Below are 56,327 nucleotides of genomic sequence, written 5' to 3' on the forward strand. Positions count from 1 at the left end.
CGCGAGATCGGCGACCATGTGGTGGCCGTGCTCTCCGAGGCGCTGACCAACGTCGCCCGGCATGCCCACGCCCACCGGGCCACGGTCACGCTGGCCACCGACGGCCGCGAGATACGTCTGACGGTCTGCGACGACGGCGTGGGCATCCCGTCCGGCGGCCGCCGCAGCGGGCTGCGGAACATGGCCGAGCGTGCGGAACAACTCGGCGGGACGTTGGAGATCGTGTGTGCCGACGGCGGTGGCACCACGCTGGAATGGCATGTCCCCCTGCCGGCGGAGTAGGCGTCCCCGGTCGGCGCAGGGCCTACCGGGGCAGCGGGCCGGGGCCACTCGGCCCAAGACCCCGCGGGTGCGGGGCGGCAGCCTGGAGATGCCCGGGCGGGCGCCCCGCGCGATGGCGGCCCCACCCGCCCCGGCCGGGCGACGCGGGCTCTGAGAGGAGGCGGCGGCCATGGCAAAGACCCCTCCGGCGACCGTCACCCCGGTACGGCTGTGGCACTGGCGGCGCAATCCGCTCAGGCGGCGCAGCGACGTGATCGAGGGCTGGATCATCGCCATCGGCTGGATACTCGCCGTGGCCTGCGCGGTCTTCGCCGGCGCGACGGCGGCGCGGGTCACCGACGCGGCGTCCGCGGCACGGGCGTCCCAGGTCCACACCGCGACCGCCGTGGTCACCGACGGCACGCCGGGGGTCCCGGCGGGCGACGGGAAGTACGGCGACTGGCAGGTTCGGGCGGCCGTGCGCTGGACCGACCCGGACGGTTCCGTGCACACGGGCCAGGCGGTCGTCCCCGCGGGTGCCCCGGCCGGCACCCGCGTGCCGATCTGGGCGGACCGGGCCGGCCATGTGGTCGGCGCACCCGTCTCCGCGACGGCGGCGACCGTGCAGGCGGCCCTGACCGGCATCCTCGTCGGCCCACTGGCCGGTGCCGCCGTCTGGGCCGTCGGCAAGGGCATCCGGGTGCGGCTCGTCCGCCGTCGGCTGGCCGAGTGGGACGAGGAGTGGAAGAAGACCGGACCGCGCTGGGGGAACCTGAGCGGAGGCAGGGGCTGAAGGCGGCGGCACCGGCCGGGACGCGCGACAGCCGGTGACCGGGGGCCGGGGGCTACTTCGCCAACTGGGGGTACAGGCCCGTGAGGTCCCCCGCGAGGCCTGCCTTGACCTGCCGTGAGATGTCGTCGGCGAGGACCTCGTACGCTCCGCTCTCGACGCCGTCCAGGGCGAGTGCGGCGACGTCACGGGGGTCGGACTTGGGGGCGTCGACGTCCGCCGTCAGATCCGTGTCCACGTATCCGACGTGCAGGCCGGTCACCGCGATGCCGCGCGGCTGCAGCTCCAGGCGCAGGGAGTTGGTCTGCGACCACAGCGCGGCCTTGGACGCGCTGTAGGAACCGCCGAGGGCGATCCAGGAGAGCACGGAGTGCACGTTGAGGAGGTGGCCGCCGCCGTTGCGCTCGATGACGGGCACGAAGGCCCGGGTGACAAGCAGCGGGCCGTAGAAGTTGGTCTCGAACTCCCGGCGTACGTCGTCGACCGGGGAGCCGAGGAAGGACGCGCCGACCGAGGCGCCCGCGTTGTTGATCAGCACGGTGACGTCTCCCGCCTGCGCGGCGGCGGCCGCCACAGAGGCGGGGTCGGTGACTTCCAGCGCCACGGGAACGGCGTCGGGATGCGTGACAGCGCGCGGGTCCCGTGCGGTGGCGTAGACCTTCCCGGCGCCGCGCGCGTACAGCTCCTCCACCAGAGCCTTGCCGATGCCCCGGCTGCCGCCGGTGACGAAGACGTTGGCGCCCTTGAGAGCGGTCATGACGGTACCTCCGAAGAAAAGGAAACTGATCGGTTTCCCTCACTGTAAACCGATCAGTTTCCCGGGGCAAGTCCAGCATCAGGAAGGCCGTGAGCACCGGGCGTTTGTCCCTTGCCGTCCGGCGGCCCGCTGCTGAGGAGGCGCACCCGCCGGCGGCGCCTGCCGCACAGCCCGGTTGGCGGTCGTGAGGAGGGCCAGGACGAGCAGCCATGCCCCGCAGAGCCAGACCAGCGGCTCGGCGCCCAGTGTCGTGATCAGCGCGCCGCCTGCAAGCGTGCCGATCGACAAGGCTCCCGTGGTGAGCGTGGAGACCGCGCTCGTCGCCCGGCCCCGCAGCTCGTCGGGGGTGATGGCCAACTGGTGGGTGGTCAGGGCCACCGTATGGACCGGGGCCACCAGCGACTCGGCGGCCGCGACCGCTGACAGCACCAGCGGGCTGGGTGCGAGGGCGTACAGCGGGAACATCAAGGCCTCCAACCACAGCATCACCACGGCGATCCGGCCCAGCGGAAAGCGGCGTGTCGCCCTGTCCGAGACCAGCGCCCCCGCCATGGAACCGGCCGCCGCGCCGCTGAAGACGACACCGATCCACAGGGGCGAGGCGCCCACCTGCCGAGCGAGTGTGATGATCAACAGGTATCCGGCGCCGTAGCGCACCTTGTCGGCGGCCGAGACCAGTGTGAGAAAGCGGACGACCGGCTGGCGCCAGAGCCAGCCGAGCCCCTCCCGGATCTCGGTGGTGAGGCGGAACGTCGTGCGCACGTCCTGCCGGTCCACTTGGAACCGAGCACGCATCAAGCACAGCGACACCGCGGACACCGCGAAGGAGGCCGCGTTGACCGCGAACGGCACGGTCCGGCCTGCGGCATAGAGGGCACCGGCGAGTGACGCCCCGAAAACGCCCACCGCACCGGCGACGGACTGTGAGTAACCGAGCGCGGCGGACAACTGCCGCGGACCGACCACATTGGGCAGCGCCGCCGTGTTCGCCACTTGGAACAGCGTGGTCAGGATCCCGGCCAGCACCGCGGTCGCGTACAACTGGGGCATGGTGGGCCTGTTCAGCCACAGCGCGACGGCGACGCCGCCGGTCAGCGCGGCCCGGCCGAGCTCGCACCAGATCATGGTGGCCTTGCGGTCCCACCGGTCGACGAGGGCGCCGGCAACCAGACCGAACGCCAAGAAGGAGAAGGTGCCGAGGCCGAGCACGAGCCCGGCTTGGGTGGGCGACCCGGTGAGGGCCAGCACGATCAGCGGCAGGGCCATGAAATGGGCCTGGTCGCCTGTCGCGGAGACCAGCTGGCCGCCCAGCAGCAGCGAGAAGTCCCGGTTCCGGAACAGACCGGAACCGCGAAGGGTATGCAAGGTGATTACGCTCCGTAACAGCTCAAGGACACAAGGGTGACGTCGGAGTCGGTGTCAGAGCTAAGAAACGCGGGGCGTGATCGGCATGCGCGGACCGTACCCGGGACCTGGGACGGGCTGCAATCGATTTCCGAGCGACACCTCCTTGGGCCGCCGATGCCGCCCGCAACCAGTGCAGCGCCGTCAACGGAGGCGGCGCCCGGCTCGACCTCAGACCCGGGACGCGAACAGCTCGGCCAGATGCAGCGTCGGCACCTGGGCCAGGTCGTCGAGCTGGACGCGGCAGGACATGCCGTCCGCCAGGACCACCGCGTCCGCGTGGGATCGTACGGCCGGCAGCAGATGCGTCTCGGCTACGGCGACGCTGACCTCGTAGTGCCCCTTCTCCACCCCGAAGTTGCCGGCCAGACCGCAGCACCCCGGCACCCTGGTGACGGTCGCGCCGGCCCTCTCCAGCAGGCGCTGGTCGGTGTCCCAGCCGATGACGGCGCTGTGATGGCAGTGAGGCTGTGCGACGACCTCCACCCCGGTCAGGTCGGGCAGCGGCAGGTCGAGGCGCTCGACGAGCTCCGCGAAGCTCAGCATCCCCGATGCCACCACCTTCGCCTCCTCGTCGTCGCACAGCTCTCGTGCGTCGCTGCGCAACGACGCGAGACATGACGGCTCCAGCGCCAGCACGGGGACGTCGCCGCGGACGTAGGGAGCGAGCGTTCGTACGGCCTGCCCGACGATGGTCCGTGCCCGGTCGAGTTGGCCGGTCGTGATCCAGGTCAGACCGCAGCAGGCGGCTTCCTGGATGACGCGGACCGTGAGTCCGTGCGACTGAAGGAACCGGATGGCCGCCAATCCGGACGCCGGGAAGAAGTGGTCGGTGAACGAGTCGGCCCAGATCCACACGTCGGGAGGCGTGTTCCCCGCGCGAGCCGTCTCCGTCGCCCGCCTCAGGGTGGGGGAGGCGAACCGCGGCAGGGACCGCCGCTGGTCGATGCCGGCGGCCCACTTGGCCAGGGCGGCGAGCGGTCCGACCCGCAGGAGCAGATTGGCCGGCTTGGCCAGCGGCGCCGTGAGTCCGGCCCATTGCGGGAGCTGCCCGAGGAACAGGTGCGACCGCGGGCGGCGCAGCCCGGCGACGTCATGCCGCTGGTGCAGGACCTCGCTCTTGTACGTGGCCATGTCGACACCACTGGGGCAGTCGCTCGCACACCCCTTGCACGCGAGGCACAGGTCGAGCGCGTCGTCCACCGCCGCATCCCGCAGCCCCCCGCTCAGCAGGCCGCCGTCCAGCGCCTCCTGCAGCACCCGGGCCCGGCCGCGGGTCGAGTCCCGCTCGTCCCCCGTGGCGAGATAGGACGGGCACATCACCCCGGCGGTCCTCGGGGCCACGCACTTCCCGACCCCGGTGCACCGGTGCACGGCGGCACCGAGATCCCCGCCGTCGTGCACCAGCCGCAGACCAGAGGACACCGGCGCCCGAGGGCGCACCGGACGCAGGTCGTCGGTGATCGCAACCGGGTCGGCGATGATCCCCGGATTGAGGATGCCGTCGGGGTCGCAGACGGCCTTGACCTGCCGGAACAGGGCGAGCGACGTCTCGTCGTACATCAGCGGCAACAGCTCGCCGCGGACCCGGCCGTCACCGTGCTCTCCCGACAGCGTGCCGCGGTAGGCACGCAGGCGTGTCGCACACGCGGTCATGAAGTCGCGGAACACCCCGGCCGAGGCCGGGTCGCCGGACCGGAACGGGAAGTCTATACGGCAGTGGACACAGCCGTCGCCGAAGTGCCCGTACGGAACGCCCTGAAGGCCGTGCGCCCGCAGCAGTTCCTCGAAGTCGCGCAGCCACGCGCCGAGATGCTCCGGCGGAACGGCCGCGTCCTCCCACCCGCCGTACGCCGGAGTCGGCAGCGACCGGCCAGCGAGCCCGGCGCCGTCCTCCCGGATGCGCCACAGCGCGGCCGCCTCCCGCGGGTCGTCGACCAGCCTGGTGCCGAGCGCGGCGCCGGCGGCCACGAGCCGACGCACCGCGTCCGCCGCGTCCACGCCCGCCGCCTCCGCGAACAGCCATCCGTGCCCTCGTGGCAGGTCGGGCACCGGAGAACCCTTTCCCCGCACCAGGTCCACAATGCGCGCGTCCATGCCCTCGCACGCGACGAGCCGGCCCGGCGCCGCGGCGAGCAGCGCCGGTACCGCATCGGCCGCGTCGGCCATCGTCGGGTACCCGAGCACCAGCATCCTGCGCTCGACCCGGTCGTCGACCAGCCGGACGGTGGCTTCGAGGACGGTGGCCAGCGAACCCTCGCTGCCGGTCAGGAAGCGCTCGACCCGCCGCCGTTCGGGCAGTAGGTGTTCCAGGCCGTAGCCGCTGACCTGACGGCCGAAGCGGCCGAACTCGGTACGCAGATGAGCCAGGTTGGCGTCCCCGACGGCCGCCAGCCGCTTCGCGGTGTCGCCGGTGAGCCGACCGCCCTGCTCCAGGGCGAGCTCACCGTTCCCGTACAGCACCCGCAGCGACTCGACGTTGTCCACCGTCCGCCCGTAGCCCAGCGCCCGCGAACCACAGGCGTTGTTGCCGATCATCCCGCCGACCGTGCAGCGGCTGTGCGAGGACGGGTCCGGTCCGAACCGCAGCCCGTACGGGGCGGCCGCGCGCTGCAGGTCCGCGTGCACCACGCCCGGTTCCACACGCGCGGTTCGGGCGGCCGGGTCGATGTCGAGGATCCGGTTGAACCGGCGGGTGTCGACGACGATGCCGCTCCCGACCGCGTTCCCGGCGATGCTCGTGCCCGCACCGCGCATCGTCACCGGAACCCGCAGCTCACGCGCCACCTCGCGGACCGCGATCACGTCGTCGGCGCAGCGCGCTTTCACGACCGTGGACGGGACGACGCGGTAGAGGCTCGCGTCCGACGAATACAGGGCTCGTGCCAGCGGAGAGTCGTCGAACTCGACCCCTGCGGCACGAAGAGCGGCGGCCAGGTCGTCGGATGCCTGTGGTGCTGGAACGGGCATACCTCAGGCTAACTAACGTACGGTAGTTCGCGCGTCGCGTGCGAGCGAGGAGGATTGCCCAGCGCCCCTGCGCCCCACCATGCACAGCTCAACGAGCCATCCCGGCCGCGTGAGCTGATCGTCGCGGAGTACTGGGCCACCCGCTCCGGCGCCAGCCGAGTGTGTTCGCGCGGTCGAGGAGTTCGACAAGCATCTCGGACCAAGTCCCAGGGCATCCGCGCCTTCATGGCCAAGGCAGCGACCGGGAGTTGTCCGGTGGATCAAGGCTCAGCCGCGACGGTCTACTGGTCACGGTCGGTCGGGGACACATCGAGGAGCCGCAGCATCGCGGGGAGCAGGTCGCTCGTCAACGGATCTGGGGTGTCTTCGTCGATCGCGCCCTCCAGCGCGAGACTTGTATAGCCGTGCACGAGTGACCACACCGCGTAGCTCGGCACCAGCGCGGGGTCCGCACTGTCCGCTAGCTGCGCATTCTGGCCGCGCAGGCCACGGTCCAGGGCGCGGAGCGCCCGGTGCTTCTGCTCGACCAGTTCCGGATCGTTGAAGTCGAACTGGGTCATGCGCCACATGAGGTCGAACAGCGCGCGGTTGTCCCGGGCGAACGCAACATACTCGGCCGAGAGCGCCGCGACCCGCTCCCGCACATCGCGCCCGACGACCTCCACCGCCTCCAGCCGCTCGCAGAGCTGGCGGTAGGCGCGCGCGGCGAGCGCGCCGAGCAGCCCGCGCGCGTCGCCGAAGTGGTGCTTGGGAGCGGACTGGGACACTCCCGCCCGCCGAGCGGCCTCACGCATGCTGAACCCGGCGACACCGCTCGCGGACAGCACCTCCAGCGCGCTGTCGAGCAGCGCCGCGCGCAGATTGCCGTGGTGGTAGCGATCGCCGGCCTTCGGCTCTTCGGTCATCACGTCCTTATCTTGACAGTGAGCAGACTCTCCGTAAACTGCTCACTGTCAAGATAGGGTGATCACTGGGAGTAGGTATGACGGACACGGTCCTTGTCACGGGTGTCTCGGGGTTCATAGGCGGTCACATAACGGCAGCGCTTCTGCGGCGCGGATACGCGGTCCGCGGGTCGGTGAGGTCACCGGCCCGCGCCGCTGAGGTGCGCGCTGCGATGGCAGAGGCAGGCGCAGACGACACGTTGTTGCAGGTCCGGCAGCTCGATCTGCTGTCGGACGAGGGGTGGGCGGCCGCGACCGCGGGCTGCCGGTTCGTACTGCACGTCGCCTCCCCCTTCGTCACGACGAGGCCGAAGGACCCGGAGGACTTGATCCGCCCTGCAGTTCAGGGCACGACGCGGGCCGTCGACGCGGCGCTCGATGCGGGCGTGGAGCGCGTGGTCGTCACCTCGTCTCTCGCGGCGGTGCAGTATGCCCCGGCGCGCAGGGGCCACGTCTTCACGGCATCCGACTGGACCCGGCTCGACCGCCGCGGCCTCGGTGCCTACGTAGTGTCGAAGGTCCGGGCCGAGCGTGCGGCGTGGGACATCGCCGACCGCCGCGGCGTGCGCGACCGGCTCGCCGTCATCAACCCGGGCGCGGTCATCGGGCCCCTCCTCTCCGACGACCCGGGAACCTCGGTCTCGGCGATCCAACAGATCATGGCCGGCGCGCTGCCGATGGTCCCGGACCTGCGACTTCCGTGGGTACACGTGCGAGACGTCGCCGACGCGCACATCGCGGCGATGACCTCGGAAACCGCGGGCGGGACTCGCACGATCGTCGCGACCGACCCGTCCTCGCTCATCGACGTCGCCGCGGTGCTCCGCGAGAGGCTTTCCGAGGTGAGCGGGAAAATCCCCACGCGGGCGATGACGACATGGCTCACCTGGGTCGCGAGCGTGTTCGAACCTCAGCTGCGCGACAACCGGTGGCTCATCGGCTCGGCGCAGCGCTTCGACCACGGCCCCGCCGAGGCGCTCTTGGGCCGCCCGCTCCACGCGATCCCCGACACGATCGAGGAAACCGGCCGCAGCCTCGCCGAGCGCGGACTCGTCTGAGGCCGCCTGGAAACCACGGCAATCGCCGGGTGCGGTGAACGCCGGCCTAGAGGCCGGTCACGACCCGGACGTGCGTCGACGACACGTCAGTCACGTCGCCGCCCAGGCGGGGGCGTCACCGAGCAGCACACCGAGTCGTCACAGGACAAGCCTTTTCCGACCTCGGCCTGCGTGTTCGGGGTGCGGTCGGGCCGTGCGCCTTCTGCGCCCTCCGTGATGTCAGTGGTGGCTGCGATGCTGACAGCATGACCCCTTGGAATGTGCTTGATCTCGACAAGGCCCTGCGTGCCGGCTGGGCCGCCGACACCTGCTCGCCCGACGACCAGGCAGACTGGCAGCCGGGCAACCCGGCCTGGGGGCACTGTGACATCACCGCCCTGATCGTCAACGATGTCTTCGGCGGTGATCTCGTGGTCGGCGAGGTGCATCTTGACGGGACCCAGCATGGTTTCCACTGGTGGAACAAGTTGCCCAGCGGTGTGGAACTCGATCTGACCCGGGAGCAGTTCCAACGCGGGCAGACCGTCACGGCTGCTCGTGTCGTCGTGCGTCCGCCGGGCCCGCTGCCCCGCCGCTGGGAGGAATACCTCCTGCTGCGTGAGCGTGTGATCAAGCACCTTGGTCCGCTTCCGGAACCCGTCTGAGGAGTCGGGGGCAGCCGCAGCGAGGATCCTCCGGTCAGGACGATGTGGGCGTGTGCAGGAGCCGGTCGACGGCGTGTTGTCGACGGTGGCCCGTTCGAGGTGAGCGGTCAGTGGTTCCAGGGTGAACCAGGCGACCTTCATCTTGCGCCATGACCGCCGACTCGATCAGGGACAGCGTCTGGTTGTCCGCGTCCACGTCTGCGCGGACGCCGATAGGCAGCGGCAGGTTCGGCGAGGTGTGGCCGAAGTCGACCTGTGCGAGAACCGGGATGTCTCGTTCAGCCAGGACATCGAGTACCACGTCGCGTAGATCTGCGCGCCCTCCACCGCTCTCGTGGAGCGTGACCTCGGTCGGGATGCCGACCACCATGCCCGCGATCCGGTCCAGCACACCGGACAGCCGCAAGGTATGCAGGTCGTTCCAGATCCGTGAGACCGGCCGCTGCAACTCCTCCCAGAACAACACGGCACCCTCGAACCGTTCGACGGCCGGCGCGAACGGTGTCGCCTGCAGTAGGACCAGGCGGTTCAGCAAACCGCCGAACAGTGGCCCCTGCGCGCGGCCCGGCCGCCAGGTTTCCCATGCCCCCATCGCCGGCAGCACGCCCGGCGCCTCGGCCTTGGTGAGCACACGGGTGTAGAGGTCGACGAGCTCGGAGCGACGGGCCGCGTCGCCCAGCGTGTACCAGTCGCTGCCGAAACCGTGGGTGGCGATATCGGCGTGGAAGCCGACGAGGCCGGTCCTGGCGTACAGCGCCATGTGCAGCAGCGAGATATCGCTGTAACCGAGGATTGGTTTCGGGTCGGCCCGGATCGCGTCCAGATCGATCAAATCAAGATAGCCGATGGTCGTCTGTCCACCGGTATGCGCGACGATGGCCCGCACTTCCGGGTCACGGAGCAGACCATTGAGTTCGTCGGCCTGCTCCGTCGGAGTGCCCGACGCCCACCACCGCTTCCTCGCCGGGTTGACCATCGGGCTGACCCGCACGCGGAAACCCATCCGCTCGAGTATCGCCACACCGCGGGCGAGCAGTGGTTCCTCACCCGGTTCAAGCTGGCCCGAGGGTGCGGTAACGACCACGAGGTCACCGGAACGCAGCGCGCGGGGCCGAAGGATCGCAGGCATGGGGAATCTCCTCCTTGTTGATCAACAAGGGCGAGGAACAAGGTCCGTGCCGCCGGTATTCCGCCGCCCCGACGTGATCAAGCCAAGCCCCGAAACCCCGGCTGGGCCCACCGCCCGTCTCCCCGCCGCGAGGTCCGGGCCCGTGTCGAGCACGTCTTCGCGACGGCGCCCCGTCTCGAGGAAGTTCAGTCGATACAGAACTCGTTGCCCTCGATGTCCAGCATCGGGATGCACGAGTCGTTGCCGTCGTACAGCGTTTGCACGTGGACCGCGCCGAGCGGGATCAGCCGTTCGCATTCGGCCTCGAGCGCGGCGAGGCGTTCCTCACCCACGAGTCCCGTGCCGACCCGCACATCGAGATGCACCCGGTTCTTGACGGCCTTGCCCTCGGGGACGCGCTGGAAGTACAGCCGCGGGCCCTCACCCGAGGGGTCGACGCAGGCGAACCATGCGTCCCGCTCCTCAGGAGCCTGCGAACGCCTGAAATCGTCCCAGGTGGCGAACCCCGCGGGCGGCGGCGGTACGACGTAGCCCAGCACCTCGCACCAGAAGCGGGCGAGGCGCTCGGGTTCCGCGCAGTCGAAGGTGACCTGGAACGTCCTGATCTCTGGCATCAGCGCACCGTACCGCGCACCAGGGGGCCCTCGCCGCTCATTTCCGCAGCCGGATCAGCTCGAACCCGTCGCTTCCTCGGCCGTCCTGGCGCCCGGCCCCGCGTCCGCAGCGCCGGCACCGCAGTCGTGACCACCGCGAACCATGCCGCGTCCGCCGCGTCGGCACGTCCCGCCCGGCTGCGCGGGGTCAACCGCTCCGGAACGGAGTGGACGGTTCGGAGGTCGGCGAGGGCAGGGACATCCGCGTGTGGCGGTACGCCGACCACGGCGGGGGCCGCGGTGCGACGGCTCGGGCACACCCGGCGCGCGTTCGTCATGCCGGGGGAGGAGCCGTCGATCCGCGAGGGGTGAGGGCCGGAGTCGGCACCTGGTGCGATGCGACGTCGTCACCGGCGATCACCGCGAAGAGTGTCCGCGCGACCTCGGCGCCGAAACCGTGGATGTCGTGGCTCATGGCCGACAGGGTCGGGTGGGTGAGCCGGCACAGCTGGGAGTCGTCCCACGCCAGCAACGACAGGTCGTCCGGCACCGACAGCCCCATCTCGGCGGCCACCGCCGCGCCCGCGACGGCCATGATGTCGTTGTCGTAGACGATCGCGGTGGGCCGCCGCGCGGACAGCAGCAGGTTGCGCGTTGCCCGGCCCCCCTCTTCGCCCTCGAAGCCGGTGGTGGCCTGCTGCCCTTCCTCAAGGCCGAGTTCGGTCATGACGGACTCGAACGCGGCGGCCCGGATGCCGCTGTGTCCGAGGGCCGCCGGCCCACCGACGCGGGCGATCCGCCGGTGCCCCAGCGCCGCCAGGTAGCGCACGGCCTGCGTGACAGCGGTCGCGTCGTCCGTCCACACCGAGGTCAGCCCGCCGGTCAGGGAGGGGTGACCCACGGCGACGGCCGGCAGCCCCAGCTCCCGCAGGGCGGGGATGCGCGGGTCGTTCTGGTGGAAGTCGACGAGGATCGACCCGCTGACCCGCCGTGCGCGCCACCAGCTCTCCTGCAACGCCACCTCTTCGTCGAGGTCCCGCACCAGGCGTAGCAGCAGGGCGCAGGAGTGCTCGGTCAGAACACTCTCGATCCCGGAGATGAATTCCATGTAGAAGGGTTCCAGGCCGAGCAGGCGAGCCGGTCGGCACACCGCGAGCCCCACCGCGTCCACCCTCTGGCTCGACAGACTCCGTGCGGACAGGTTGGGCTCCCAGCCCAGCTCACGGGCCGCCGTGAAGATGCGCGCCCGGGTTGCTTCCGAGACACCCGGCTTGTTGTTGAAGGCCAGCGAGACGGCCCCCTTGGACACACCGGCACGCGCGGCGACGTCCTTGATGGTGACCCGGGTGGGGGAGGTGCTCACGACCCCTCCATGCAGAAGATCGCTTCCCGGGCGCGGTCGGCCGTCAGACGGGGCGCCCCATCGATCCTGATGCGGACCTGCTCGCCGGGCAGGAGCGTGACCAGTCCGCGGTCCGCCGAGGCGTCGGGGCTCAGCCTGTCGGCCTGCACCAACAGGTCCCGTACCAAAGTGTGCGCTGTCACCACGAGGTCGACCTTATCCCCGGCACCGGACACCGGCCGCAGCTGCACCTCGTAGCGGGGACGGGGGTAGTGGATGTCGCGGTCGGCGGCCGCGAAGTGGAAGGAACGGAGACCGTCGGCTTCCGCGACCAGGTACTCCTTGGGGGAACGGTCCGCCGGAACGAGGTGCAAGGGCACGGGCAGGCGGACCACGGTGCGGGCCGCGGCATCGACGTCGAGGCGCGCCTCGACCTGCGTCTGGCCGTCGGTGGTCAGGCGCCGCAGCACCACCTCGGTGCGCCAGGCGGCGGCGCTCTGGTTGATCACGGCCACGACCAGCCGGTCCCCTTCCGGCTGCAGGGTCAACAGCCGGTCCGCGTACACCCGGCGCAGTTCGTGGTACAGCGGCTTGAAACGGCCGTCCCCGTCGACGGCGGCCCACGAGCTCACCGGCCAGCAGTCGTTGAGCTGCCACACGATCGTGCCCGCGCACACCGGCCAGTTGGCCCGCCAGTGCTCGATGCCGGTGGCCACGGCACGTGCCTGGACCACCTGGGTCAGGTAGTGCCAACGGTCGAAGTCTCCGACCGGTACGGTGAAGTGGCGTTCCAGTCCGCGGTCGAGCTTGCCGTTGCCGTCGTCCGCCTTCTGGTGGTGCAGCATTCCGGGGGAGTCCGGAGCCAGCTCCTCACCGGGCAGGGCCCGGCGGAGCGTGGCGATCGCCGGGGGCGCCTGCCAGCCGAACTCGGCGACGAAGCGCGGCACACTCGCCCGGTACGCGGTGTAGTCGAGGCGGTTCCAGACCTCCCAGGAGTGATGAGTGCCGTGGGCGGGGTCGTTGGGGTGGTGGTCCCACGAGCCCGACCAGGGGCTGCCCGCCGTGTAGGGCCGGGTGGGGTCGAGTTCGGCGACGATCCGCGGCAACAGGCCGAGGTAGTAGCCCTCACCCCAGGAGTCGCCCGCGAGTCCGGGCTCCCAGTCCCAGTCCCTGAAACCCCACAGGTTCTCGTTGTTGCCGTTCCACACCATGAGGGACGGGTGGGGCATCAGGCGTACGACGTTCTCGCGGGCCTCGGCCTCGACCTCGCCCCGCAGGGGCTGTTCCTCGGGGTAGGCGGCGCAGGCGAAGGGGAAGTCCTGCCAGACCATCAGGCCCAGCTCGTCACAGGCGTCGTAGAAGGCGTCACTCTCGTACAGACCGCCGCCCCAGACGCGCACCAGGTCGACGTTGGCGGCTGCCGCCTGGGCGAGGCGCTCACGGTAGCGCTCGGGTGTGACGCGGGAGGGCAGGACGTCGTCGGGGATCCAGTTCACGCCGCGGGCGAAGACGCGTACGCCGTTGACGACGAAGGTGAAGCCGGTGCCGTGCTCGTCCGGTGTGCGGTCGAGTTCCACGGTGCGAAATCCGAGCCGGTGGTGCCAGATGTCGAGAGGCAGGGGTTCGGCGGTGCCGTCGGCAGCATCGAGGAGCGTCAACTCCACGTCGTACAGGCGCTGCTCACCGTAGCCGCGAGGCCACCACACCTCGGGTTGCGGCACGTCGATCACGACGACGGCTCGGTCTCCCTCCACGGGAGCGGTCACCTCCACACCGGCCACGGTCGCCCGAGCCGCCAGGGACCGCGACGCGCCGCTCTCGGTACGCTCCACCTCGAGGTGAAGCTCCACATGCCCGGTGCCGTCCGTCACCGTGACGAGCGGGCGGACCCGGTCGAGCCTGGCGGTGGACCAGCGCTCCAACCGGACGGGCTTCCAGATGCCGGCCGTCACCACGGTCGGCCCCCAGTCCCAGCCGAAGTTGCAGGCCATCTTGCGGATGTACTGGAAGGGCTCGGGATACGCGTTGGGCCGGTCACCGGTCAGCGCCCGGACCGCCGCGGCCTCGCTGTAGGCCGAGGCGAACAGCACGCGCAGTTCCCCGCTGCTGCCCGTGACGTCGAAGCGGTAGCTCCGGTGCATGTTGCGGGTCCGGCCGAGCACGGTGCCGTCGAGAGTGATCTCGGCGGCCGTGTCCAATCCCTCGAAGACCAGGTCGGTGCGCTCGTGCGTGCCGGTGGGAAGGCCCAGGGCCCGGAAGTACGTCCAGTCGCGGCGGCCCACCCAGGCCACGTCGCGTTCGTTCTCTCCGATGAACGGATCGGGGATCACTCCCGCGTCGATCAGGTCCGTGTGGACGCAGCCCGGAACCCGGGCGGGCAACGGCGATCCGTCGTGATCCAGGCTCCAGCCCTCGGTGAGCGGGATGACGTCCTTCATGCGTGGCTCCCATCGACGCGACTTGGGGCCTCTCGGTGATCGGCCGAGCACAACCTAACGGTCGGAGTGATCGCATGTCCATAAACCGGTTCAGGTTTGCTTCGCCGCTTCGCCGGCCATGGATCTGCGCTCTGAGCAGCGTATCTATGGTCATTCGCTCCAGCATCACGTAACGCTTTGGTATCGCACTGGAACGACCAGCTGTACCGGTTTACTCGGCACTGCCATAGTGCCGTCGTTCCCTTTCGATGTCTGGAGCCGTAACGCTGAAGGGAGTTGGGCACATGGGGAGGAAGGCGCTTTCGGGCGTGCTGCTTGCCACCGCGATGCTGGCCGTCGCGGGGTGTAGCGGTGGAGCCGCGACGACGGGCGAGACCGCGAACGCCCCCGCCGATCCCGGGAAGGTCTCAGGCGAGATCAAGGTCCTGACGCACCGTACCGATCTCGTGCAGAACGGCACGATGAAGAAGTACGCGGACGCGTTCAACAAGATCTATCCCAAGGTGAAGGTCACGTTCGAGGGCATCACCGACTACGAAGGCGAAGTCAAGATCCGGATGAACACGGATCAGTACGGCGACGTTCTGATGATCCCGAACGCCATAGCCCAGGACGACTACCCGAAGTTCTTCGCTTCCCTCGGCAGTGCCCAGGAGTTGGGGAAGAAGTACCGCTTCGTCGACAAGGCCACAGTCAAAGGGAAGGTCTACGGCCTCGCGACTGTCGGCAACGCCAACGGCTTCGTCTACAACAAGGCGGTCTGGAAGAAGGCCGGCGTCACCGACTGGCCCACGACCCCCGCACAGTTCATCGACGACCTGAAGGCCGTCAAGGCCAGGACGCGGGCGGTGCCTTACTACACCAACTTCAAGGACGGCTGGCCGTTGACCTCACCGTGGACGGGCATCCTCGGTTCGGTCTCGTGCGACCCGCAGGCGAGCAACAAGCTGGTCTCGGCGAACCCGTGGGCACCGGGAAGCGATCTCACCACGGCCGACACCCTCCTCTACGACATGGTGCACGACGGCCTCACGGAGAAGGACCCGACCACCACCAACTGGGAGTCCTCCAAGGGCATGATCGCCAAGGGGGACATCGCCACCATGCTCCTGGGTTCCTGGGCCATCACGCAGATGCAGGACGCCGCCAAGACCGCCGGTGCCAACCCGGACGACATCGGATTCATGCCGTTCCCTGCGCAGGTCGGCGGAGAGTTCTGCTCCGTGATCTCGGCCGACTACCAGGAGGCGGTGAACATCCACTCCAAGCACAAGGAGGCCGCACGCGCCTGGATCGACTGGTTCACCGACAGGTCCGGCTTCGCGCAGAACGAGGGATCCGTGCCCACCCTCAAGTCCAGCGTCCTGCCCGCGACACTGAAGCCGTACACCGACGCGGGTGTCAAGCTCATCGAGGTCTCCCAGAGCAGGACGGGGCAGGTCAACGCGATTGACAACGCCGCAGAGATAGGCCTGAACGAGCCCGACTACCGACAGAAGCTCGTCGACCTGGCGCGCGGCGCCCAGCAGGGCGATCTCGAGGACTACCTGGGGGACCTCGGCAAGAAGTGGACGGAAGCGGCGAAGACCGCCGGTTCCTGACCGGCGTCCCGGCGGGTCGCCGCCACCGGTCAGCCGGGACTGCGGCCCGTGCGCGCCCCACCGCTTCGCACCTCGAAAGGCCGTCATGACGGACACGACGAGCAAGACACCCTGGGCCGCGCGACGCGGACTCGACCCCTCCACGACCGCTCAGCGGGACCGGACGACCGGTGGCGGCGCACCCCCGCGCTCATGGAAGTCCCACCCGCTGCGTCGCCTCACCCCCTGGCTGTTCCTGGCCGCGCCGTTGGCGCTCCTGATCACCTTCACGTACGTCCCGGTCGGGAACATGATCTACTACAGCTTCACGGACTGGGACGGCGTCAGTCCGGACATGAAGCTGGTGGGCCTGGACAACTACCGGCAACTGTTCACGCGGCCCGAACTGTTCCGGGTCTTCTTCGTGAGCCTCTACTACCTCGTGGCGTCGTTCGTGCAGATCGGGATCGCTCTGTACTTCGCCACCGTGCTGAGCTTCGACCTGAGGTTCCGCAACCTGTTCAAGGGGATCCTGTTCTTCCCCTACCTCATCAACGGCGTGGCGATCGGTTTCGTCTTCCTGTACTTCTTCCAGGACGGCGGCACCCTCGACACGGTCCTGTCCTGGTTCGGCGCCGGTTCCGACCATGCCTGGCTGTCGACGCCCGAGTCGGCGAACACCGCCCTGGCCGGTGTGTCGGTGTGGCGTTTCACCGGCCTCAACTTCGTATTGTTCCTCGGCGCGATCCAGTCGATACCGGGAGAGCTGTACGAGGCGGCCCAACTGGACGGGGCCACGCGCCGGCAGCAGTTCCGGCACGTCATCGCGCCCAGCATCCGGCCGGTACTGAGCCTGAGCGTCATTCTGGCGGTCTCGGGTTCACTGTCGGTCTTCGAAATCCCCTGGATCATGACCGGCGGCGCGACCGGCACCCAGACCTTCGTCATCCAGACGATCAAGCTCGCTTTCCAGTTCAACAAGACAGGCCTCGCCTCCGCCGCGGCCGTCGTCCTGCTGCTGATCATCCTGCTGGTCACCTGGATTCAGCGGGTTCTGGTGCCCGACGCGAGGACGGACCTCGTATGACCATCTCCGCACCGCACAGGACGAGGCGGCCCTGGATCGGCACGACCCTCGTCTACGTGTCGCTCCTCGCGGCATCTCTCGTCGTCCTGCTCCCTCTGCTCGTCGTTTTCCTGGCCTCCTTCAGGACATCGCGCGAGATGCTGAGCTCCGGCGCCCTCTCGCTCCCGCACGACATCCTCAACTTCCGGAACTACGCGACCGCCTTCACGGACGGCCACATGCTCACGGCGTTCGGGAACACGGCGTTCATCCTGCTTTTCTCCATCACCGGGACAGTGATCATCGGTTCGTTGACGGCGTACGCCATCGACCGTTTCGACTTCCGGATGAAGAAGCTCGTCGTGGCCCTCTTCCTGATCGCCACTCTCGTCCCGGGAGTGACCACCCAGGTGGCGACTTTCCAGGTCGTCAACAGCTTCGGCCTGTTCGACACCCGCTGGGCACCGATCCTGCTCTACATGGGCACCGACATCGTCTCCGTCTACATCTTCCTGCAGTTCATCCGGGGCATCCCGGTCTCCCTGGACGAAGCCGCGCGGCTGGACGGCGCCAACGCCTTCACCATCTACCGAAAGATCATTTTTCCCCTGCTGAAGCCGGCCATCGCCACAGTGGTGATCATCAAGGGGATCACCGTCTACAACGACTTCTACATCCCCTTTCTGTACATGCCCTCGGAGAACCTCGGCACCGTCTCCACCGCCCTGTTCCGCTTCAAGGGTCCGTTCGGCGCCCACTGGGAGAGCATCTCCGCGGGCGCCGTCCTGGTCATCCTGCCGACACTGGCAGTGTTCCTGTTCCTGCAGCGCTACATCTACAACGGCTTCGCCCAGGGCGCGACGAAGTGACGGCCGAGCAGCGGGAAGCCGGGGGGTAAGGACAGGGGCGGACGCGTACGGTGAAGGCGCGTCCGCCCCTGCCCCTGGCTGACCGGTCCACCGCCCCCTGGCCCCGACCGGAACCGATCAGCACGGCCGTGCAGTACGCATACGCCATCCGTTCCTTCGGCACCGCCCGCATGGTCGTGGACCGGGAACCTCGCATCTTCCCCTTCCTACCCGGCCACCGCGCCAGGCCCGGCGCGCCTACCGGGACCGTCCACAAGGCCGCCGACCTGCAAAAGTTCGCCGAGGCTCGGGCTGGCCGGCCCTTCAGCCCCCCGAACACCTCGTCCAGCGCGTCCGGCGCGGCCCACGGCGCATCCCATACCGCAGCGAACTCATAGACGGCTGCCTCGCCGAGACCTCAGTGACGCAGGGCGACCGCGAGTGCCTCGGCCAGGGTCACGGGCGGCCGGCCGATCAGGCGGCGCAGGTCTCCGGAGTCGGTGTACATCTCGCCGCGGTTCATGCCGCGGTCAGCGTCAGCGAGGACCTCCGCCAGCTCGGCGGGCAGGCCCGCGGCGGCCAGTACCTGGGTGAGATCGGCCACCGGGAGGTCAGTGTAGGCAACGTGCTCGCCGGCTGCAGCGGAGATCGCGGCGGCGAGCTCGGTCAGGGTGAAGGATTCGTCGCCGCCGAGCTCGTACACGGCGCCGGTGTGGCCTTCGGCGGTGAGGACGACCGCTGCGGCCTCGGCGTAGTCGGCGCGGGACGCGGCGCTGATCCGTCCCTGGCCTGCGGCGCCGACGACGACGCCGTTCTGCAGGATCTGCGGCAGTTGGCTGGTGTAGTTCTCCAGGTACCAGCTGTTGCGCAGCAGCACGCTGGGGATTCCGCGGTCCCGCAGATACTCCTCGGTCTCCCTGTGCGTGGCGCCGATGACGGTGGTGGCCGTGTCCGCGTGCGTCGTGCTCGTGTACGCCACCAGCGACACGCCTGCGGACGCTGCGGCGTCGATCGCGCGGCGGTGGTTGGCGACCCGCTCGCCCACGGGGACCGAGGCCGAGACCAGCAGCAGCCTGTCCGCCCCCGAAAATGCCTCGACCAGGCCGTCGGTGTCCGCGAAGTCGGCGCGGCGTACCGTGACGCCTCGGTCGGCCAGGTCCTTGATCCCGGCGATGTCCCGGCCAGTGGCGATGATGTCCATGGCCGGGATCCCACGCCCCAGCAGCGCCTCGACGGTGAGCCTGCCCAGCTGGCCGGTGGCTCCGGTGACGACGATCGACATGATGGTCATTCCTTCCTTCCTGGCGTGCCTCGCACACCTGCCGCGGTCCGTCCGCGGCGGGATGGAACCCAGAATGACCTGGACACTCTCTGTTGGGGAGTAGCCACTTATGGGTAGGGTACTTACCAGGCCGATAGCATCGAGGTGAGACGTATGACGGCTGTCGAGAACGTGACCGGGCCCATACCGTCATTCGATCCGTACGAGCGCGGCTGCCCGTCGCGGGACCTGCTCGACCAGATCGGCAGCAAGTGGGCGGTCCTCGTACTCGGCGAGCTCGGCCGGAACGGGACCTGTCGGTTCGGCCGGCTCCGGCAGGCGCTGGCGGGCGTGAGCGAGAAGATGCTCACCCAGACGCTGCGCACCCTCGAACGCGACGGTCTGGTCAGCCGGACCGTCTACCCAGAGGTGCCGCCGCACGTGGAGTACGAGCTGACCGCGCTCGGCCAGACGCTGCGAGAACCACTGAAGGCGCTCACGGAGTGGTCCGTGCGGCACATCGAAGAAGTCATCACCGCCCGCGAAGAGTACGACGACCGCGCTGAGCGCACCCGGTAAGCGGCGGCGGCCGGCGGTCTGGTCACGTCTACGGGAACCAGGCGGAGCCAAGCGTCGGCTCCTGCCCGGACGACCTTCGGGGCCGCACCGTCGTCGTCTTCGGCAACGAAGAGCAGCACTTCTGGTTCGTCGGCTGCATCGCCTGGATGACCGAAGGCGAGAGCCGCATCGATCGGTGACAGCTGCCCACACCCCACCTGCCAGGGCTTCTCGACTGCGTGAACAGCGGGGCCCGGAGCGACGACGGCACCAGCACCGCGACCGCCGCCCTGATCGCGATGGGTGTGGCCGGAGACAGTGCTGCGGCGTGCGTCCACGGGCTTGTCCGGCCCGAGGGCGACGCCGCGTAGGCGCACAGTTGATGCTTTCCTCATTACGGCAATGTTGCTCGGAGGGCACCATGTCTCAAACCCGCGTCCACGGGGCCGGCGTCATCACGGCCCACCAGGACCTCCACAGCGAGCAGGGCGCCCTGCTCGGCGAACACCCCGGCCGATCCCGAAACCCCGTGATCAAGGTGGCGGACCTGGCCTGGCTGGAGTTCGAGAAGCCCGACCCGGACCGGGCGGAGGTCTTCGCCCGCGACTTCGGCTTCGGCGTCGCCGCCCGCACCGAGAGCGAGCTGTGGCTGCGGGGTACCTTCGCTGGCTCGCCCTGCATGGTGATCCGGCGCGGTCGCACGTCCCGCTTCATCGTCCGGCGTTTCGCGCTGCCGAGCGGGGCGACCTGGACCGGCTGGCCCGCGCCACCGGATCGCCCGTACGGGACTCCGACGTGCCCGGCGGCGGAAAGGTGGTCGACCTGCTCGACCCGTCGGGGGCGCTGCTCCCCTCCACGGTGCGGACGACCCTGGGCGCCGAGGACCAACGTCCCGGGGCGGAAGGGCCCTTCCGCCCCGGGACGGGCAGGCGGACGGGGCCCAACCCTGACGGTGGCTCGTGCAGCGTGTTGTGGACGGTGCAGTGCGCTGCGACCGCGAGCATCGCTGCATGGCGCTCGGTGGACAGCGCGGGCGGCGGGACGATGACCAGGCGTACGCTCGCGACCCGGGCCGGGCGGTCCGCGGCCATGGTGAACTCCGTACGGACCTGTAGTCCGGCGCGGGGCAGTGCGTGCTGCTGGAGGTGGCGGCCTGCGTAGAAGGCGACGCAAGTGGTGAGGGACGCGGCGACGGCGCCTGTGCTCCGTGGCGGGGAAGCACCGGCGGCAGTCGGCTGTCCGTCCTGGTCAGGCGTTCGTGAGCGGGCACCCGGAGCGCGGTCGGCACTGGAAGGCGGCGTGGATCTCCTGTTCGGTGGCGGCGTGGGAGACGATGAGGAGTTCGTCGCCGGGCTGGAGCCGCATCTCGGGGCCCGGGACGGTGGGCCGGCCGTCGCGGATGACGGTTGCGACGACGGCACCTGTGGGCAGGCGGATCCCGGCGAGCATACGGCCCACGGCGCTGGATTCCGGCGTGATGGCGGTCTCGATGACGTCGACGCCCGCCTTGCTCAGCCGCAGCAGTGCGACGGTGTCGGTGGCGCCGGTGGCCTCCTCGATGAGGGAGATCAGGGGAGTGGCCGCGGGGACCGCGGTGTCCACGGCCGAGCGGTTCGGCCGCTGTACGGAGCGGGCCCCCGGCGCGGGCGCTGTCCTGGAACCGCCCGGGGGGAGCGGGACCCACTCATGACCGACACCTCCTGTGCTGGACTCCGTGATCGTTCGGGCATGCTCGGTGCCCCGGCGGCCGAGACGGCCGTCCGCCGGGTTCGGGAATGTGCGCACGCCGCTCCGGCGTTGCTCCCGGGCCGTTCCTGACGGCCCGGCCCGTCTCACCTCGCCGGGCGTTCGCCGGTCTCCGGCTGCTCCAGGTGGGAGGCGAGGACGGCGGCCTGGACCCGGCGCTGTACGCCCAGCTTGGCCAGCAGCCGGGAGATGTGGTTCTTGACGGTCTTCTCCGACAAGTACAGCCGCTTGCCGATCTCGCGGTTGGTCAGCCCGTCGCCGATCAGCGCGAGGATGTCCCTCTCACGAGGTGAGAGGCCCGCGATCTCCGACGGCACGGCGGGGCTGTCCGCGGGTTCCGCCCGCAGCGAGCGCATCAGGCGGGCCGTGGTGGCGGGATCCAGCATCGACTGGCCCGAGGCCACCGTGCGCACCGCTGAGACCAGGTCGGAGCCCTTGATCTGCTTGAGGACATAGCCTGACGCTCCGGCCATGATCGCGTCGAGCAGGGCCTCCTCGTCGTCGAACGACGTCAGCATGAGGCAGGCCAGGCCGGGCATTTGGTCGCGCAGCTCCCGGCAGACCGTGATGCCGTTGCCGTCCGGCAGCCGTACGTCCAGGACGGCGACGTCGGGGCGCAGCGCCGGGCCTCGCGCGAGCGCGTGGTCGACGGTACCGGCGTCGCCGACCACCGAGATGTCCGGCTCGGAGTCGAGCAGGTCGGCCAGGCCACGGCGCACGACCTCGTGGTCGTCGAGCAGAAACACGCGAATCGGGTTCTGCTCGCTGAAAGTGCGTGACTCCGGCATGCTGACCTCTCGTTCCCCGATGGAGGACAGACTCCGGGCTGTCCCTGTCGCCGATCATCATGCGCCCGGATCGAATGTGCTAGGGCCGACCGGCCCAACCCGCCCGGAGTGTCCCCGCGGGTTCACTCGGAGCCTACGGTCCCGGCTCCGGCGTGGGGAACAGGTGGGAGACGACCTCGCGCCGTGCCTCTTCGGCGATTTCCTCGTCGGTGCGGAGGAAGACCTTGAGGAGGTCGGCACGGCTGACGATGCCTTCGAGCATGCCCACGGTCATGAGTTCCTCCGCGGTCACCGCGCCGGCCTTCCTCAGGTCCGAGAGACGACGCAGTTGCGTGTACCTGTCGGGGTCGCTGTCGCGGAACTCCTCCTTGTGCAGCAAGTCGGTCTCGGCGCCGACGCCGACGACGCACTGCCGACGCCGTGCGGGGCGTACAGGTCCATGAGCCGCGTCTAGTTCGTTGTGCCCGAGGTTCGCGAAGACGGTCGCGCGGTGACTGGGCACCCGCAGGTCGAGTTCGATGCTGCCGATGCGGATGATCCAGAAGCGGTCGGCGCGTCCGCCTTCCTCGAACAGGCGGGTCCCCTGCGAGAGCGCCGGAGCCAGCGTGTGTCCACGGTCTCCGGGCGGCCCATGGGCCGCCCGGTCCACTGATCGCTCTGTTCGGTACCGCAGAGAGAATTTCGGTATGGCGCCGACGTGCGCCGCCAGGGGCGATGCGCCTGTCTTCCGACCCCGCGGTGGGGGCGACGGCCGATCGTCTTCTGGCCGTGGGATCTTGGGCCGCCGAAGCCCCGGGTGCTGACGACCCCTCAGAGCGGCTCACACGACTCGCGTCCAAGGCCGGTTGGGCTGCACGGGCCCTCAGGACCGGGACCTTCGGGAACCGCGCGGGACCGGATGGCCGCTGCCCCGATCCGGCATGGCGCAGAAGCATCGTTCGCGGCCGCGGCACTCGCAGCGACCTGCATGCACCGCATCTCCAGCGACCTGCACAAGGAGCACAGCCATGTCCAGGACCACGACCAGTGGCGAGCGAGCGGCGCCCAAGGCCGCTCTCGGGCTGCCCGCCGCGTCCGCACTCGTGATCGGCAGCATCATCGGCACCGGAGTCTTCGCCCTGCCCTCGGCCCTCGCCTCCTACGGGCCGATCTCCCTGGTCGCCTTCGTCGCCGTGACCCTGGGAGCGCTGGCGCTCGCGTCGACCTTCGGTTCTCTGTCGAAGCGGGTCCCGGCGAGCGGCGGACCGTACGTCTACGCCAGGGAGGCCTTCGGCGAGTTCGCGGGCTTCCTGAACGCCTGGTCCTACTGGATCACCGCATGGGCCGGCAACGCGGCGATCGTCGTGGCATGGGTCGGCTACGTCGAGGTCTTCGTGAACACCGGCCACAAGGCGTGGATCTCCGTGACCCTCGCGCTGGTCGGACTCTGGATACCCGCGGCGATCAACCTCACCGGAGTCCGCAACATCGGCGCGTTCCAGGTGATCACGACCGTGCTGAAGTTCATCCCGTTGATCTTCATGGCCAGCATCGGGCTGTTCTTCGTCGACCCCGACAATTTCGGTGCCTTCAACGCCAGCGGTCAGTCGGCGCTGGGCGCGATCTCCGCGGCGGGGGCCATCGCCCTGTTCAGCTACCTCGGGCTGGAGGCCGCCTCGGTGGTCGCCGGCCGGGTGCGTGACCCGGAGCGGAACGTGCCCCGTGCCACCGTGTACGGCACGCTCGTCTGCGCCGTCATCTACATCCTGGGCACCCTGGCCGTCTTCGGCACCGTCTCGCACGCCGAACTGGGTTCCTCCACCGCGCCGTTCACCGACGCCGCCAACAACATCTTCGGCGGCACCTGGGCCGGGAACGCCGTCGCCGCCGCCGCGATCGTCTCCGGCATCGGCGCGCTCAACGGCTGGACCATGTTGTGCGCGGAGATGCCGTACGCCGCCGCCCGCGACGGTCTCTTCCCCGACGCGTTCGCCAAGCTCCGCGGGCAGAACGGCGTACCGGCCTTCGGCATCGTCGCCTCCACCGTGCTGGCCTCGCTGATCACCGTGTTCAGCTACACCCGCTTCGAGGACGTCTTCACCAAGATCGTGCTGCTGAGTGTGCTCACCGCGGTGATCCCGTACCTTTTCTCCGCCGCCGCCCAGCTGTACTGGTTGCTGGTGCGCGGGCGGGAGAGCCTCAGCTCGCGCCGACTGGCCCGGGACGTGACCGTCGCCGCCGTCGCGATGGCCTTCTCCTACTGGTCGATCCAGGGCAGCGGCTACCAAACCGTCTACTACGGCCTGTTCGTGCTGCTGCTGGGCCTGCCGGTCTACGTCTGGCTGAAGCGGAGCCAGGGCACCTACGGCGAAGCGAACGCGCCGATCCCCGCCGCCCGCGCCCCGCGCGAAGAGCGAGCCCCCGAGACAGCGGTCCCGGCGCCGGTCAAGCGGATCTCCCGAGGGCTGGGCACCAACCGAATCGGCGGCCCACGCAAGCGGAACGGCCGCCGCCACCAGGGCTGACCGCCGTCACCGGGACTGACCGCCGTCACCTGGACAGACAGAGCCTCCCGGCCCAAGGCCGCCCCGCACCCCACCCCAGAGGAATCAAAGCCATGAGCACGTTTCACGTCGATTCCGAGGTCGGCCCCCTTCGCCAGGTGATCCTGCACCGCCCCGGCCTCGAACTCGCCCGCCTCACCCCGCGCAACGTCGACGCCCTGCTCTTCGACGACATCCTGTGGGCCAAGCGGGCCCGCGAGGAACACGACGCCTTCGCGCAGGTGCTGCGCGACCACGGGGCACGCGTCCACTACTTCGCCGACCTGCTCGCTCAGACCCTCGACGCCGACGGCGCCCGGGACTGGCTCCTGGACCGGGTCATCACCCCGGCCGGCGTCGGCCCCGCCCTCGTCGACCCCGTGCGTGAACTCTGCGCCGAGCTCGACGGGGAGACGCTCGCCGACTACCTGATCGGCGGCATCCTCAAGAGCGACCTGCCGCTCGCGCCCCCGCACAGCCTGGTCTGGAGCGCGCTCGACGCGGACGACTTCGCGCTCACCCCGCTGCCCAACCACCTCTTCCCGCGCGACAACTCGTGCTGGATCTACGACCGTCTATCGGTCAACCCCATGGCCAAGCCCGCCCGCCGCCGGGAGAGCCTGCACGCCGAGGCCATCTACCGCTTCCACCCGATGTTCGCGGGCGTCGCCCCCGAACCGCTCCTGGACGGTGCGGTCGGCACCCTGGAGGGCGGGGACGTGCACGTCCTCGGCAACGGCGCCGTCATGGTCGGCATGGGCGAGCGCACCACCGCGCAGGCCGTGGAGAATCTCGCCGCCCGGCTGTTCGCCGACGGCACGGCCAACCGGCTGATCGCCGTCCAACTGCCGGCCACCCGCGCCTTCATGCACCTGGACACGGTGCTGACCATGGTCGACCGGGACGCCTTCACGATCTACCCGGGACTCGCCGACTCGCTGCGCTCCTGGACGCTGCTGCCCAGCGACACCCGTGAGACCGGCTTCGATGTCACCGCCGACTCCGACCTGGCCACCACCCTGGCGGAGGCCCTGGACGTGGACAAGGTGCGGATGCTCTCCGCGCCGCAGGACATCCGGGGGGCCGAGCGTGAACAGTGGGACGACGGCAGCAACTTCCTGGCCGTCGCGCCCGGGGTGGTCGTCGGCTACGAGCGCAACGTCACCACCAACACCTACCTGCGCAAGCAGGGCATCGAGATCGTCACCATCGCCGGCGCCGAACTCGGACGCGGCCGGGGCGGACCACGCTGCATGAGCTGCCCCATCGAACGCGCCCCGGCCAACTGACGCAGCAAGGGAAAACCACCATGACCGTCGACCTGCGAGGCCGCTCCTACCTGAGCGAACTCGACTTCACCGCCGCCGAGATCCACCACCTCCTCACCCTCGCCGCCCACCTCAAGGCCGAGAAGCGCACCCGCACCGAACGGCCCCGGCTCACCGGCCGGCACCTCGCGCTGGTCTTCGAGAAGACCTCCACCCGCACCCGCTGTGCCTTCGAGGTCGCCGCCGCCGACCAGGGCGCCCACACCACCTACCTCGGCCCCGGCGACACCCACATCGGCGGCAAGGAGTCCATCGCCGACACCGCTCGCGTGCTCGGCCGCATGTTCGACGCCATCGAGTACCGCGGCTCCGACCAGGCACTCGTCACCGAACTCGCCACCCGCTCCGGCGTCCCCGTCTACAACGGCCTCACCGACACCGCCCACCCCACCCAGAGCCTGTGCGACGTCCTGACCATGCACGAGCACAGCGCCAAGCCGCTGCAGGACATCGCCTACTGCTACCTCGGCGACGCCCGCAACAACATGGGCAACTCGCTGCTGTCCATGGGTGCGCTGCTCGGCATGGACGTCCGCATCGCCGCCCCGCGCGCGCTGTGGCCGGACGGCGAACTTGTCACCCGGTGCCGGGAGCTCGCCGAGCACGGCGGAGGCCGGATCCTGCTCACCGAGGACGTCGAGACCGCGGTACGGGGTGCCGACTTCCTGCACACCGACGTGTGGGTCTCCATGGGAGAGCCCGCCGACACCTGGCGGGAGCGGATCGAGCTGCTGCTCCCGTACCAGGTCAGCGACAAGACCCTTGCCCTCACCGGCAACCCGGACGTGAAGTTCATGCACTGCCTGCCGGCCCTGCACGACCGCGGCACCCGTCTGGGCCGGGACCTCTTCGACACCTACGGCCTGGACGGCCTGGAGGTCACCGACGAGGTCTTCGCCTCCCCGGCGTCGATCGTCTTCGACCAGGCGGAGAACCGGCTGCACACCATCAAGGCCGTGCTCGTGGCCACCCTGGAGGACTGAGCCATGCGTATCGTCGTCGCCCTCGGCGGCAACGCCCTGCTGCGTCGGGGCGACCGCCCCGACGCGGCCGTCCAGCAGGAGAACGTCGACCGGGTCGTCACCGCCCTGGCCGCCCTCACTCACGACCACGAGCTGGTCATCACCCACGGCAACGGCCCCCAGATCGGCCTGCTCGCCATGGAGAGCGCGGCCGACCCGGCCCTGACCGTCCCCTATCCCCTCGACACGCTGGGCGCCGAGACCCAGGGCATGATCGGCGCCCTGCTGGCCCGTGCCCTGCACAACGCCCTGCCCGGCCGCCGCGTCGTCACTCTGGTCACCCACACACTGGTCCGCGCGGACGACCCGGCCTTCGAGCACCCCAGCAAGTTCGTCGGCCAGGTCTACGGCCAGGCCGTCGCCAAGGGCCTCGCGCGGCACCGCGGCTGGCGCATGGGGCTGGACGGCGAGGGCTGGCGCCGTGTCGTGCCCTCCCCGTCCCCGCAGGGCATCGTCGAGATCGAGACGCTCCACGAACTCCTCGGCGGCGGCACGCTGGTGATCTGCGCCGGCGGCGGAGGCATCCCCGTCACCGCCGACCGGGACTCCGGGGCCCTCACCGGCGTCGAGGCGGTCGTCGACAAGGACCTCACGGCCGCCCTGCTGGCCGAGGAGCTGAAGGCCGACTTCCTGCTCATCCTCACCGACGTGCCCTGCGTGTACGCGGGTTACGGCACCCCGGACCAGCACCCCGTGTTGGACGCCACCCCGGCCCAGCTGCGCGACGCGGGCTTCCCCGAGGGGTCCATGGGACCCAAGGCGGAGGCGGCGGCCCGCTTCGTGGAGCGGACCGGGGGACTGGCCGCCATCGGCGCCCTGGACGCGGCCTACGAGATCGTCCACGCCCGGTCGGGCACCTTGATCCGTCCCGACCTCGCGGCCGGCTGACGGACCGCAGCGCGGGAGCAACTGGGGCGTCCGGCCTACGGGACCAGGGCCGGACGGCCCGCCCACGGGCACTGCCCGGCACTCCCCGTGACGACCACGGACGACAAGCATCGAACTGCAGGACATGCGCGAACCGAGGAGAGACGGCGATGACCACAACCGTGACAGTCGGCGGCCAAGTCACCGAGGCCTGGCGAGGGTTCGCCGGGACCAGCTGGCGCGACCGGATCGACGTGCGCGACTTCATCCAGGCCAACTACACCCCGTACGAGGGCGACGCGTCCTTCCTGACCGGTCCCACCGACCGGACCCGTGCGCTCTGGGCGAAGGTCAGTTCGCTGTTCCCGGAGGAGCGCCGCCGGGGCGTCCTCGACGTCGACACCGCCACCCCGTCCACGATCACCTCGCACGCCCCCGGGTACATCGACCGCGACCGCGAACTGATCGTCGGCCTCCAGACGGATGCCCCGCTCAAGCGCGCGATCATGCCGAACGGCGGCCTGCGGATGGTGGAGAACGGGCTGCGCGCGTACGGCTACGAGCCGGACCCGTTCGTGACGCGTGTCTTCGGCACCTACCGCAAGACCCACAACGACGGCGTCTTCGACGCCTACACCCCCGAGATGCGCGCAGCACGGAAGGCCGGCATCATCACCGGACTGCCCGACGCCTACGGCCGGGGCCGGATCATCGGCGACTATCGCCGCGTGGCGCTCTACGGCACGCACCGGCTGATCGCGGCCAAGAAGGCCGAGCGGGCCAAGCTCGACGCCTGCGGGTCCGGCACCGAGGTCATCCGTGACCGGGAGGAACTCGCCGAGCAGATAAGGGCGTTGGGCGAGCTGACGCGGATGGCGGCGGCGTACGGCTGTGACGTCTCGCGGCCCGCCGCCACCGCCCACGAGGCCGTGCAGTGGCTCTACCTCGGTTATCTCGCCGCGGTGAAGGAGCAGAACGGCGCCGCGATGTCGCTCGGCCGCACCTCCACCTTCCTCGACGTCTACCTCCAGCGGGACCTGGCGGACGGCGTCCTCGACGAGACGCGCGCCCAGGAACTGATCGACGACTTCGTGATCAAGCTGCGGATCGTCCGGTTCCTGCGCACCCCCGAGTACGACGCCCTGTTCTCCGGCGACCCGACCTGGGTGACGGAGTCCATCGGCGGCATGGGCAGCGACGGCCGCACCCTGGTCACCCGCACCTCCTTCCGGTTCCTGCAGACCCTCTACAACCTCGGCTCTGCCCCCGAACCCAACCTCACCGTCCTGTGGTCGCCCCGACTGCCCGGCGGCTTGCAGGAGTTCTGCGCCCGGGTGTCGGTCGACACCAGCGCCGTCCAGTACGAGTCCGACGACCTGACGCGCCCGCGCACCGGAGACGACACCGCCATCGCCTGCTGCGTCTCGGCCATGGCGGTCGGAAAACAGATGCAGTTCTTCGGAGCGCGCGTCAACCTCGCAAAGGCCTTGTTGTACGCGATCAACGGTGGCCGCGACGAGATGACCGGCGAACAGGTCGCGCCCGCCGCGCCCCCTCTGACCGGCGAGTACCTCGACCACGAGGAACTGTCGGCGGCCTATGACCACGTCCTGGACTGGCTGGCCCGGACGTACGTCAACGCGCTCAACGTCATTCACTACATGCACGACAAGTACGCCTATGAACGCCTCGAGATGGCGCTGCACGACTACCCCGTGCACCGCTTCATGGCCTGCGGCATCGCCGGCCTGTCGGTGGCCGCGGACAGCCTGTCGGCCGTCAAGTACGCGCGGGTGAAGGTGGTCCGGGACGCCACCGGCCTCGCCGTCGACTTCCGCACCGAGGGTGACTTCCCGGCGTACGGCAACAACGACGACCGCGCCGACAGCATCGCCGTCGGCCTGGTCGAGACCTTCATGGCGAAGGTGCGCCAGTACCCCACCTACCGGGGTGCCGAACACACCCAGTCGGTCCTCACCATCACTTCGAACGTCGTCTACGGCAAGCACACCGGCAACACTCCCGACGGCCGCCGCGCCGGACAGCCCTTCGCCCCCGGCGCCAACCCGATGAACGGCCGTGACCGCCACGGCGTCGCCGCCTCCGCCCTCTCGGTCGCCAAACTCCCCTACGAGCAGGCCCGCGACGGCATCTCCCTGACCACGACCATCACGCCCGAGGGCCTGGGCCACAACCCGGCCGAACGCGCGGGCAATCTGGTGGGCATCCTCGACGCCTACACGGCGGCCGGCGGCTTCCACATGAACGTCAACGTCCTCGACCGCACCATCCTGGAAGACGCGATGGAGCACCCGGAGAACCACCCGGACCTGACCATCCGGGTCTCCGGATACGCCGTCAACTTCGTCCGCCTGACCCGGGAGCAGCAGCTCGACGTGATCAGTCGCACCTTCCACGGTTCGCTGTGAGCACGATGACCCGCGGCCGGATCCACTCCTGGGACCTGTCCACCGGCGTCGACGGTCCCGGGACCCGGTTCGTCCTCTTCGTCTCCGGCTGCCCGCTGCGCTGCCTGTACTGCGCCAACCCGGACACCTGGCACATGCGCGACGGCAAGGAGACGACCGCCGACGAGGTGATGACGGAGATCGAGAAGTACCGCGCCTTCATCACCACGGCAGGCGGCGGCGTGACCATCACCGGCGGCGAACCGCTCCTCCAGTCCGCCTTCACCGGCGAGATCCTGCGCCGCTGCAAAAAGGCCGGACTGCACACCGCCCTCGACACCTCCGGCTTCCTCGGCGCCCGCGCCACCGACGAACTCCTCGCCGACATCGACCTGGTCCTGCTGGACATCAAGTCCTTCGACGTCCCCACCTACCACGCCCTCACCGGCGGCGAACTCACCCCCACCCTGCACTTCGCCACCCGCCTCGACCACCTCGGCGTACCGATGTGGATCCGCTACGTCCTGGTTCCCGGCTGGACCGACGACCTGCCGCGCGTGGACGCCCTGGCCCGTTTCGTCGCGGGCCTCGGCACGGCCGAGCGGGTGGACGTCCTGCCCTTCCACAAACTCGGCGCCGCCAAGTACGACGCCCTGGGGATCCCCTTCCCGCTGCGCGACAATCCGGTCCCCGACTCCGACCTGACTGAGAACGTCCGCGCCCGCTTCCGGGAGCACGGCGTCGCAGCTTACTGACCGCCGGCCCCAACAGGCCTTCAGGACAGGGCCGTTCAGCCCCACAGCGACAGACCTTCGGCATCCGGCGGTGTCCGGTGCGCGGCACGAGAGTAAGTGACGTCAGGCAACCTCCTGAACGCCCTGAAGGGAATCACGATCATGGCCGTGCACGAGCACCCGCACCGGACTTCCGGCTTCCACCTGCCGTCGTTCCGCAGAGCCCGGACCGCATCCGAACCGGCCGTGTTGGAGGTCACCGACACGCACACCGTGCAGGCATACGCCTTCGCGTCCCTGCGCCTGCTCACCGGGTTCGTCTTCCTGTGGGCGTTCCTCGACAAGACCTTCGGCTTCGGCTACGCCACCCCGTCCGGCAAGGGCTGGATCGACGGCGGCTCGCCGACCAAGGGCTTCCTCGGCTCCGTCGCCGCCGGGCCGATGGAGTCCGCCTTCCACTCCTGGGCCGGCGACACCTGGGCCGACTGGCTGTTCATGCTGGGCCTGCTCGGTATCGGCCTCGCTCTGGTCGCGGGGGTCGCGCTGCGGCTCGCCGCCGTCGCGGGCACCGTGATGATGGCGCTGATGTGGATCGCCGAGTGGCCGCCCGCCAAGCACCTCTCCGACGGCTCGCCGAGCATGTCCACCAACCCGTTCGTCGACTACCACGTCATCTACGCCGTCGCCCTGATCGTCCTGGCTGCTGTCGCTGCAGGCGACGCCCTGGGCCTCGGCCGGCTCTGGGCCAAGCTGCCGGTCGTCCGCTACCACGGCTGGCTGCGCTGACCGACGAGACGCGGTGGGCCGCCCTCGGCCCACCGCACTGTGCCACACAGGGGCGGCCGGACCCGAACGGGGACCAGCGGCCTCTGCCCGAAAAGACCCCCGAAGACGACGCTGCAATCGCGTCGCCCGCCCCAGGAGGCAGAGACCATGCAGGGAACCATCACGATCGGCCTCGACGGATCACCGGAGAGCCGGGCCGCAGCGGAATGGGCAGCCCGTGAGGGGAAGCTGCGCGGCCTGGCCCTGAAGATCGTCCATGTCTGGGAGCCGGTGCCCGACCCGATGGCGCAGGCGCCGCTGGTCGGGGCCGAGACCCAGCAGCACTGGACCGAGCGAATACCGCGCGAAGCCGCCGACGGGCTCCGCCGGCGCCATCCCGGCGTCAGGGTGACCGTCGAGCAACTGTCGGGCACGCCCGGTGACGTGCTCGCCGAGGCGGCGAAGGACACCGAACTGCTCGTTCTCGGCTCGCGCGGCCTGGGCGGCATCGGTGGCTTCCTGGTCGGCTCGGCCGGCCTGAGCGCCGTGGCCCACACCGGGCGACCCGTGGTCCTGGTCAGGGCCGGGGAGCAGTGCGTCGACGAGCACGAGCCGGACCCGGCGGGAGTCCCCTCTGCCGCGGCACCCTTCCGGCCCGTCGTCCTGGGCCTGGACACCGACCACCCCGACGACACGCTGATCGAATTCGCATGTGAGGCCGCAAAGCTCCGCGCCACTTCGTTGCGCGTCGTGCACGGCTGGTTCCCGCCGCCGTACTACGCGTACGGGATGCCCGTGAATCCGCCCCTGCACGCAGCGCTCTCCCTGAGCGAGCAGGAGGCACTCGCCGAGGTGCTGCGCCCCTGGCGGCAGAAGTACCCGGACGTCGAGGTCGTGGAGGAGTCCCACTACGGCAGCGCCGCCGTGCTCCTCCTCGACGCGGCACAGACGGCGTCCCTCGTGGTCGTCGGCCGGCGCATCCGGCGCACTCCCCTCGGCGCCCACATCGGCCATGTCACGCACGCCGTGCTGCACCACTCCACCGCCCCCGTCGCCGTCGTCCCCCACGACTGACCGACACCGAGACTCCTGGGAGAGAACCACCATGAAGGCAGCTGTCGTACGAGCCTTCGGCAAGCCCCTGATCATCGAGGAGCGCCCCGACCCCGAGCCCGGCCCCGGGCAGGTCCGGATCCGTGTCGAGGCCTCCGGGCTGTGCCACACCGACATCCACGCCGCGCAAGGCGACTGGCCCGTCAAGCCGAACCCGCCGTTCGTCCCCGGACACGAGGGCGTCGGACTCGTCGAAAAGCTCGGCGAGGGCGTCACCCACCTGGCCGTCGGCCAGCGGGTGGCCGTGCCCTGGCTGGGCAAGGCCTGCGGGCGGTGCGAGCACTGCCTGTCCGGCTGGGAGACCCTGTGCGAGCAGCAGATCAACACCGGCTACGGCTGCGACGGCGGGTACGCCGAGAAGATGCTGGCCTGGGCCGACTTCGCCCAGCCCGTGCCCGACGGCGTCAGCGCCGTCGACGCCGCCCCGCTGACCTGCGCCGGCGTGACGACGTACAAGGCGCTCAAGGTCGCCGGCGTGCGGCCGACCCAGCTCGTCGCCATCTCCGGGATCGGCGGGCTCGGCCACCTCGCCGTGCAGTACGCGAAGATCGCGGGCGCCACTGTGGCGGCCATCGACGTCACCGACGAGAAGCTCGAACTCGCCACCGCGCTCGGCGCGGACCTCGTCATCGACGCTCGCAAGGACGACGTCGGCGAGGTCCTCAGGCAGCACGGAGGAGCGCATGCCGCGATCGCGCTCGCAGTGAACGACGCCGCCTTCGAGGCCGCCAACTCCGGTCTGCGGCGCGGCGGCAAGCTGGTCATGGTCGCGCTGCCCGCGCACGGCACGGTCCGCGTCCCGATCTTCGACACCGTCCTGAACGGCACGAGCGTCATCGGCTCGATCGTCGGCACCCGCCAGGACCTCGCCGAGGTCTTCCAGCTGCACGCCGCCGGACAGACCCAGGTGATCTGCGAGACCCGCCCCCTGGCCTCCGTGAACGAGTCCATCGACGAGGTGCTGCGCGGCGAGGTCAAGGCCCGGATCGTCTTCGACATGAGCGCGGGGCGGTGACGACGATGGACCTCCCACTCGTCGTCGGCGTCGACGGCTCCGAGCCCAGCCTCCGGGCCGTCGACTGGGCGGCCGACGAGGCCGCCCTGCGCGGGGCGCCGCTGCGGGTGGTGTACGCCTCTCTCCGGGAGCGGTACGAGGGTTCCTCACTGGCCAAGGACCTGGGCAAGCCGTCCGAGCAGGTCATGGCCGAGGACATCGTCCGGACCGCCGCACAGCGGGCCCACCTGCGCCAGAGCGGTGTCAACATCTCCACCGAGGTGCTGCCAGAGGAACCCGAGTACGCGCTGGTGCATGAGAGCCGCAGCGCCTCCGCGCTGGTGCTCGGCACCCGTGGCCGCAGTGGTTTCGTCGACATGCTGCTCGGCTCGGTCAGCCTGGCCGTCGCCGCCCACGCGGCCTGCCCGGTGATCGTGCTGCGCGGCAGTCACGACAACCAGGTCCGTGCGGGAGACCACGGCCACGTCGTCCTGGGCGTCGGTGAGCACGGGACGGATTCCGCCGCCCTGCGCTTCGCCGTCCAGGAGGCGAGGCTGCGCGGCGCGACTCTGGACGCCGTACGGACCTGGAGGTGCCCGGCCCACGAGACCACCGACCACCCGCTGCTCGCCGGTGAACCCGCGCGGCTGCACGAACAGCACGCCGCCGAGGTCCTCGCGGACGCGCTGCAGGGCGCCCCTGCCGACGTGAAGGTGCGTCCGCGTACGGTCGAGGGTCCGGCCCGTCGACTGCTCCTGGCCGCCTCCCACGAGGCCGACCTCCTGGTGGTCGGCGCCCGGCGCCACCCTGAGCACCTCGGACTCCAACTGGGGCGCGTCGCACATGCGGTGCTGCACCACTCCGCCTGCCCGGTGGCCGTCGTACCCGAACAGGCGTGAACGCGATGTCCACGCTCGAGAACCAGTACGCCACCGCACTGTCCGACGCGCACTGGCGTGCCGCCAACCACCTGGCGGCGGGCCAGATCTGTCTGATGTCCAACCCGCTGCTGACCGAGCCGCTGCGGCCCGAGCACATCAAGCCCCGGCTGCTGGGTCACTGGGGCACCTCGCCCGGCCTGGACGCGCTGTGCGTGTGGGGGCCGGGGCACGGCGGCCCGTCCGTGCCGGCCAACTCGTGGCTGGAGGGCAGCTACAGCGAGACCTACCCCGACGTCTCCCGGGACGCGGCGGGGATGGGGCGGCTGTTCCGGCAATTCTCCTTCCGCGGCGGGGTGCCCAGCCATGTGGCTCCCGAGACGCCCGGCTCGATCCACGAGGGCGGCGAGCTCGGCTACTCGCTGTCCCATGCCTACGGTGCCGCCTTCGACAATCCTGACCTGCCGGTGGCCTGTGTGATCGGGGACGGTGAGGCGGAGACCGGGCCGTTGGCCGCCTCCTGGCACTCGAACAAGTTCCTCGACCCGGTGCACGACGGTGCAGTCCTGCCGATCCTGCACCTGAACGGCTACAAGATCGCCAACCCGACGGTGCTGTCCCGTCTCCCGGAAGTCGAACTCGACTCGTTGCAGCGCGGCTACGGCCACCATCCGATCCATGTCACGGGCGACGACCCGCGCGAGGTGCACCGGGCCATGGCGGCGGCGATGGACGACGCGCTGGACCGGATCGCCGTGATGCAGCAGACCGCCCGTGAGGGCGGGGTCGCCGAGCGGGTGCATTGGCCGGTGATCGTGCTGCGGACGCCGAAGGGGTGGACCGGCCCGGCCGAGGTGGACGGCGTGCCCGTCGAGGGCACCTGGCGGGCTCACCAGGTTCCGCTGGCCGGCGTCCGCGAGAACCCGGAGCACCTGCGGCAGCTGGAGGCGTGGCTGCGGTCGTACCGGCCCGAGGAGCTGTTCGGGCCCGACGGCGCGCGGCGGCTCGGCGCGACCCCTCGCGCCAACGGCGGTCTCCTGCTGCGCGACCTGCGGCTACCCCTGGCTGATCCACCGCCTCGCCTACCGGCGCACCGGTCACCGGAACCTGCACGTGCGCGGGTACAAGGAGTCGGGGACCACGACCACGCCGTTCGACATGGTCGTCCGCAACGACCTGGACCGCTACCGGCTGGTCATGGACGTCGTCGACCGGGTCCCCGGTCTCGGCGTCCGCGCCGCTGCCGTACGCCAGCAGATGGCCGACGCGCGCACCCGCCACCACGCGTGGATCCGCGAGCACGGCACCGACCTGTCGTCAGCTCCACCGTAGTTCGCCTTTCCCCCGCACGATGCGCACGAATCCCGTGACGGCCGGCAGTCCCGGCCTGCTCACGACGGCATCGATCTTCGTACGGGCGTACGCCAGAGTCGCTTCGTCCACGGGGCCGTCGGAACGCAGCCGCACGGTGGGCGTCGCCTGGGCGTGGTCGGTGGTCATGGGTTCCTCCATCGGCCACCGGAATGCTGGGGGACTCGAACGTTCGGCGTGATTCAGGCCGCGGTGCCGGGGAGCCACAGGTCGGGGCCGAAGACCTCGTGGCGGATGCGCCGTGCGGGCACCCCGGCGGCGAGCAGCTGTCCGCGTACCACGCGCATGAAGGGGAGCGGACCGCACAGGAACACCGTTGCTTTGTGGCGGAGTCGGATGCCGTCCAGGACCATCGGACCGGTGCGGGCGTCGGGTTCCTCCGCTCCGGGGCGTTCGTACCAGAAGACGGCGCGGGCACCCGGAAGCCGTCCGACGAGGTCGTGTGCCTCGGCGCGCAGTGCGTGGTCGCCGGGGGAACGGTCGGCGTGAACGCGGTCGTGGAGCAGGGCGGAGACCTCACCGTCCGGCCCGGCGGCCCCTGTCACGATCGGCGCCCTGAACGGACGCCGGCGCGAGGGCGGCGCCGATGCGCGCTACGGCCGTGCCGTCTGCTCATGGGCGGGACGGTCCTGCGTACGGCCGTAGTAGGCGAGGCGCATGAGCTCCTGCATGTCGTCGAGCATGGGCATCCGCGGGTTGGCGGGCGCGCACTGGTCCTCGTAGGCGTTGAGGGCCTGCTGGGGCAGGGCGTCGAGGAACGCGCGCTCGTCGACGTCGAGGGCCTGGAACGTCGGCTCGATGCCCACCGCGTCGCGGAGCCGCTCCACCGCCGAGGCCAGCGACTCGACGCCCTCGGCGGGCGTGGTGGCGGGCAGGCCGAGGGCGCGGGCGATGTCCTGGAAGCGTTCCGGAGCACGGTAGTTCTCGTACTTGGGCCAGCCGGTGAGCTTCGTGGGGACGGTGCCGTTGTAGCGGATGACGTGCGGCAGCAGAACGGCGTTGGTGCGGCCGTGCGCGATGTGGAAGGTGGCGCCGAGGGTGTGGGACATCGCGTGGACGATGCCGAGGAACGCGTTGCCGAAGGCCATGCCCGCGATGGTGCCGGCGTTGTGCATCTTCTCCCGGGCCCTGGGCTGTGCCGCGCGGTCGTTCACCGCGGCCTCGATGTTGTCGAAGATCAGCCGGATCGCGTGCAGGGCCGGGCCGTCGGTGAAGTCGCTGGCGTAGACAGACACGTACGCCTCGACGGCGTGGGTGAGGGCGTCGAAGCCGCTGTCGGCGGCCAGTGCCCGGGGCAGCCCGGTCGTGAGCAGCGGGTCGACGATGGCCACGCTGGGGGTGAGCGCGTAGTCGGCCAGCGGGTACTTCTTGCCGGTGGCGGGATCCGAGATGACGGCGAACGGGGTCACCTCGGCACCGGTGCCGGAGGTGGTGGGGATGCACACCAGGCGGGCCAGCCCGCCCAGTGTCGGGAAGCGGAAGGCGCGCTTGCGGATGTCGGAGAACTTGTGCCGCATGTCGGCGAAGTCGACGTCCCTGCCCTCGGCCTGCTGCTCGTACAGCAGCCACATCACCTTGGCCGCGTCCATGGGGGAGCCACCGCCCAGCGCGATGATGGTGTCGGGGCGGAAATCACCCATCAGCCGGGCGCCACGCCGCACGGAGTCGATGCTGGGCTCGGGTTCGACGTTGTCGATGACCTGGATGGTGACCGGCTCCCGGCGCCGCCGCAGCACACGCTCGACCCGGTCGACGAGGCCGAGGCGGGTCATCGTCGCGTCGGTGACGACGGTGACGCGGTGGACGTCCGGCATGGAGGTCAGGTAGCGGATGGACTGCGGCTCGAAATAGATCTTCGGTGGGACCTTGAACCACTGGAGGTTGTTGTGGCGCACCGAGACGCGCTTGACGTTCAGGAGCTGGGCCGCGGAGACGTTGTTGGAGACCGAGGTGCTGCCCCAGGAGCCGCATCCCAGTGTCAGTGACGGCAGCAGGCTGTTGTAGATCCCGCCGATCGCGCCCTGCGACGAGGGTGAATTGACGATGACCCGTACGGTCTTCATGCGTCGGCCGTACGCCTCGGCCAGGGCGCTGTCCTCGGTGTGGATGACGGCGCTGTGGCCCTGCCCGTGAAAGTCGACCATGTCGGCGGCGAGGTCGAAGCCCCGCTGCTCGGATTCGGCGCGCAGGACTGCGAGGACCGGGCACAGTTTCTCCCGGGTGAGCGGTTCCTGCGGGCCGACCTGAGCGGCCTCGACCAGGATGAGGGACGTGTCGGCCGGTACGGTGAACCCGGCCTGCTCGGCGATCCACGCCGGGCTCTGGCCGACGGCCGCGGAGTTCACCTTGGGCTCGCAGTCGGCCACCGTGGCCTTGTCGGCCGACCGGGAGGCCGGGAACAGGAACGCCTCCAGCTTCGCCTTCTCCTCGGCGGTCGCCACGTGGGCGTGCAGCGTACGGAATTCGGCCAGGGCGGCGTCGTAGATCTCCTCGTCCAGGATGACGGCCTGCTCGGAGGCGCAGATCATGCCGTTGTCGAACGACTTGGACAGCACCAGGTCGTTGACGGCCCGGCGCAGCTCGGCGCTCTTGTGCACGTACGCGGGGACGTTGCCGGCGCCCACGCCCAGGGCGGGCTTGCCGGCCGAGTAGGCGGCCTTGACCATGGCGTTGCCGCCGGTGGCCAGGATGAGCGAGACACCCGGGTGCCGCATCAGGGCGCCGGTCGCCTCGACGGAGGGGGTTTCGATCCACTGCACGCAGTGCTCGGGCGCACCCGCCGCGACCGCCGCGTCGCGCACGACACGGGCCGCCTGTGCGCTGCAGCGTTGGGCGGAGGGGTGGAAGGCGAACACGACCGGGTTGCGGGTCTTCAGCGCCATCAGCGCCTTGAAGATCGTGGTGGAGGTCGGGTTCGTGACCGGTGTGACCGCGCACACGACGCCGACGGGCTCGGCTACCTCGATCATGTCGTCGATGTCGTCGCGGGCGATGACCCCGACCGTCTTCATCGGGCCCATGCTGTGCGTGACGTGTTCACAGGCGAACATGTTCTTGGCGGCTTTGTCCTCGAAGACTCCGCGTCCGGTCTCGTCCACGGCGAGTCGCGCCAGCGCGGTGTGCTGGTCCAGGGCGGCGACCGAGGCCTTCTTCACGATGTGGTCGACCTGCTCCTGGTCGAGCGTCTCGTAGTCGGCCAGTGCCTTGAGTCCGTTCGCCACAAGCCGGTCCACCGCGATGGCACTGTCGGACGGTGCCTCGGTGAGTCCGGTGGTCTCGCTGCGGTCGTCGTGGCGGGTCATGGTGGGCGAGCCTCCGTCGTCGAGAGACCGCCGCCGCAGGGGCGGCGGCGCGGGGTGAGAGCACGGGGTGGGAGCGGCACTGCGGGGGATCGGTGCCGCTCCCCCCGGCAGCGTCTCTCTTCAGCGGGGCCCGCCCCCAGGTCCCGCCGGTCCCTTCGGAGGGCTGACCGGTCCCGAATCGATGCGGCTGTTCAGCCCGTTGACAACGCCGACCACTCCGTCCACCCGATACGTCAGCCGGATCGCGAGCGGGATGTCGTCTCGTTGGCTGACGGTCCCGGCTAGCGTGACCATGCCGTCCCGGACCGACACGGTCACCGTGTCGGCCGGCAGGCCCAGGGCACGGGTCACCACCTCGTCGGACACCTCCTGGCGGATCTCGTCGTCGGTGCGCAGGAAGACACGCAGCAGATCCCGGCGGGTGGCGATGCCGATCAACCGGTCCTCCTCGTCGACGACCGGAAGGCGTTCGACGCCGTGACGTTCCATCACGCGCGCGGCGTCCGCGATCCGCTGCTCCGGATGCACCGTGACCGCGGGCGTCGTCATCAGTTCCTGTGCGGTGCCGGCCCCGGCGCGGGTGACCGCGGCCGCCCGAAGGGCCCCGCGCCTCAGCGGAGGGATGCGGAGCCTTCCCCTCCGGTCGGATGCGGACCTGGTTGCCTGGTGCCGGATCAAATCCGTCTCGGAGACCACGCCCACGACTTTGTCGTCGTGATCCACGACGGGCAGCCCGCTGATCTGATGCCGGTCCAGCAACCGCACCAGATCCTTGAACGACGTGTCCCGGTGCGCCTCGACGACGTCGCCTGTCATCACCTCACCGACGATGCGGGCCATGGCACTCACTTCCTTCCTCATCCGGTGTCCAGGTCGGGTCGTCCACCGGATCTGCGTGCAGGGCGGGCCGTCGCCGGCCGGATCTGGTACCTGGGTCAAGGCTCCCTCCCGCGCCTCGTGCCGAGCAGGGCCGAGTGTCCTGTGCGGAGGGTCCGACCCGCTCACGGCTCGGTGGGCGGGTTTCCGAGCGCGGCCCGTCCTGCCTCCAGGCGGGCGACCGGGACGCGGAACGGCGAGCAGGAGACGTAGTCGAGGCCCGCCGTATGGAAGAAGTGGACCGAGTCCGGATCCCCGCCGTGTTCACCGCAGACGCCGATCTTCAGGTCAGGTCGCTGCGCGCGCCCCTCGTCGACGGCGATCCGCACCAGCCGGCCCACGCCGGTGACGTCCAGCGTCTCGAACGGTGAGGCGGCGAAGATGCCCTTGTCGAGGTAGGCGGAGAAGAACGCGGCCTCGACGTCGTCGCGGGAGAAGCCCCAGGTGGTCTGGGTGAGGTCGTTGGTGCCGAAGGAGAAGAACTCCGCCTCCTCGGCGATCCGGCCGGCCGTGAGCGCGGCCCGCGGCAGCTCGATCATGGTGCCGACCGGGCAGTGCACCGGGACGCCGGACTCATCAACGACCTCGGCAAGGACGCGTTCCACCTCTTTGCGCTCGATCCGCAGCTCCTCGACCGCGCCGACGAGCGGCACCATGATCTCCGCCTTGGGGGAGCCCCCTGCCCTCGTGCGCGCCACGACCGCCTCGGCGATCGCCCGCACCTGCATGGCGACCAGTCCCGGCACGACCAGGCCCAGGCGGACACCGCGCAGGCCGAGCATCGGGTTCTCCTCGTGCATGCGGTTGACGGCGTCGAGCAGCTCGGTGTCGTGCGGGTCCGGGTGCTCGCCCCGGGCCTCGGCGGTGGCGATGCGCACGGCGAGGTCGGTCCGGTCGGGCAGGAACTCGTGAAGAGGCGGGTCGATGAGCCGGATGGTGACCGGCAGGCCGTCCATCGCCTCCAGGATGCCGACGAAGTCCTGGCGCTGGAGCGGCAGCAGTGCGCCCAGAGCCGCCTCGCGCTCGGTCTCGTCGCGGGCCAGGATCATCGCCTCGACCAGCTTGCGGCGCTCGCCGAGGAACATGTGCTCGGTGCGGCACAACCCGACGCCCTGCGCGCCGAACCGCCGGGCCCGGGCGGCATCCTCGGGCGTGTCGGCGTTCGCCCGCACCTCAAGACGCCGCACCCCGTCGGCCCGCTCCATGGCCCGGGCCACGGCGTCGACCAGTCCCGTCGACCGCTCACCGGTCTCGAAGTACCGCATCACCGCGGAGTCGACCAACGGAGCGGCACCCAGGTACACGGCGCCCCCGGAGCCGTCGACGGAGACGACGGTGCCCTCCTCGACGACGGTGTCTCCCACGGTGAAGCGCCGCGCCGCGGTGTCCACGGAGAGCTCCTCGGCGCCGCACACGCACACCCTGCCCATGCCGCGGGCGACCACGGCCGCGTGGCTGGTCTTGCCGCCCCGGCTGGTCAGCACCGCCTGTGCGGCGATCATGCCGGGGAGGTCGTCGGGGGTGGTCTCCTGGCGTACGAGGACGACCTTCTCGCCCGCGGCGGCGCGGCGGACGGCTTCGGCCGAGTCGAACACGGCGGCGCCCACGGCCGCACCCGGCGAGGCCGGCAGACCGTGCGCCAGCGCCTCGCCGACGGCCGCGGTGTCGAACCGGGGGAACATCAGCCGGGCGAGGCCGTCCCCGCTCACGCGGGACAGACCCTCATCGGCGGTGATCAGGCCCTCGTCGACCAGCTCGGCGCCGATGGCGAACGCGGCTTCGGCGGTGCGCTTGCCCACCCGGGTCTGCAGCATCCACAGCCGGCCGCGCTCGATGGTGAACTCGATGTCGCACAGGTCGCGGTAGTGGGTCTCCAACGTCCGCAGGCTGCCGAGCAGTTGGGTGTACGAGGCTGGGTCCAGTTGCTCCAGGGCGGTCAGCGGGACGGTGTTGCGGATGCCGGCGACGACGTCCTCGCCCTGCGCGTTCGCCAGATAGTCCCCGTAGAGGCCGGGCAGTCCCGTGGCCGGGTCGCGGGTGAAGGCGACGCCGCTGCCGGAATCGGGGCCGAGGTTGCCGAAGACCATGGTCTGCACGTTGACCGCGGTGCCCAAGTCGTCGGCGATGTGCTCGCGTCGGCGGTAGACGCGGGCGCGTTCGCCCCGCCAGGACTCGAAGACGGCGAGAACGGCCCGGCGCAGCTGCTCGTCCGGGGACTGCGGGAAGTCCTCTCCGGTCTCCTGACGGATGATGTCCTTGTACGTCCCGACGAGCCCCGCCAGGTCCGCCGCGTCCAGGCCCAGGTCGTTCGCCGCGCCACGGTCCCGTTTGAGGTCGGCCATGGCGTGCTCGAAGAGAGCGCCGGCGACCCCCATGACGGCGCTACCGAACATCTGTACGAGGCGACGGTAGGAGTCCCAGGCGAAGCGTTCGTTCCCGGACACCTTCGCCAGGCCGAGGACGGACTCGTCGTTGAGTCCGACGTCGAGGATCGTCTCCATCATGCCGGGCATCGAGAACCGCGCCCCGGAGCGGACGGACAGCAGCAGCGGGTCGTCGGACCGGCCCAGCCGCCGTCCGGCCGCCCGCTCCAGGGTCGTCAGGTGCTCGGTGATCTCGCCCGCCAGACCGTCCGGCTCGGCGCCGGTGGCGAGAAACGCCCGGCAGGCCTCGGTGGTGACGGTGAAGCCCGGCGGAACGGGCAGCCCCAGCCGGGTCATCTCGGCCAGGTTGGCTCCCTTGCCGCCGAGCAGGTCGGCCTTGTCACGGCCGCCCTCTGTGAAGTCGTACACGTAACGGATCATGACGCCGGTCTCCTCCGTCGGTCTCAGGGCGGGGTACAGCTCCAGCGTCGGGCCGCCGGGATCGCGAGGGGAGGTGCTGTCGGTCCCCGCCACTGGGCCTACCGGACCAGGTGGGAGCTGGAGAACTCGGCATGGTTCGTCACCGTGTCCTACTGCCGACGGCCGCTGTGGTCGCCCTGGTTGCCGTGGCAGTGAGAGGCCCTCCCGCACCGACGGCCCCAGGGTCCCTGCGGCCCCGCGCGCAAGGGCCCCGTCGGACCTCCGCCCGACCCCCTCGGCTCATGCGCGCCGGCCTGAGCCGGAGTTGGCTGGGAGCAGGGAGAACGACACAGAACAGGGAGGGCGAGGGCTTTGGGTACCAGTCTCACACCGGAGTTCTGGGAGAGGTTCGCGGTGTTGCTCGTGCTGGCGTTGGGACTCACCTGCGTCCTCGCCGCGTTCTTCGACGACCTCGTGGTCCGGCTGCAGAGCCGTCGGGTGCACCGGAGGCCTCCGGCCCAACAGTCGGCCCGGCACCGGGCGGTCCGGGAGGACCATCGCACGGCGGTGCACTCCTGACGCGTCCGGCAGACAAGGTTCCGAACGGTCCGGGGACATGGTCCCCGGCCCACTGCGGTCGACGCGCCGACGGCACGGCGATCACGCCGGGCCGTCACCTCGCGGTGGAGCCGCACGTCTCCCTCGTCCCAGAGGGCCGATCGGGCCCCGTGGGAGGGACCTCGGGCCTCTCCTGTCACGTGCGCGTGCCTCGGAGACTGAGCGTGCATCCCCCAAGGAGGTCCGCACATGTCCGCCATCACCGTCGGTCTCGACGGCTCGCCCGAAAGCCTCGCCGCCGCAGACTGGGCCGCTCGCGAGGCGGAACAACGCGACGTGCCCCTGTGCCTCGTACATGCCGATGACCCACCGCCCCCCATGTACGTCCCCTACGCGGGATTTCCGGCACTGGACGTGCTCGGCGCACGGCGCGCATGGGCCGCCGACCTGTTGCGCGAGGCCGAGACCCGGCTCGCCGGGCGCCACCCCGGGCTCCGGATCACGAGCCGTCAGGTCCAGGAACAGGCCGTCCCCGCCCTGTTGACAGCCGCCGAGGACGGGGAACTGCTGGTCCTCGGGTCCCGGGGCCTCGGCACCGTGCCCGGATTCATCGTCGGCTCGGTCGCTCTCGCCCTCGTGGCGCGCGCCGAGCGACCCGTCGTCCTCGTACGGGCCGGTGAGCGCGCCGAGGACGAGCATCTGCCGGACGACACGGGCGCCGGGTCGATCGCCACCCCCTACCGCGACATCGTCCTGGGCCTGGACGTCGAGAATCCGAACGACGCCGTCATCGAGTTCGCATTCGAGACCGCCCGTCGTCGAGTGGCCCGTCTGCGGGCGGTCCACGGCTGGACGCAGGCGGCCTCCTACGGCTATGGCGTCGCGTTGGACGCGGGGCTGAACCTCGAACTGGCGGAGGAGATACGGCAGGGGCTGGACGATGTCCTGCGGCCCTGGCAGGACAAGTTTCCTGGCGTGGAGGTCAGCGCACAGGCCGTGGTCGGCGGCGCCGGCCGTCACCTCGTACACGCGTCACGGGACGCCGCGCTGGTCGTCGTGGGACGAAAACGGCGCCAGGCCCCGGTCGGCGGCCGCATCGGCCCCGTGACCCATGGGGTGCTGCAACACGCCTCCGCGCCGGTCGCGGTGGTGCCGCACGACTGACCGGGGCCGACGCCGGAACGGCGGCGGAGGCGTGGGCCGTCCTGGTCCAGCTGAGGCCCGGACGGCCCACGCATTGGTTGCCGACATCGCGGGACGCTGGAGGCGACCAGGAAGGAGAGGAGGCAGAGCGTGAACGGCGTGATGGAGCGCCTGCCCGGTTTCCCGGTACTGCCCGAACTGTTCGGCTGGGTCGAGGGAGGGATCCCCTGGACACCTTTGCCTGCGGGACTCCACGGCATCCGCATCGAGGAACACCTGAAGGACGGGATCTACGTCCTCCGCGCCGAACTCCCCGGCATCGACTCCGACAAGGACGTCACCGTGCACGCCGACGACACGATCGTCGAGGCCGCCCGGACCATGGTCGGACAGCGTGCGGAGCGGCTCCCCGCCCTCGACGAGGAGGTCCGGCTGGTCGGCACCGTCACCCGGAGCGACCTGCTCCAGGTGTTTCTGCGCCCCGACGACGAGATCCGCGACGACGTGGTCAAGGAGGTCCTGATCCGCGCCTGGTTGCCGCCCCGCAGCGTCGACGTGGCCGTGGCGAAGGGCCTGGTCACGCTCACCGGCCACATGGAACACCGGACCGAGACAGAGATCGCCGTCTCCATGACCCGCCGGATCGACGGCGTGGTCGACGTCATCGACAAGCTCACCTACCGCCTGGACGACTCCCGAATCCGCGAGGAGCAGGCACTGCACAGCGCGGCCCACGACTGGCTGCGCGGACTGTGAGAGGAGGATCATCCCCATGACTGGCACCGTGTTGGTCACCTATGGCACCAGGAACGGATCCACGGCGCACATCGCCGAGTCGATTGCCGCCACCTTGCGTGAGAAAGGGCTGACCGTCGAGACGATGCGGGCCGCGGCCGTGCCCTTCGTGGACCGGTACGACGCGGTTGTGGTCGGCGGCGGACTGTACGCCGGCTGCTGGCACAAGGACGCCCGGACGTTCGTCCGCCGTCACCGCAAAGATCTCGCCGAGCGGCCCGTGTGGTTCTTCAGCAGCGGTCCGCTCGACGCCTCCGCCTCCGAGCGGGACATCCCGCCCGTGCGCGCGGTGCGCCGCGCGATGCAGGACCTGCACGCCCGAGGTCACGCCACCTTCGGCGGATGTCTCGAACAGGACGCGGACGGCTGGCTGGCCCGGCGGATCCTGCACTCCGGAAAGGGCGGCGACTTCCGGGACTTCGAGGCCGTCGAGGCGTGGGCGGCCGGGATCGCCGGGGAACTGAAACACTGACGGTGCTCGACAGGTCGGGCGCACGACAGTAGCAGCGGGCCTCACCAGGACGTGCCGGTGAGGCCCGTGCGGGGGTGACGCGAGGTGGCAGCCGCTCGCTTCCACGGGAGCGGGCAGGTCAAGGTGAAGATCATGGTCCGAACCGTCACCGTAGTACTCGCCGGATCGCCCGGGAGCCGGGCCGCCGCCGAGTGGGCAGCGCGCGAAGCGCGGCTGCCCGAAGTGCCTCTGAACATCGTGCACGTCAGGGAGTCGGCTCCCGAGTCCCTGGCGCACGCGGTGTCGTACAGCCGGCTCACGCCGTGGACGGTCACCGACGCCCTGCCGAGCTTCCGCAACGCGCGTGCCGTTCACGCTTTTCGCCATGGGTCAGCAGCTTCTTCATGTGCCTGGTCCTGCGCATCGGTGCGCACCTCCTCCTGGTCGTGATGAGGCTTCCGAAAGTGGCAGCCGACCATGGGCCAGGGCATGGGCCGACCAGGGACATGCGCGGGGCCGCTCAGGCCAACTCCGCTGTCGAAAAGGGACGTTCAGCCCCTGTCAGGGACGGGCCGCGTGACCGCGGCGGAGGCCGACTCTCCACTGTCTCCCCGTGCCGATGTCCGCACGTAGTGACCTGCGATAACGGAGCCCTACGTGACAGGACCCCGTGGCCGCCCGGTCCGTGCGTCCGGAGCGCTGCGGCTGCAGGCGAGGGCCGCTGTCGGCCGTATTGTTCACACGCGCCACGCCCTGCCCGCGGTGCTTCCGGTCAACTTCTGTCCGGACCGGGGCGGTGCGGTGCTGCTGCGTACCTCGGCCGTCCCGGAGCTGGTCCGTGCGATCGACGGCGCGGTGGTCGCCTTCGAGGCCGACGAGGTCGATGCGGAGGCCCACTCGGGCTGGAGCGTCGTTGTCACCGGGCGCGCCATGACCGTCACCGACCCCGTCGAGCAGCAGCGCCCTGCCCTTACCGGGTCTCGCTCCTGGGTGGCTTCCCCGGAGGAGGCCTTCGCTCGTATCGAGCCGGAGCCGGTGACCGGACGCGAGCTGGTCGCCGGACGCACGATGTACGGCGTAGACCTGAGGGCCTCCGGCTGAGTTGCTGTCCTCGGATCTGCCGGTCCTGCACGCCAGATCGAGTCAGGTGCCGGTCTGCCGGCCGAGCGGGCCTCGGCCCTGGCCGAAGCCGCGGCGAGCCCGCAGACGCAGCCCGCCTACCTCGACCTCGTCCGGCGCTCCCAGGAGGCCGACGACCTGCTCGGAGTCACCCACCAGGCGGCCTTCCAGCGGTTCGGCAAGCCGATCGACCCCGAACGGGAGAACCCATGGACAAGACGGTGGGCATGCACGACGCCGCGGAACGCGCCCTCACCATCGTCAAGGACGTCCTGGAGGGCCGCATGGACGAAGCTCGGTGAATGTTCAACGCCTCGGTCCTGGCGGCGTTCACCGACGAGGTGCGCGGGACCGGCCTTGCCACGGTCGCCGGACTGGTCGGCGCCTTCGAGGGCTTCCGCCTGAGACCCCGTGAGACCTACCGGAGAGCCACTGGCACCTGCCGGGTGAGTCGCCCCAGAAGGACCGCCCATGCTTGCCGACTCCCTCAGCGCGTCACCCACCACGCCCTGGACGGTGACAGCGCCGCTGATCGCGGTGTGCCCCGCCGTTCTCTGCATGATCGACGTCGCCCGACATCCGAACACCCGGACACCTCAGGTCTGGCCGGCCGTCTGCGCATTCGGGAACGTCTTCGGACTCATCGCCTGTCTGAAGTTCGGCCGGGCCGAGAACCGATAGCCGTCCCCGCCGCGACTTCCTCCGGCGTGCTGCGGGGGCCGTACGGCGTGCCGGTGGGGTCCTAGTGGTCCCTGCCCCCGGCGTGCGCGCGACACGAGCATCGTCCTCGGAGCCGTGTCGGAACCCGCGAGCCGCCCGGCGGTGTCCGCGCTCTGGTCCCGGCGGCCCCTCCCGCTGCATGCGAGCAGCAAGGCACAGAAGGGAAAAAGGACATGACTCTCCATCACGTGACCGTGGGTGTGGACGGTTCACTGGTCGCCGTACGGGCCCTGGACCGGGCCGCCGACGAAGCCGTACGCCGTCACACCGAACTGCGCGTCGTCTACGCAGTGCCCGACGACGACGAGGCCGGGCCCGTCCTGGCGTCGGCCGCCGCCCGCGTCGCCGTTCGCCACCCCGCCCTGCGAGTGGTGACCAAGGCCGTACAGGGAAGCGCCGTAAAGGTGCTGACTGACGAGAGCAGGTGCGCCGCCCTCACCGTCGTCGGCACGCGAGGGTTCGGCGGGGTCGCCGGCGCCCTGTTCGGCTCGGTGAGCCTGCGGCTGGCCGCACATGTGCACGGTCCGCTGATGGTCGTACGGGAGGACCACCCGTGCGATACCGGCGCCGCGCCCCCCGGTGAGCGGCCGGCGGTGCTGCTCGGTCTGCGGGGCGACGCCGACGCTCGGGCAGCGGTGTACGCCTTCGAGGAGGCGGAGCGTCGTGGCGCGTGGCTGTGGGCCCTGCACGCTCCCGACCACCGGTATGTCACGCCCGAACTGCCCTGGCTGGTCTCCGCGTCGAGCCCCGGCCGGCAGCGTCTTGCCCAGCGGGACCGGGCGGAGGCGGCCGTGCCTCGCTTCAGCCTCTCCCGTCTGCAGGAGCGGTACCCCGGCGTGAGCGTCGACGCCTGTACCGTGCGCAGCGGACCTGCCCACGCCCTGCTGGAGGCGACTCGTGAGGCGGCGGTCGTGGTCATCGGCGCTCACCGTCGGACCGGACAGCCCGGGCCGCACCTCGGCCCCGTCGCGCACACTCTGCTGCACCGCTCGCACTGCCCGGTCGTGCTGGTGCCCATCGGCCGGTGACCGGACGTTCGCGGTCGCCAAGTGGCCCTGAGACAAGGGACGTTCGGGCCGTCGACGGTGTCCTTGCAGGCCCTCGGGCGGGCGGGGCGCAGGCGGGACATTGGAAACGCGACAAGGGCTGTGACAGCCCCCTTGTGACACTCCTCGGAGGGGATGAAGATCATGGCAGTGCACAACCACCCGCAACGTCACCTGGGATTCCGTTTCCCGTCCCGGAACCGGGCGGAAGCGGCTCCGCAGGCCGCGGACACCGCGACGGCGACCGTGACCGGTGCGCACGTGCTCGCCGGGCTGCGCCTGCTGACCGGGTTCGTCTTCCTGTGGGCGTTCCTCGACAAGGCTTTCGGCTTCGGCTACGCCACACCGTCCGGCAAGGGCTGGATCGACGGCGGTTCGCCCACCAAGGGCTTCCTGAGCTCGGTCGCGGCCGGGCCGTTGGAGTCCACGTTCCACGACTGGGCGGGGGCCGGCTGGGCGGACTGGCTGTTCATGCTCGGCCTGCTGGGCATCGGCCTGGCACTCGTCTCGGGCGTCGCGCTGCGGCTCACCGCGGTGGCGGGCACGGCGATGATGGCCCTGATGTGGATGGCGGAGTGGCCCCCGGCCAAGCACCTGTCGGACGGGTCGCTGAGCATGTCCACCAACCCGTTCGCCGACTACCACCTCATCTACGCCGTTGTGCTGATCGCCCTCGCGGCGGCGGGCGCCGGCGCCACCTGGGGCCTGGGCAGGGTCTGGGCACGGCTGCCCTTCGTCAACCGCAACCGCTGGCTGCTGTGACCGCCGGCCGCAACCGTGAGCGGCTCCGAAACCGCTGGCTGCTCCGACAGCCCGCAGCGCATCGCGCCAGGGGCGCCGCCGCAGAGGGGAACATCATCCCCAGCGGCGGCGTCCTTTCGGGTGCTGTCACAGGTCGTCACCTGGCGCCACAACGGTTCTTCGGCACCGCAAAGGGACCTGTGGGTCTGCTGGAACCGCCGCACCGCGGCACGCGGTTGCCCCGGCGGCCGTCATCCCGCACGGCTGACCGCTCACGCCAGGCCGAGCAGCCACGGCCGCCGTACATCTGCCACCGCCCGACTCAGGTGGCGACCGGGGCCAGGCGGATGCCGGTGATCAGATCCGGGTGGATGCGGACCGCGTAATCCATCGCACCGCTCACCCAGGGGTGCAGCAGCTCGCGGTAGCGGGCCAGCTCCCGGGCGTCGGTGACCAGCCGGGCGTACCCGGTGATCACGACGCTCCAGCCCAGATGGGTGACGGGGTCGATGGAGTCGGCCTCGTAGGCGACCACCACGCCCGGCGCGTCCGCCTGCCGGCTGCGGGAGGTCAGGGCCGCGCCCTCGTGGGTGCGGATGACGATGTCCCCACCGTCGAGGACATGGTTGACCGGTCGCAGGGTCGGCAGCGCGTGCTGGGTGAAGACGACCCTCCCGATCGAGACACTGCCCAGCAGCCTGAAGGCCTCCGTGGCGTCGAGCGTCACGCTCTGGCGGGGTCCCGGGGAGACCGGCTGGGCTTGGTCCTGGGCCATAGGCGGTATCCGTAGGTGTTCTGGTCACTCGGCCACGGTGGTTTCGTCCGCGGGCCGATTCTGATGGATCACATCATTCGAACGGGGAGGCGGCCTTCGGTACCAGGGCCGTTCGGGCCACTCCCGGGCCTGGTGGGCCCTTCAGATCGCTACGGCCGATATGTCTGCGACAGCGCTTTTCGCCACGGCGGGAGAGGCGTCGGCGGCCTGTGGCGCGAGCCGCTCCGGGCGGGCCCGCAGCCGGTCGGGTTCGGTGGGCCCCGACTCGCGGGCGGCGGGCGACTGCGTGGGGCGTTCACCGCCGGTACTTCCCCGCTCCACGGTCAGGACCGTGCGCGAAGGTGTCCGGCGACCCATGAGGATGTCGCAGCGTGGCGGATTCTGAAACGTCCACTATGACGCCGACGGCGAAGCGAGGCCGTACGACGGTTCGATGTGACCGTGTGGCCCATCGCCGTGCTCGATTCGCGGGACCACCCTGGTAAGTGGGGGCACCCAGGAGAGTCTCGCTCGAAGGCGCCCAAGCACCACCTCGTCCTTCGAGTACGACGACCTCGACCGGCAGACCAGGGCGTCCGACGCGAACCAGAAGACGACCTACACCAACTACGACGCCATCGGCCGCGTCACCTACCTGCGGGAGGGCTCGCCCACCGCCACGCCGGTCAAGGAGTTCACCTACGACCTGCCCGGCGCGGTCGGCAGGCCCGCCTCCTCCATCCGGCACGACGCCACCGGCGACTACGTCGACTCGGTCACCGGCTACGACAGCGAGTACCGGCCGACCGGACGCGAGATCGTCGTCCCCGCGCAGGCCGACACCACCGGGCTCGCGGGCACCTACCGGTACGAATACACCTACACGCCCACCGGCAAGCCGCTCAGCGTCACCCTGCCCGCCGTCGGCGGCCTCGCCAAGGAGAAGGTCGTCACCCGCTACGACAGCGACGGCCTGCCCCAGTCCACCTCCGACCTGACCTGGCACACCTTTGACGTCACCCACTCGCCCTACGGCGAACCCCTGCGCACGGTCAGCGGCGCACAGCCCTACCGGGTGTGGACCACGAACTTCATCGACGAGCACACCGGCCGGGTCCAACGCACCGTGTGGGACCGGGAGACCGACAGCTCCCACCGGATCTCAGACTCCTACTACTCCTACGACCGGGCGGGCAACGTCACCTCCAGCGCCCGCAAACAGACCGCTTGATTTACACCAGGTGCCTGCAGGGTTAGGTTGCCTGGAGCGCAACAATGCCTCCAGACAACCCGACTTCAGGCTCTAGAAGAAGCCGAGCTTCTTCGGCGAGTACGACACCAGGAGGTTCTTGGTCTGCTGGTAGTGCTCCAGCATCATCTTGTGTGTCTCGCGGCCGATCCCCGACTGCTTGTAGCCGCCGAACGCCGCGTGGGCCGGGTAGGCGTGGTAGCAGTTCGTCCAGACCCGGCCCGCCTGGATCGCGCGGCCCGCGCGGTACGCGGTGTTGATGTCGCGGGTCCAGACGCCCGCGCCGAGCCCGTACAGCGTGTCGTTGGCGATCTTCAGCGCGTCGTCGAAGTCGTCGAAGGACGTCACCGAGACGACCGGGCCGAAAATCTCCTCCTGGAAGATCCGCATCCGGTTGTCGCCCTCGAAGATGGTCGGCTGGACGTAGTAGCCGCCCTTCAACTCACCGTCGTACTCGATGCGTTCGCCGCCGGTGAGGACCTTCGCGCCCTCCTGTCGGCCGACGTCGAGGTAGGAGAGGATCTTCTCCAGCTGGTCGTTGGAGGCCTGGGCGCCGATCATCGTGTCGGTGTCGAGCGGATGGCCCGGCTTGATGAGGCGGGTGCGGGCCACCGCCGCCTCCATGAACTCGGTGTAGTGGCCGCGCTGGACGAGCGCCCGGGACGGGCAGGTGCACACCTCGCCCTGGTTGAGGGCGAACATCGTGAACCCTTCGAGGGCCTTGTCGCGGAAGTCGTCGTCGTGCGCCCAGACGTCGTCGAAGAAGATGTTCGGGGACTTGCCGCCCAGTTCGAGCGTGACCGGCTTGATGTTCTCCGAGGCGTACTGCATGATCAGCCGCCCGGTGGTGGTCTCCCCGGTGAAGGCCACCTTCGCCACCCGCGGACTGGACGCCAGCGGCTTGCCGGCCTCGACGCCGAAGCCGTTGACGATGTTCACGACGCCGGGCGGCAGCAGATCCGCGATCAGTCCCATCCAGTAGTGGATGGACGCCGGGGTCTGCTCGGCCGGTTTGATGACGACCGCGTTGCCGGCGGCGAGGGCGGGCGCCAGCTTCCAGGTCGCCATCAGGATCGGGAAGTTCCACGGGATGATCTGCGCGACGACCCCGAGCGGCTCGTGGAAGTGGTACGCCACGGTGTCGTCGTCGACCTCGCTCAGCGAACCCTCCTGCGCCCGGATGGCCCCCGCGAAGTAGCGGAAGTGGTCGATGGCGAGGGGAATGTCCGCGGCCAGCGTCTCCCGTACCGGCTTGCCGTTCTCCCAGCTCTCCGCGACCGCGAGCGGTTCGAGGTAGGCCTCCATCCGGTCGGCGATCTTGAGGAGGATGTCGGAGCGCTCCGTCACGGACGTCCGGCCCCAGCCCGGCGCCGCCGCGTGCGCCGCGTCCAGCGCCCGCTCCACGTCCTCCGCGGTGCCCCGCGCGATCTCGGTGAACGGCTGCCCGTTCACCGGCGACGGGTTCTCGAAGTACTGTCCGCGGGCCGGCGGCACGTACGCGCCGCCGATGAAGTGGTCGTAGCGCGCCTGGTAGGAGACGATCGCGCCCTCGGTGCCGGGCGCCGCGTAACGGGTCATGGTGGCCTGCCTCCTTGCAGATGCGCTGCCCGTCGTGGGCAGCTCCGCGCGCAGGCTAGGGAACCGGACGTTGCGCCCCCGTTGCGCCGCAGGTCAGTGCGGCGCAGGTCAGTGCGGCGGAGCCGCCAGCTCAGTCTCCAGTGCCGCCAGCCGGTACCGGACGAGCGCCGTCGGCCGCACCGCCGCGAGCGCCCGCCACACCTCGACGTCGTCCTCGCCCCAGGGCGCGTGCGCCCACTCCGCGAGCAGATCGGGATCGCGGCGCGCGATCAGCGCCGACCGCAGCCCGTCCGCGAGCCGCTGACGCAGCCGTACCACCGCGGGGGCCTGCGACCCCGGCAGCAGCGGTCCCGGATACGCCGCCACGGCCGCCGTCACCGCTCCCGCCGCCAGACGCCGCTCCACCACGGCCGCGTCCGACTCGACCGGAACGGTCAGCCGGTACGGCCGGGACGCCAACAGTCCTGGACCCAACAGCCGTCTCAGCCTCGCCAGTTCGGCCCGGAGGGTCACCGGGGTCACCGACTCGTCCTCGTAGAGTGCGCAGAGCAGTTCGTCGCCGGTCAGGCCCTCCGGGTGGCGGGACAGCAGCACCAGCAGCTCGCTGTGGCGCCGGCCGAGCCGCAGACGGTGGCCGTCCAGGTGGAGCTCCGCCTCGTCACGGCCGAGCGCCGTCAGCGCCGGTGCCTCGTCGGCCGGGGCCGGCGGATCGAGCAGCGCCAGCTGCGACTCCGCGGCCCGGGCCACCGCCTGGACGAAGCCGAGACTGTGCGGGTGCGCCAGCCGGTCGCCACCGGTGATGTCGACGGCGCCCAGCACCCGCCCCGTGCGCGGATCGTGCACCGGCGCCGCCGCACACGTCCACGGCTGCACCCGGCGGATGAAGTGCTCCGCCGCGAACACCTGCACCGGCCGGTCCACCGCGACCGCCGTGCCCGGCGCGTTGGTGCCGACCGCGGCCTCCGACCAGCGCGCACCCGGTACGAAGTTCATCAGGTCAGCCCGCCGCCGGGTCGCCGGATGCCCCTCGACCCACAGCAGCCTGCCGTCCGCGTCGCACACCGCGAGCAGATGCTCGCCGTCCGCCGCGAACGTGCCCATCAGCTCCCGGAACAGCGGCATCACCCGGGCCAGCGGGTGCTCCGCCCGGTAGGCCCCGAGATCACCGTCCGTCAGCTCCACCCGCGCCGATCCTTCCGGTCCCACGCCGGCCCGCGCCGAACGACGCCACGACTCGGCCACCACGGACCGCACCGGGCGCGGCACGGTGCCCGCCGTGGTGAACGTCTCGTGTGCCCGGCGCAGCACCCGGACGCGCTCGGCAGGGTCGGCCCCCGGCTCCAGGGCCACCCACGGATCGGTCAACTCGTCCTCCTCGGACGGCGTGCGGCTTCGGACGGCGATGCGGCTGGGGACATCGTCACGCGGGGTGTTCGCGCCGACAACCGTTACGGCGTTCCTCAATCGGGGGAATCGAGCGAGGCCAGGCCGATCAGCTTCATGTAGCGGCTCCAGTCCCAGTGCACGCCCGGATCCGTGTGATCGGTCCCCGGCACCTCGACATGGCCGATCACGTGTTCCCGGTCCTTCGGGATGCCGTATCTCTCGCAGATCGACGCCGTCAGCCGTGCCGACGCCGCGTACAGGACGTCGGTGAAGTACTCCGGCCTGTCCACCCAGCCCTCGTGCTCGATGCCGATGCTCCGAGTGTTGTAGTCCCAGTTCCCCGCGTGCCAGGCGATGTCGGTCTCCCGCACGCACTGCGCGACATGACCGTCCGCCGAGCGCACCAGATAGTGCGCGGACACCCGCTGCTTCGGGTTCTGGAAGGTGGCCAGCGTGCCGGCGTAGGACTGCTGCGCGACGTGGACGATCACACGGTCGATCCGGTGCTCGTCAGGGCGCTGCGCCGGGGTGCGGTTCACGCTGCTCGCCGCCGCCCACTCGGCCCTCGGGTAGTCGACGACCGCGGTACGGGCGTCCGCGCGGGTCTCGGGGAGCAGCGTGTACGGGACGACGGCGAGGGCCGCGCCGGTGAGGAGCCGTCGCCTGCTGGGAAGCGGTCGTGCCCGGTCCATGGGTGCCTTTCGGAAACGTGTGCTCGCGGCACGGGGCGAGCGGCGGCGGTCACCGGCGCGGGGCCGCCGCCGTCGCGCGCAGCCGCGCGTGCAGTCCGCGGCAAGTCTCGCGCGCGGGCGGCCACTCCTTGCGGAGCTCGGCCACACACGTGCAGTTGGTGTCGCACATGTCGGCCGACGGCGACTCCACCCTCCCCGTCGTGTGCCGGTGGGTGTCGAGTTCCCCCGACCCGTGGTCGCGCGCCGCCCACCGCGTCCGGCTCGATGTCCCTCGTGCGCACGCACCAGCACGGGCCGTGTGGTGCCCAGGCGGCCGGCCCCGGGCGTCTCAGCCGGGCGCGCCCTCGCGGAGGTAGGCGAAGGAACCCGACTTGGCCGCCGAGTGCAGGGCGTGGAGCGTCGGCAGGGACGCCGCGAGCGGCGTGTGCGTCAACTCCGCCACGGGGACCAGAGCGTACTGGTCGTGTTCGTCGCTCAGCCGTACCGCCGTCCCGCCGGTGAAGAGTCCGCCGTGGAAGAAGCAGTCCAGAACCGGTCCGGTGCCGAGCACGTCCGCGCGATGGTCGATGCCGATCAGCCGGGGCTCCGGGCCGAGGGCGATGCCCGTCTCCTCCAGCATCTCCCGCCGGGCCGCCGTCCGGGGATCCTCACCGTGGTCCAGCATTCCGCCGGGCAGCCACCACCTGCCCGACCACGGCTGACCGGGACCGTAGCGCAGCAGCAGGACGCGATCGTGTTCGTCCAGCATGACCACGCACGAGGCGATGAGCGCCTGCGGCTGGGTCCTGATCCATTCCGCGCGGGGAACCCACTCGGCCACGCGCACCTCCCCGGAGTCCGACGGAACCTCAGAGGTGACTCCCCGCGGCGTGGTGGTCCTGAACCACCCGCACGAAGGACACGGACCGCGCGAGAGTGACCGGCTCAGGCCCGTTCCGCCACCGTCGCGGGATCG

General features: G+C 70.5%; 51 protein-coding genes and 5 pseudogenes (2 of these 56 cut by a window edge). 32 read left to right on the forward strand and 24 right to left on the reverse strand.

From position 1 onward, the window contains the following. Positions 1–282, forward strand: the end of a protein-coding gene (locus tag ACZ3KP_RS35860; RefSeq protein WP_467504756.1) for a sensor histidine kinase. Its footprint begins 1,437 nt before the window's first position; only the last 282 of its 1,719 coding nucleotides appear in the window; the start codon falls outside the window, past its left edge; it ends in the stop codon at positions 280–282. A 169-nt stretch (positions 283–451) separates the two neighbouring features. After that, a complete protein-coding gene (locus ACZ3KP_RS35865) occupies positions 452–1,054 on the forward strand; it encodes an Rv1733c family protein (RefSeq protein WP_467504758.1) in 603 nt (200 codons plus the stop codon). A gap of 52 nt (positions 1,055–1,106) precedes the next feature. Here ACZ3KP_RS35865 and ACZ3KP_RS35870 read toward each other — a convergent pair whose 3' ends face one another. The 4 genes from ACZ3KP_RS35870 to ACZ3KP_RS35885 form a co-directional block, all read right to left on the reverse strand. Next, entirely contained in the window at positions 1,107–1,808 is a 702-nt protein-coding gene (locus ACZ3KP_RS35870) for an SDR family oxidoreductase (protein ID WP_467504759.1), read from the reverse strand. A gap of 78 nt (positions 1,809–1,886) precedes the next feature. Next, the gene (locus tag ACZ3KP_RS35875; protein ID WP_467504761.1) at positions 1,887–3,173 is read right to left on the reverse strand and encodes an MFS transporter; all 1,287 of its coding nucleotides are present in this window, start codon (positions 3,171–3,173) and stop codon (positions 1,887–1,889) included. A gap of 210 nt (positions 3,174–3,383) precedes the next feature. Beyond that, the gene (locus ACZ3KP_RS35880) at positions 3,384–6,182 is read right to left on the reverse strand and encodes an FAD-binding and (Fe-S)-binding domain-containing protein (RefSeq protein WP_467504762.1); all 2,799 of its coding nucleotides are present in this window, start codon (positions 6,180–6,182) and stop codon (positions 3,384–3,386) included. Between the two features lie 281 nt (positions 6,183–6,463). Continuing rightward, complete coding sequence (locus ACZ3KP_RS35885; protein WP_467504871.1) at positions 6,464–7,087, reverse strand: TetR/AcrR family transcriptional regulator; 624 nt, start codon at positions 7,085–7,087, stop codon at positions 6,464–6,466. Positions 7,088–7,164: 77 nt separating this feature from the next. Between ACZ3KP_RS35885 and ACZ3KP_RS35890 the strand changes: the two genes are divergently transcribed. Continuing rightward, positions 7,165–8,184 carry an NAD-dependent epimerase/dehydratase family protein gene (locus ACZ3KP_RS35890; RefSeq protein WP_467504763.1) on the forward strand — a complete coding sequence of 340 codons (1,020 nt, stop codon included), beginning with the start codon at positions 7,165–7,167 and terminating at the stop codon, positions 8,182–8,184. A 245-nt stretch (positions 8,185–8,429) separates the two neighbouring features. Further along, positions 8,430–8,828: a YunG family protein gene (locus ACZ3KP_RS35895; RefSeq protein WP_467504765.1), complete on the forward strand. Its 399-nt coding sequence runs from the start codon at positions 8,430–8,432 to the stop codon at positions 8,826–8,828. 34 nt (positions 8,829–8,862) lie between these two features. Here ACZ3KP_RS35895 and ACZ3KP_RS35900 read toward each other — a convergent pair whose 3' ends face one another. From ACZ3KP_RS35900 to ACZ3KP_RS35915, 4 genes are all read right to left on the reverse strand, one after another. Then, entirely contained in the window at positions 8,863–9,957 is a 1,095-nt protein-coding gene (locus ACZ3KP_RS35900; RefSeq protein WP_467504766.1) for a S66 peptidase family protein, read from the reverse strand. Positions 9,958–10,142: 185 nt separating this feature from the next. Then, entirely contained in the window at positions 10,143–10,571 is a 429-nt protein-coding gene (locus ACZ3KP_RS35905; protein WP_467504768.1) for a VOC family protein, read from the reverse strand. A gap of 313 nt (positions 10,572–10,884) precedes the next feature. Beyond that, positions 10,885–11,913 carry a LacI family DNA-binding transcriptional regulator gene (locus ACZ3KP_RS35910; protein ID WP_467504770.1) on the reverse strand — a complete coding sequence of 343 codons (1,029 nt, stop codon included), beginning with the start codon at positions 11,911–11,913 and terminating at the stop codon, positions 10,885–10,887. After that, positions 11,910–14,330 carry a glycoside hydrolase family 2 protein gene (locus ACZ3KP_RS35915; RefSeq protein ID WP_467504772.1) on the reverse strand — a complete coding sequence of 807 codons (2,421 nt, stop codon included), beginning with the start codon at positions 14,328–14,330 and terminating at the stop codon, positions 11,910–11,912. Before ACZ3KP_RS35915 ends, ACZ3KP_RS35910 begins: the two co-directional genes overlap by 4 nt. Before the next feature lie 284 nt (positions 14,331–14,614). Here ACZ3KP_RS35915 and ACZ3KP_RS35920 point away from each other — a divergent pair, with 284 nt between their 5' ends. The 4 genes and pseudogenes from ACZ3KP_RS35920 to ACZ3KP_RS35935 all read left to right on the forward strand — a co-directional run. Continuing rightward, positions 14,615–15,931 (forward strand): ABC transporter substrate-binding protein, encoded by a 1,317-nt coding sequence (locus tag ACZ3KP_RS35920; protein ID WP_467504773.1) that lies wholly within the window; start codon positions 14,615–14,617, stop codon positions 15,929–15,931. Positions 15,932–16,016: 85 nt separating this feature from the next. After that, on the forward strand, positions 16,017–16,997 hold the full coding sequence (locus ACZ3KP_RS35925) for a carbohydrate ABC transporter permease (RefSeq protein WP_467504775.1): 981 nt from the start codon (positions 16,017–16,019) through the stop codon (positions 16,995–16,997). Beyond that, entirely contained in the window at positions 16,994–17,845 is an 852-nt protein-coding gene (locus ACZ3KP_RS35930; protein ID WP_467504777.1) for a carbohydrate ABC transporter permease, read from the forward strand. Before ACZ3KP_RS35925 ends, ACZ3KP_RS35930 begins: the two co-directional genes overlap by 4 nt. Positions 17,846–18,134: 289 nt before the next feature. Further along, a pseudogene (locus ACZ3KP_RS35935) lies at positions 18,135–18,257 on the forward strand (IS630 family transposase); the annotation flags it as partial. On the opposite strand, the gene ACZ3KP_RS35940 reads toward ACZ3KP_RS35935, so the two are convergent. Continuing rightward, positions 18,243–19,115 carry an SDR family oxidoreductase gene (locus ACZ3KP_RS35940; protein WP_467504778.1) on the reverse strand — a complete coding sequence of 291 codons (873 nt, stop codon included), beginning with the start codon at positions 19,113–19,115 and terminating at the stop codon, positions 18,243–18,245. The pseudogene ACZ3KP_RS35935 and the gene ACZ3KP_RS35940 overlap by 15 nt on opposite strands. Positions 19,116–19,259: 144 nt before the next feature. Between ACZ3KP_RS35940 and ACZ3KP_RS35945 the strand changes: the two genes are divergently transcribed. Next, positions 19,260–19,664, forward strand: a complete 405-nt coding sequence (locus ACZ3KP_RS35945) for a winged helix-turn-helix transcriptional regulator (protein ID WP_467504780.1) — start codon at positions 19,260–19,262, stop codon at positions 19,662–19,664. A 400-nt stretch (positions 19,665–20,064) separates the two neighbouring features. Continuing rightward, positions 20,065–20,483: pseudogene (locus ACZ3KP_RS35950) on the forward strand (VOC family protein); the annotation flags it as partial. A gap of 122 nt (positions 20,484–20,605) precedes the next feature. Here the strand turns inward: ACZ3KP_RS35950 and ACZ3KP_RS35955 are convergent. The 4 genes and pseudogenes from ACZ3KP_RS35955 to ACZ3KP_RS35970 form a co-directional block, all read right to left on the reverse strand. Continuing rightward, positions 20,606–20,842, reverse strand: a pseudogene (locus ACZ3KP_RS35955) (OsmC family protein); the annotation flags it as partial. 49 nt (positions 20,843–20,891) lie between these two features. Then, a complete protein-coding gene (locus ACZ3KP_RS35960; RefSeq protein WP_467504781.1) occupies positions 20,892–21,245 on the reverse strand; it encodes a TrkA C-terminal domain-containing protein in 354 nt (117 codons plus the stop codon). Between the two features lie 230 nt (positions 21,246–21,475). Next, positions 21,476–22,177, reverse strand: coding sequence for a response regulator transcription factor (locus tag ACZ3KP_RS35965; RefSeq protein WP_358973186.1), 702 nt, complete (start codon positions 22,175–22,177; stop codon positions 21,476–21,478). Between the two features lie 148 nt (positions 22,178–22,325). Then, positions 22,326–22,583, reverse strand: a pseudogene (locus ACZ3KP_RS35970) (CBS domain-containing protein); the annotation flags it as partial. A gap of 676 nt (positions 22,584–23,259) precedes the next feature. Here ACZ3KP_RS35970 and ACZ3KP_RS35975 point away from each other — a divergent pair. The 12 genes and pseudogenes from ACZ3KP_RS35975 (at position 23,260) to ACZ3KP_RS36030 (ending at position 36,140) form a co-directional block, all read left to right on the forward strand. Further along, the gene (locus ACZ3KP_RS35975) at positions 23,260–24,681 is read left to right on the forward strand and encodes an APC family permease (protein ID WP_467504872.1); all 1,422 of its coding nucleotides are present in this window, start codon (positions 23,260–23,262) and stop codon (positions 24,679–24,681) included. A 92-nt stretch (positions 24,682–24,773) separates the two neighbouring features. After that, positions 24,774–25,988 (forward strand): arginine deiminase, encoded by a 1,215-nt coding sequence (locus tag ACZ3KP_RS35980; RefSeq protein ID WP_467504783.1) that lies wholly within the window; start codon positions 24,774–24,776, stop codon positions 25,986–25,988. Between the two features lie 20 nt (positions 25,989–26,008). Further along, positions 26,009–27,010 carry an ornithine carbamoyltransferase gene (argF, locus tag ACZ3KP_RS35985; RefSeq protein WP_467504785.1) on the forward strand — a complete coding sequence of 334 codons (1,002 nt, stop codon included), beginning with the start codon at positions 26,009–26,011 and terminating at the stop codon, positions 27,008–27,010. A 3-nt stretch (positions 27,011–27,013) separates the two neighbouring features. Continuing rightward, positions 27,014–27,937, forward strand: coding sequence for a carbamate kinase (locus ACZ3KP_RS35990; protein WP_467504786.1), 924 nt, complete (start codon positions 27,014–27,016; stop codon positions 27,935–27,937). A 149-nt stretch (positions 27,938–28,086) separates the two neighbouring features. Next, the gene (gene pflB, locus ACZ3KP_RS35995) at positions 28,087–30,345 is read left to right on the forward strand and encodes a formate C-acetyltransferase (RefSeq protein ID WP_467504787.1); all 2,259 of its coding nucleotides are present in this window, start codon (positions 28,087–28,089) and stop codon (positions 30,343–30,345) included. A 5-nt stretch (positions 30,346–30,350) separates the two neighbouring features. Beyond that, entirely contained in the window at positions 30,351–31,079 is a 729-nt protein-coding gene (gene pflA / locus ACZ3KP_RS36000) for a pyruvate formate-lyase-activating protein (RefSeq protein WP_467504874.1), read from the forward strand. A gap of 141 nt (positions 31,080–31,220) precedes the next feature. After that, entirely contained in the window at positions 31,221–31,844 is a 624-nt protein-coding gene (locus tag ACZ3KP_RS36005) for a hypothetical protein (protein WP_467504875.1), read from the forward strand. A gap of 147 nt (positions 31,845–31,991) precedes the next feature. Further along, entirely contained in the window at positions 31,992–32,897 is a 906-nt protein-coding gene (locus ACZ3KP_RS36010) for a universal stress protein (RefSeq protein ID WP_467504789.1), read from the forward strand. Positions 32,898–32,928: 31 nt separating this feature from the next. Further along, positions 32,929–33,951 carry an alcohol dehydrogenase AdhP gene (gene adhP / locus ACZ3KP_RS36015; protein ID WP_467504791.1) on the forward strand — a complete coding sequence of 341 codons (1,023 nt, stop codon included), beginning with the start codon at positions 32,929–32,931 and terminating at the stop codon, positions 33,949–33,951. A gap of 5 nt (positions 33,952–33,956) precedes the next feature. Next, a complete protein-coding gene (locus ACZ3KP_RS36020) occupies positions 33,957–34,829 on the forward strand; it encodes a universal stress protein (protein WP_467504793.1) in 873 nt (290 codons plus the stop codon). A gap of 5 nt (positions 34,830–34,834) precedes the next feature. Then, a pseudogene (locus ACZ3KP_RS36025) lies at positions 34,835–35,878 on the forward strand (phosphoketolase family protein); the annotation flags it as partial. A 43-nt stretch (positions 35,879–35,921) separates the two neighbouring features. Then, the gene (locus tag ACZ3KP_RS36030) at positions 35,922–36,140 is read left to right on the forward strand and encodes a phosphoketolase family protein (protein WP_467504876.1); all 219 of its coding nucleotides are present in this window, start codon (positions 35,922–35,924) and stop codon (positions 36,138–36,140) included. Between the two features lie 221 nt (positions 36,141–36,361). On the opposite strand, the gene ACZ3KP_RS36035 is transcribed toward ACZ3KP_RS36030, so the two are convergent. The 4 genes from ACZ3KP_RS36035 to ppdK form a co-directional block, all read right to left on the reverse strand. Continuing rightward, positions 36,362–36,724 (reverse strand): ferredoxin reductase domain-containing protein, encoded by a 363-nt coding sequence (locus ACZ3KP_RS36035; protein WP_467504795.1) that lies wholly within the window; start codon positions 36,722–36,724, stop codon positions 36,362–36,364. Positions 36,725–36,772: 48 nt separating this feature from the next. Continuing rightward, positions 36,773–39,481: a bifunctional acetaldehyde-CoA/alcohol dehydrogenase gene (adhE, locus tag ACZ3KP_RS36040; protein WP_467504797.1), complete on the reverse strand. Its 2,709-nt coding sequence runs from the start codon at positions 39,479–39,481 to the stop codon at positions 36,773–36,775. A gap of 120 nt (positions 39,482–39,601) precedes the next feature. After that, positions 39,602–40,321 carry a CBS domain-containing protein gene (locus tag ACZ3KP_RS36045; protein WP_467504799.1) on the reverse strand — a complete coding sequence of 240 codons (720 nt, stop codon included), beginning with the start codon at positions 40,319–40,321 and terminating at the stop codon, positions 39,602–39,604. Between the two features lie 161 nt (positions 40,322–40,482). Next, a complete protein-coding gene (gene ppdK / locus ACZ3KP_RS36050; protein ID WP_467504801.1) occupies positions 40,483–43,161 on the reverse strand; it encodes a pyruvate, phosphate dikinase in 2,679 nt (892 codons plus the stop codon). Between the two features lie 351 nt (positions 43,162–43,512). On the opposite strand from ppdK, the gene ACZ3KP_RS36055 reads away from it, so the two are divergent. From ACZ3KP_RS36055 to ACZ3KP_RS36080, 6 genes are all read left to right on the forward strand, one after another. After that, entirely contained in the window at positions 43,513–43,719 is a 207-nt protein-coding gene (locus ACZ3KP_RS36055; protein ID WP_467504803.1) for a hypothetical protein, read from the forward strand. Between the two features lie 228 nt (positions 43,720–43,947). Further along, positions 43,948–44,862, forward strand: a complete 915-nt coding sequence (locus ACZ3KP_RS36060; protein ID WP_467504805.1) for a universal stress protein — start codon at positions 43,948–43,950, stop codon at positions 44,860–44,862. Positions 44,863–44,991: 129 nt separating this feature from the next. Then, entirely contained in the window at positions 44,992–45,597 is a 606-nt protein-coding gene (locus tag ACZ3KP_RS36065; protein ID WP_467504807.1) for a BON domain-containing protein, read from the forward strand. Between the two features lie 16 nt (positions 45,598–45,613). Next, positions 45,614–46,108, forward strand: a complete 495-nt coding sequence (locus tag ACZ3KP_RS36070) for a flavodoxin domain-containing protein (RefSeq protein ID WP_467504808.1) — start codon at positions 45,614–45,616, stop codon at positions 46,106–46,108. A 132-nt stretch (positions 46,109–46,240) separates the two neighbouring features. After that, entirely contained in the window at positions 46,241–46,537 is a 297-nt protein-coding gene (locus ACZ3KP_RS36075) for a universal stress protein (RefSeq protein WP_467504810.1), read from the forward strand. A 207-nt stretch (positions 46,538–46,744) separates the two neighbouring features. Beyond that, positions 46,745–47,188 (forward strand): pyridoxamine 5'-phosphate oxidase family protein, encoded by a 444-nt coding sequence (locus ACZ3KP_RS36080; protein WP_467504812.1) that lies wholly within the window; start codon positions 46,745–46,747, stop codon positions 47,186–47,188. Between the two features lie 42 nt (positions 47,189–47,230). Here ACZ3KP_RS36080 and ACZ3KP_RS36085 read toward each other — a convergent pair whose 3' ends face one another. Beyond that, on the reverse strand, positions 47,231–47,362 hold the full coding sequence (locus ACZ3KP_RS36085; RefSeq protein WP_467504814.1) for a hypothetical protein: 132 nt from the start codon (positions 47,360–47,362) through the stop codon (positions 47,231–47,233). Positions 47,363–47,677: 315 nt separating this feature from the next. On the opposite strand from ACZ3KP_RS36085, the gene ACZ3KP_RS36090 reads away from it, so the two are divergent. From ACZ3KP_RS36090 to ACZ3KP_RS36100, 3 genes are all read left to right on the forward strand, one after another. Then, positions 47,678–47,887, forward strand: a complete 210-nt coding sequence (locus ACZ3KP_RS36090) for a hypothetical protein (protein ID WP_467504816.1) — start codon at positions 47,678–47,680, stop codon at positions 47,885–47,887. A 212-nt stretch (positions 47,888–48,099) separates the two neighbouring features. After that, positions 48,100–48,954: a universal stress protein gene (locus tag ACZ3KP_RS36095; RefSeq protein WP_467504817.1), complete on the forward strand. Its 855-nt coding sequence runs from the start codon at positions 48,100–48,102 to the stop codon at positions 48,952–48,954. A 162-nt stretch (positions 48,955–49,116) separates the two neighbouring features. Then, entirely contained in the window at positions 49,117–49,734 is a 618-nt protein-coding gene (locus ACZ3KP_RS36100; protein ID WP_467504819.1) for a hypothetical protein, read from the forward strand. Between the two features lie 301 nt (positions 49,735–50,035). On the opposite strand, the gene ACZ3KP_RS36105 is transcribed toward ACZ3KP_RS36100, so the two are convergent. Continuing rightward, on the reverse strand, positions 50,036–50,488 hold the full coding sequence (locus ACZ3KP_RS36105) for a pyridoxamine 5'-phosphate oxidase family protein (protein ID WP_467504821.1): 453 nt from the start codon (positions 50,486–50,488) through the stop codon (positions 50,036–50,038). Positions 50,489–51,542: 1,054 nt separating this feature from the next. On the opposite strand from ACZ3KP_RS36105, the gene ACZ3KP_RS36110 reads away from it, so the two are divergent. Further along, a complete protein-coding gene (locus ACZ3KP_RS36110; protein ID WP_467504822.1) occupies positions 51,543–51,698 on the forward strand; it encodes a hypothetical protein in 156 nt (51 codons plus the stop codon). A 72-nt stretch (positions 51,699–51,770) separates the two neighbouring features. Here the strand turns inward: ACZ3KP_RS36110 and adh are convergent, their stop codons facing one another. The 5 genes from adh to ACZ3KP_RS36135 form a co-directional block, all read right to left on the reverse strand. Next, positions 51,771–53,294 (reverse strand): aldehyde dehydrogenase, encoded by a 1,524-nt coding sequence (adh, locus tag ACZ3KP_RS36115; protein ID WP_467504824.1) that lies wholly within the window; start codon positions 53,292–53,294, stop codon positions 51,771–51,773. 108 nt (positions 53,295–53,402) lie between these two features. Further along, positions 53,403–54,659, reverse strand: coding sequence for a GAF domain-containing protein (locus ACZ3KP_RS36120; protein WP_467504826.1), 1,257 nt, complete (start codon positions 54,657–54,659; stop codon positions 53,403–53,405). Between the two features lie 95 nt (positions 54,660–54,754). Then, entirely contained in the window at positions 54,755–55,372 is a 618-nt protein-coding gene (locus ACZ3KP_RS36125) for an N-acetylmuramoyl-L-alanine amidase (RefSeq protein ID WP_467504828.1), read from the reverse strand. A 328-nt stretch (positions 55,373–55,700) separates the two neighbouring features. After that, positions 55,701–56,192 carry an NUDIX hydrolase gene (locus ACZ3KP_RS36130; protein WP_467504830.1) on the reverse strand — a complete coding sequence of 164 codons (492 nt, stop codon included), beginning with the start codon at positions 56,190–56,192 and terminating at the stop codon, positions 55,701–55,703. A gap of 104 nt (positions 56,193–56,296) precedes the next feature. Continuing rightward, positions 56,297–56,327, reverse strand: the final stretch of a protein-coding gene (locus tag ACZ3KP_RS36135) for an ROK family protein (protein WP_467504832.1). The gene runs 1,178 nt beyond the window's last position; the window shows 31 of its 1,209 coding nt (coding positions 1,179–1,209); the start codon falls outside the window, past its right edge; it ends in the stop codon at positions 56,297–56,299.

It is taken from the genome of Streptomyces sp. NPDC020958, from assembly GCF_055562175.1.

What these genes read in the sequence shown, in the direction of transcription:
- ACZ3KP_RS35865 (WP_467504758.1), top strand. Translation starts at nt 452, where the DNA reads ATGGCAAAGACCCCTCCGGCGACCGTCACCCCGGTACGGCTGTGGCAC.
- ACZ3KP_RS35870 (WP_467504759.1), bottom strand. Translation starts at nt 1,808, where the DNA reads ATGACCGCTCTCAAGGGCGCCAACGTCTTCGTCACCGGCGGCAGCCGG.
- ACZ3KP_RS35880 (WP_467504762.1), bottom strand. Translation starts at nt 6,182, where the DNA reads ATGCCCGTTCCAGCACCACAGGCATCCGACGACCTGGCCGCCGCTCTT.
- ACZ3KP_RS35885 (WP_467504871.1), bottom strand. Translation starts at nt 7,087, where the DNA reads ATGACCGAAGAGCCGAAGGCCGGCGATCGCTACCACCACGGCAATCTG.
- ACZ3KP_RS35890 (WP_467504763.1), top strand. Translation starts at nt 7,165, where the DNA reads ATGACGGACACGGTCCTTGTCACGGGTGTCTCGGGGTTCATAGGCGGT.
- ACZ3KP_RS35895 (WP_467504765.1), top strand. Translation starts at nt 8,430, where the DNA reads ATGACCCCTTGGAATGTGCTTGATCTCGACAAGGCCCTGCGTGCCGGC.
- ACZ3KP_RS35900 (WP_467504766.1), bottom strand. Translation starts at nt 9,957, where the DNA reads ATGCCTGCGATCCTTCGGCCCCGCGCGCTGCGTTCCGGTGACCTCGTG.
- ACZ3KP_RS35905 (WP_467504768.1), bottom strand. Translation starts at nt 10,571, where the DNA reads ATGCCAGAGATCAGGACGTTCCAGGTCACCTTCGACTGCGCGGAACCC.
- ACZ3KP_RS35915 (WP_467504772.1), bottom strand. Translation starts at nt 14,330, where the DNA reads ATGAAGGACGTCATCCCGCTCACCGAGGGCTGGAGCCTGGATCACGAC.
- ACZ3KP_RS35920 (WP_467504773.1), top strand. Translation starts at nt 14,615, where the DNA reads ATGGGGAGGAAGGCGCTTTCGGGCGTGCTGCTTGCCACCGCGATGCTG.
- ACZ3KP_RS35925 (WP_467504775.1), top strand. Translation starts at nt 16,017, where the DNA reads ATGACGGACACGACGAGCAAGACACCCTGGGCCGCGCGACGCGGACTC.
- ACZ3KP_RS35930 (WP_467504777.1), top strand. Translation starts at nt 16,994, where the DNA reads ATGACCATCTCCGCACCGCACAGGACGAGGCGGCCCTGGATCGGCACG.
- ACZ3KP_RS35940 (WP_467504778.1), bottom strand. Translation starts at nt 19,115, where the DNA reads ATGACCATCATGTCGATCGTCGTCACCGGAGCCACCGGCCAGCTGGGC.
- ACZ3KP_RS35945 (WP_467504780.1), top strand. Translation starts at nt 19,260, where the DNA reads ATGACGGCTGTCGAGAACGTGACCGGGCCCATACCGTCATTCGATCCG.
- ACZ3KP_RS35965 (WP_358973186.1), bottom strand. Translation starts at nt 22,177, where the DNA reads ATGCCGGAGTCACGCACTTTCAGCGAGCAGAACCCGATTCGCGTGTTT.
- ACZ3KP_RS35980 (WP_467504783.1), top strand. Translation starts at nt 24,774, where the DNA reads ATGAGCACGTTTCACGTCGATTCCGAGGTCGGCCCCCTTCGCCAGGTG.
- argF (WP_467504785.1), top strand. Translation starts at nt 26,009, where the DNA reads ATGACCGTCGACCTGCGAGGCCGCTCCTACCTGAGCGAACTCGACTTC.
- ACZ3KP_RS35990 (WP_467504786.1), top strand. Translation starts at nt 27,014, where the DNA reads ATGCGTATCGTCGTCGCCCTCGGCGGCAACGCCCTGCTGCGTCGGGGC.
- pflB (WP_467504787.1), top strand. Translation starts at nt 28,087, where the DNA reads ATGACCACAACCGTGACAGTCGGCGGCCAAGTCACCGAGGCCTGGCGA.
- pflA (WP_467504874.1), top strand. Translation starts at nt 30,351, where the DNA reads ATGACCCGCGGCCGGATCCACTCCTGGGACCTGTCCACCGGCGTCGAC.
- ACZ3KP_RS36005 (WP_467504875.1), top strand. Translation starts at nt 31,221, where the DNA reads ATGGCCGTGCACGAGCACCCGCACCGGACTTCCGGCTTCCACCTGCCG.
- ACZ3KP_RS36010 (WP_467504789.1), top strand. Translation starts at nt 31,992, where the DNA reads ATGCAGGGAACCATCACGATCGGCCTCGACGGATCACCGGAGAGCCGG.
- adhP (WP_467504791.1), top strand. Translation starts at nt 32,929, where the DNA reads ATGAAGGCAGCTGTCGTACGAGCCTTCGGCAAGCCCCTGATCATCGAG.
- ACZ3KP_RS36020 (WP_467504793.1), top strand. Translation starts at nt 33,957, where the DNA reads ATGGACCTCCCACTCGTCGTCGGCGTCGACGGCTCCGAGCCCAGCCTC.
- adhE (WP_467504797.1), bottom strand. Translation starts at nt 39,481, where the DNA reads ATGACCCGCCACGACGACCGCAGCGAGACCACCGGACTCACCGAGGCA.
- ACZ3KP_RS36045 (WP_467504799.1), bottom strand. Translation starts at nt 40,321, where the DNA reads ATGGCCCGCATCGTCGGTGAGGTGATGACAGGCGACGTCGTCGAGGCG.
- ppdK (WP_467504801.1), bottom strand. Translation starts at nt 43,161, where the DNA reads ATGATCCGTTACGTGTACGACTTCACAGAGGGCGGCCGTGACAAGGCC.
- ACZ3KP_RS36060 (WP_467504805.1), top strand. Translation starts at nt 43,948, where the DNA reads ATGTCCGCCATCACCGTCGGTCTCGACGGCTCGCCCGAAAGCCTCGCC.
- ACZ3KP_RS36070 (WP_467504808.1), top strand. Translation starts at nt 45,614, where the DNA reads ATGACTGGCACCGTGTTGGTCACCTATGGCACCAGGAACGGATCCACG.
- ACZ3KP_RS36075 (WP_467504810.1), top strand. Translation starts at nt 46,241, where the DNA reads ATGGTCCGAACCGTCACCGTAGTACTCGCCGGATCGCCCGGGAGCCGG.
- ACZ3KP_RS36090 (WP_467504816.1), top strand. Translation starts at nt 47,678, where the DNA reads ATGCTTGCCGACTCCCTCAGCGCGTCACCCACCACGCCCTGGACGGTG.
- ACZ3KP_RS36095 (WP_467504817.1), top strand. Translation starts at nt 48,100, where the DNA reads ATGACTCTCCATCACGTGACCGTGGGTGTGGACGGTTCACTGGTCGCC.
- ACZ3KP_RS36100 (WP_467504819.1), top strand. Translation starts at nt 49,117, where the DNA reads ATGGCAGTGCACAACCACCCGCAACGTCACCTGGGATTCCGTTTCCCG.
- ACZ3KP_RS36105 (WP_467504821.1), bottom strand. Translation starts at nt 50,488, where the DNA reads ATGGCCCAGGACCAAGCCCAGCCGGTCTCCCCGGGACCCCGCCAGAGC.
- adh (WP_467504824.1), bottom strand. Translation starts at nt 53,294, where the DNA reads ATGACCCGTTACGCGGCGCCCGGCACCGAGGGCGCGATCGTCTCCTAC.
- ACZ3KP_RS36125 (WP_467504828.1), bottom strand. Translation starts at nt 55,372, where the DNA reads ATGGACCGGGCACGACCGCTTCCCAGCAGGCGACGGCTCCTCACCGGC.